This window comes from Nitrospinota bacterium, from assembly GCA_009873635.1.
Lineage (GTDB): Bacteria > Nitrospinota > Nitrospinia > Nitrospinales > VA-1 > LS-NOB.
Genome location: WAHY01000013.1, coordinates 1 through 57,671, shown reverse-complemented (window position 1 = coordinate 57,671; position 57,671 = coordinate 1). Strand labels below are relative to the sequence as shown.

The window sequence follows — 57,671 nt, the reverse complement described above, 5'->3', positions numbered from 1 at the left end:
CGGTGAAACCCCGGGCAATATATCTGAATCCTGCCGTAAATTAGGAGTATCCAGGCCAGATCATTACGATATTAAGTCTGCTGCCGGGGAAGATGGAGTGGAGGGGGAACTACCTAACGGTATTTATGCCTGTTTCCAGGTCATCGTCCCAACCATCTGGTAATAATGAATCCATTCCCTTGTCCCTCCGGGTTTGGGAAAGGTTTCTCATGAAGTGGGAATTGCATTCATTACAAAACCAACCTTCTCCTGAAAATATCCAGCATTCATCTTCCACCCATTCCTGAGCCTCTTCTTCACTGTCACACCATTTGCTGTTTTCAGAACATTCCTCAGCGACCCGTGCATCGCATACCAGGGAAAACTTATTATTTTTCTCTATGATCAATGTTAAATCCTTTTTTCGTTTAAATTCGACCGGCTACTGGAATACAATAAGATTTTCAAACATTTTTTGAAAATCATCTATAGTATTAGTCAATGAATACAATAATTCCAGAAATTTTTTTTTATTTATTTCTGCAAATCCTAGCGCTGATATTTTATTCTCCTGCCTGGGCCGTGAAAAGTAACTGTGATAACAAAAAAATCAAGCTCCATAAAAAGGCCGACCAGTTAATTCAACGTATTGAAGAGGTCGAGTTTTGTGCAAGACCCGCTGCAAAATTTCGTGACAAGGTGTTCAGCAATTTAAAATACCGGTCCAACAGACTGAAAACATGTGTGCAAATGGTTAAGCAGGAAAACCTGGGGTTCGATTGCTCGCGGGAATTTAGAAAAACCATGAAAGCGGATGGAGGGGAAAACTGTGCTAAACAGATTCAAGTTATGAAAAATTTATTTAAAAAATTTGAAATCCTTTTGCCAGGCTATGAAGACTGTTTAAAAAATAAAGATTAACTACAAAGTTCAACAGATATAACAAATTAATAGCTTTCTCTGTTTTTGAATTCCATTCAATGGGTCATCCTGATAGTTGTTGATTTCAGGTATTTGCCATAGCCCGGCCCAAATAAACGGGTGTCGATCACTGCTAAGGGTAGGATTATTAATCAAAAACTTGCGGATCACTTATTGATTATAAATCTGGATTTTTTTAATTAGATTTTTGTAATGCCGGGTATTCATTAGAAAATAATCAAACTTCGGTTAAATCATAGAAGTTTATGAATATTTAATTCTTTGGAACTAACTTTTTGACTGAGAGGTTCTCAATAAATCACCAGCTGCTTCCAAAGCCTTTTTTATATTTGGAAGCCCTCCATTCGGAACAAGGTCGACGTAGCGAATGATATTATTTTGGTCGGCAACCAAAACCGTTCTGCGTAATACCCCCAATCCATTAATCAGCAGTCCTGACTTTTTACCAAATAGAAACTCTGGATTATCTGAAAGGAAAATCAGATTGTGTATATTGGCCTTTTCGGCGAACTTGTGCTGATCCTCAGCTGTATTTGTACTGAGGGTGATGATATCTATGAATTTATCCAATCCTCCATTGGTTTCGCTAAATTCATGGGTTTGCTTGTCGCAGACAGGGGTATTCAACTTTGGCACGATACTGATTATTTTAATTTTTCCTTTTAAGTCTTTGATTTCAACATCCGGGTTTCCATAGGCTTTCAGTTTTGCTTCGGGCAATGGTTTCCCCACCTTCAAAAGATCTGAGCTTCTGTTTTTCGCATTCGCTACTCCATTTATTGCGACGAAGAAAAAACAGAAAAGGAAAAAAATCAATGTATTTTTTCTTTGTTTAATCGCTTTCATATTCCCCTCTTGTTTGAATTAGTAAAATGACTGATATTATTTAGAATAAAATCTTAATTCAGCACAAACAAGAAAAAAGGCAAACTGAATTAGAAACGAGGTGAGGAGGCAACTCACCACTACAAACTTAAAAATATCAATCATCATCGAAACCCGGCGTTGTTACCTGGCGATTCATTCATAGTCTTATCTCTGTATTTCTCTATCTTGTTCCTATTCGCTGGAAGCTTTCCTAAAGTTTCTTTGTATTGTCTTATTGTTTGGTGATCATAATGATTGATAGGAAGATCACCTGAGATCTCCATGAATAAATCAAAGACAGATTTATTCTCTGTGGAGTTTGAAAACCCATCTGAGTAACCACCAACCGCTATCTTCTCTAAAGTATCAAGATATAACGAGGGAGGGGTTTATTCATTTTTGCCACTTTGATCTCCTGTATTTGGACAACTTATTGAGCCCATTTTTGGACAAATCCTCAAATACAGGATATAAAAGCTATATAACTCTTTATTTTACAATTATTTTGGTGGAGGCGGGGGGAATCGAACCCCCGTCCGAAAGGTTTCAAGCAAAGGCGTCTACATGCTTATCCTTTGATTTGAGTCTTACTTAGGCAAACTCCAAAGGCAGGATTTGGCCTAAGCCAGTTCCTGAAAATCTCATTTGGCTCGCCCGGAACATGCGATCCAAACCAGTCCGCTGAGTGACGTCCGACCCGTATCCCGCGAACATGGACACGGCGGACGGTAACCGGTTAAATTAAGCGGCTACAGCTACATCATAATCGTTGGCGATTATGTAAAAGCCGTTTTTTAACGGGCCAACGGCGTCCCGTGCATGCAACCTTTGTATCAGCTCTCCCGTCGAAACCAGATCGCCCCCAAAAATTGAGTGAGGTATCAGCTATTATTAATGTACAGTATAACACCTTGGGATTCAATGGGCTCAGCTTCTGTTTTCAATTTTCAAGATGGTAAAGTGTCTGGAACAGTCCTTAAATTAGCTGTTTTCTTGCAAATCTTCTACTTAGGTTTTATCCTCTTTGCAGCTTATGAATGATTCTGAAAAAAAACTCACGGTACTTTCTCTGCAATACCATTGTTATCCTGATGAAGTCGGTGGTGCATGGGGATTGACCCATGAAGTTAATAAGCGCCTGGCCGATAGGGGCCAGAAAGTGCATTTAATAACATGTAAACCAGAAGAATCACTGCCAAATGAGGAAAAGATCGATGGGGTTTTTTTCCATCGCATTTCTGTAAAAGATAGCAAGAGTGTGATTTCAATCTGGAGAACGGCGCGAAAAAAAGTAAATCACATTCTTAAGTCTGGAAAAATCGATCTGATACATATTCATAACCCGTTAGTTGGTTTTGCGGTGATTTTGCTTCCTAAACTGTGGAATGTGCCCAAAGTATGTCACTTCCATAGTTCCTGGTTTGATGAAGAAAGAATCAATCAGGTAGGTACTGAAACTACAGAAATAACCTGGAAATTAAAATTCCAGCTTGAGCTTATCCGCTTAATGGAATGGACTGGTTATGCGGTTTCTCATACCATTTTCTTTTTAAGCGAATACTCTAAAAATCGTTTTATTAAATACTATCCTTTTGCAAAACCAAAGCTGTCTGTGATCCCTGGCGGAGTGGATACAGAAGAATTCAAGCCACCAAATTCCATAGAACAGATAAAACTCATCAGCGAAGAGTTAAAACTGCCGGTCGATACTACTATCTTATTAACGGTTCGTCGTTTGGAACAAAGGATGGGATTGGAAAACCTGATATGTGCGGCGGGAATTCTTCAACGCCGCAGCCCTGATCTGAAGTTTCAAATAGTGCTTGCAGGCAGGGGAAGACTGAAATCCAGCTTGGAAGAATTAATCGTAGAGCAGGGCGTTTCCCATTGCATACGACTTGTCGGGCTGGTACCGCGGGAAACGTTGCCGCTTTATTTTCGTTGCGCAGACTTGTTTGTTCTGCCAACAACTGCGATTGAAGGATTTGGACTGGTTACCGCTGAAGCAATGGCAAGTGGACTTCCAGTAATGGGGACCCCAATAGGAGCTACGGTTGAAATTTTAAAACAAGTTGACGACAGGCTTCTTTTTCAAAATACATCACCGGAATCATTAGCAGAAGGCATTGAAAGTTTTTTGAAGGATCCAGAACTATTTTATGGGATGAGCACCAAATGCCGAGATATTGCTGAAACTCGATATTCCTGGAACACGGTGGTAGAAAAAATCGAAAAGGAATATATCGAAGTAACGACCTGATACTTGCACTATAACCCTTTGTGTTTTTTTATAAAATAATTACACCATGAACCCCGGACTGATTTTTCCTAGATTGATTTTAATAGTTTTGATTGGGTTGGTGTATAGCAACACGTTTCTGAACTCATTCCATTTTGATGATATTCCTTCTATTCTCGAAAAACCCTGGATTCGAGGTTTAGATAAAATCCCCCAATTCCTGAATTGGCAAGGGCTCTTTCAACGACCTCTGATTATTTTAAGCTTCAATATTAATTATGCAATCAGCGAATTTGCAGTGTGGAGCTACCATTTATTCAATATCGTTTTCCACGCAATCACGACACTACTGGTTTTTATGCTTGCTCAAAGGGTTCTGAGTTTTCTAAATGATTTTTCAGCTAAATCAGGTTTATCCAATGCGCCTTTTTTTGCGGCCATGGTTTTTGCGTTACATCCTCTCAACACTCAGTCTGTTACATATATATCTAGCCGTTCATCAATAATGGCGACTGCGTTTTACCTGGTTGCCTTGATTGTATTTTTTGATGGATTCAAAAAATGGAAACAAACAGGGAAGAAAAGCTGGGGTTATTTCATTTTATCTGGAATATGTTTTTTTCTGGGAGGTTTGTCGAAAGAAACTATTGTGACGTTTCCGGCAATGCTGTTTGTTTTTCATTTTTATTTTATATCGCGTGAAAGTCCGAAAGACTGGGTTATTACCTATTCCAAATGGATTTTTCTTTTGTTCATTCCATTGCTTGCATATGTGGGCTACAAACAGCTTTTAGCGGGTGGGCTGTTGTCCGCATCCAATGCATATCTAAAACCAGGTACGTGGTTATTGACACAAACTTCAGTGGTTCCTTTTGAATATTTAAGAAAAATGCTGTTCCCGTTCAATATGAATATTGATATTGATTTTCCGGTACTTGAAAACTGGTTACAACCGGTGAACTGGCTGGGAATGCTTGCGTTGGGAATTTTTATTTTATTCTGGATGAGAGTTTCCACTTCTGTGTCTAAAGTTGATGAAGTCGGGAGGAGAATAACAGGTTTTGGAATAGCCTGGATACTGCTCACTTTATTGCCAACGTCCAGCTTTATTCCTTTGCTGGATGTAGCGGTAGAACATAGAACATATCTACCCATGGTCGGGTATGCCTTATTTGTAGCGGGATGCTTTAGCCGGTTAAAAGCGGGCCTTGATGATATTTACCCAAAAACCTCGATTTCCAAAATAAATCTGGTTAATGTTTGTATGGTGTTAATACTGATTTTATTTTCTATTGGGGTAATAACTCGAAATGAAGATTGGAAAGATGAGATTACTTTATGGAGCGACGCAAAAAAGAAATCTCCCAAACTGGTGCGCCCCTATAACAATGTTGGAGAGGCTTATGACAAACTTGGAAAGTATGATGAAGCTATCATTGAGTTTAAGGAGGCATTAAAAATAAACCCCAACTATTTTTTTGGACTTAATAATCTGGGTAATATTTATGGAAAGCAGAGAAAGTTGCCGGAAGCAATTGATTACTTCAAAAAAGCACTGAAACAGAAACCGGACTATAGTCCTGCACATTATAATCTTGCCCGTGCATTGCATCTTTCCGGCAAGCGTCAGGAAGCGGCTGAGTCATATCGAAAATCTATTAAATCAAATCCCTATTTTGAGCAGGCATTTTATAATCTGGCTTACCTGGCTATGGAGCTCAGTTTGTTTGATGAAGCACTCGAGAACTTTGAGAAATTCCTTGCCATGCAACCCAACCATTCGAAAGCCCACTTTGGGGCGGGCAATGCTTTCATGATGAAAGGACAATTGGATATGGCTTTGGCGGAGTATCGAAAGTCTGCCCAGTTAGACCCTACTTTTGCTATTCCTTATTTGAATATTGCCAATATTCAAATGCAGACTAAAAACATTCCTGCTGCGATTGAAAATTTTGAAAAAGCATTAAGCATCAACCCGAACATGCCAAGTGTTCATTTGAGTCTGGGGATGATTTACCATCAATTCCAGAGAAATTCCGAAAAAGCCCTGAAACACTTGAAAGAATCCCTCCGTTTGGACCCAAACCAGCAAAGAGCAGAACCCATACGTTCATTGATTCAGGAACTGGAAAACAAGCAGGCTACTTAAGGGAACAGAATGCGGTTTCGGACCATATGCGGGATTCCAAAACGCATATGCAGCAATTCAATTTTGACATCTTTTCCGCCAGCCTGAGGGCACTCATCGTATTTCATTGAAAAATAGGCGGTTTCCGCGTCCGCATACTCGTTGAAGGCTTGAGTTACTGTTGAGGTGTCGTCAACAGGTAAATAATCCTCCAGCTTGTTATCCCAGTTTCTGACTGCCAGCAGGAAATAGTCTTCCGTGGCTATTGACTTGTCATTTTCTACGGTTGTATTCATTTTTTCCTCCTTTCTCTACCAATATATAACCTCCCGAACTTCAAGTCACGAACTACATGAGAAAACACATCAGGAAATAGACTTTCAAATTTTAACCGAAAAACTTATAATAAATGTGTATTAATTGAGCCTAAAGAGGGTTTTTATTAGTTCACCTTGAATCCTAATTGTATATTATGGTCTATTTATCAATGGACTAAACTTCTAATCTAGAAAGGAATTTTATGCAAAGGTTGATCTGGACCACAATTTTTTTAATTGCCTTTTCTTTACCCGCATGGGCTCAAGAGTCCTTTGATAATATGTATTGTAGTGATTACCACAGTACACCTGTAAAAGTGGTCTCTGACTCATCGGCCAGGAAACTCTCTGAATCGAATACGACCGCAGGGGGTGGGTCTGTTATACGAATCAATTCGGGTCAGCTCAACGACCTTTCAAACAATGCGCGTTCTTTCGCGGTCAACTTTTCATGCGCCCGCCTTGTTCTGGGGCATCTCGTTAAAGGGGCCGAAAGTATTCAGGAACACTTCGACCAGGTTGAAAACGCCGATTGCTGGGCAGTAGGAAAACTTTTTTACACAAACCGCATTGATAAAGATGGTATTACGGCCTTGGAAGAAGAAATTAACCAGTTAAATCGAAAGCAATGGTCCCACTTCCCTGGTCCAGTCAGAGTTGTTTCCCTGAATGACACCTGTAAATTAAAGCCTTTAAAATAGAATTTATATATCCCTGGATTTCTAATCAAGCCGCCTCCGGGTCATGTGTTTTCCGGTTGCGGCTTTTTTATTTGTAAATTCCTTCCTCCAGACGCGGATCCTGTTCGCAATAGTTGATTTAGATGGCAACAAGTTTTCTTTGCCCTTCGCTTCCGGCGGTTACGCCGGACGGTAATGGTTTTCCAATTGCTGCACCACTCGCGCCAACAAAAGGGTAAGTAGCAGGTAGGTCAAGGCAACATAAGTGTATGTTTCAAAATAATTGAAATGTTTGGTGGCATATTCGTTGCCCACACGAAGAATGTCGGAAATGGCAAGTACCGAAACAAGGCTCGTATCTTTCAGCATCCCCAGTGTCTGATTCCCTATAGCGGGAATGATGGTGCGCAAAGCTTGTGGCAGAACGATCTGAAACATGGCTTGCTTTTCATTCATGCCAAGGCTACGCGCAGCCTCTCGTTGTTCTTTAGGAACTGCTTCAATGCCAGCGCGGAATACATCGGCCATGTAAGCTCCATAACTGAAGCCGAAACCCGCGACTGCCGCAACCAGGGCCGGCATATGGATGAACTCTCCCAACGCGTAATAAATATAAAATAAGAGTACGAGTAGAGGAACTCCGCGTAGTACCTCGGTATAGAAAGAAACCGGAACCCGGATTAATGGGTTGTCTGAAAGTTTTCCAAGCCCCACCAATAATCCGATAATGATTGCGCTGACGCTTCCAAGCAAAGTGACTAAAAGCGTGTAGAACACTCCGTAGGGTAAAAGCGAAAGTAATTCCATATAACCGCCGGATTGTTCTTTGCTTGTGAAGGCTTCCTGTGCGGGTAAATAAACCAAAAACACAAAGCTCATCAAAACTGCCAGGTTCCACGCCCAGCTTTGGGTTTTTATTTTTAATGATTGGTTCATTTTAGATTTTAGAGCTTCTATTTATCTGGAACCTGGGCGGCCTGACCCAGGTCCCATTTTTTATGCAGGCTTGCGGCCGTTCCGTCTGCGAGAACTTTCCGAAGTGCGGTATTCACCTTATTTAATAGTTCCGTTTCTTCTTTACGAAAAACGATAGCGTAATGCTCATTGGTCAGAATTTCTCCAACCATCTTGATTTTTTCAAAAATAGGTTTGTTTTGATTCTGGTAGAAAAGAGTTCCGGTGCTTTCTCCCAATACCGCGTCAACTTTTCCGTTAACAAGATCACTCACAGCATGTCCGTATTGCTGATAACCTTTCTTGCGAACGGCGGGGTCTTTCTCCAGAAAAAAATAGGAGGTGGTTCCTACCTGTGCGCCAATTAATAAATTCTTGTTTTTCGCGCCTTCAAAAGAGTTGATGCCCTCCTGATCTTTGCGGACCACCAGAGCCAGTCCGCTTTTAAGGTAAGGAATGCTGAAGGCCATTCTCTCTTTGCGCTCCTCCAGAACGGTGACGGAGCTGATGACCATATCAAACTTTTGGGTAATGAGTCCGCCAAATAATCCTGCCCATTCAACATTAACAAGCTGTATGTCAATCCCCGCCTCTTTAGCCACGGCCCGCATGAGATCGGGTTCAAACCCCGTTATATCGTTACCAACACTCATGAAGGACATGGGTACCAGGGTGGCATCGGTCGCTACCAGATAGGTTTTTCCTTTCGGGGAACTATCACAACCCATCATGAAGAGAGCAAAAATAAATATCAGAAGTTTTTTCATATTAAACATGTTTGTTAAAGTCGAGGCGACAATTGTTTTCATATCAAGGCTATTGCTCTTTGAGTCCGGCGTCTGTAATATTTCCATCATTAGACTTCATGCCCCGAAGAGGTAACGCTGGTGCCCCCCTATCTGGGGGAGGCAGATAGTAATAACTTTTAAAGCCGAGAAAACCTGTTTTTTATACAAATGAGTTATGGCTCATTGGCCTCACGCTTAGTGATGAAAGTATCGGACACAGCAAATAAAATACGAACACGGTCACCAATGGAATTACTGGAATAATGAGTTTTACGGTGCTGGGTTGAAAGAGTTAATATTTGTCCCCCTGAAAGTTTCACCTGGTAACGAGAATGACTGCCATAATAATTTATTTCATGTAAAGTACCCTGCAAAATGTTAACAGGCTCAGATTGAGTTCGACCGACATCAAAAAATATTTTTTCAGGACGAACATAGCAGGTGATGCTTTGGTTTTCCAATCCGGAAACATCAGATAGACATTGGATATTTCCGGCATCCCCTAGTGAAACGGTTATCTGGTTACCCGCCCTTTGTATTACTTTTCCATCAAGACTGTTTACCTCACCAAGAAATTCGGCGATGAAGCTAGTCTCCGGTTTTTCATATAACTCAACAGGTGTACCAACCTGTTGCAGGTAACCTTTATCCATGATTCCCATGCGGGTGGCCAGTCCCATGGCTTCTTCCTGGTCATGAGTGACGAACAGGAAGGTGATTCCCAATGCTTTTTGCATTTCAACGAGTTCTTCTCGCAAGTGCTGACGCAGGCTAAGGTCAAGTGCCGAAAGAGGTTCATCCAGCAAAAGAATTTTAGGACGATTGATGACAGCTCGAGCCAGGGCCACCCTTTGAGCTTCGCCGCCACTTATTTGGCCGGGATAAACATCGCGCAAAGCCTTAAGATGAGTGATTTCAAGAAGCTCATCAATTCTTTTGGAGATATCAGACTCCGAATGTTTGCGAATTCTTGGACCGACCGCAATATTATCGTATACGCTCATGTGCGGAAACAGGGCGTAGTTTTGAAAGATCAGCCCAACAGGCCTTTTTTCAATGGGCAAAGACCCAACATCCTGACCCTCAATTGCGATGGTACCAGTATCTGGTGTTTCGAATCCTGCGATCATTCTTAACAGGGTGGTTTTTCCACACCCGCTTCTACCAAGCAGGATGAAACGTTCGCCTGCCTTGATCTCAAGCGAGATGTTTTTCACTACGGCATTACTGCCAAATGATTTACTGATAGAGTCCAGTATTACCATCTGTTAAATAACCTTTTGCAATGAAGCTCATGAAAGAGTTGCAAGACGCTTGCATTTTATATAAATTCCAGCTTGAATAACACAAAGTAATAAGGAGAAATATGCGGGTACTGGTAATAGGAGGGGGAGGAAGAGAGCATGCATTGGTCTGGAAAATCAGCCAGAGCCCAATAGTTACAGATATCTATTGTGCACCGGGCAACGCGGGTAGCGCTGAAATAGCCAATAATGTACCAATTGCTGCAGATCAAATTGATCAGCTTCTGGAATTTGCCGAGACAAATGAAATCGGACTCACCGTGGTAGGACCCGAACAACCCCTGGTGCTGGGCATTGTAGATCGATTTCAGGAGAAAGGATTGCGTATTTTTGGACCGACTGCCCTAGCCGCAGAACTTGAGGGAAGCAAAGCATTCTCTAAAGATCTCATGAAAAAATACGGTCTGCCAACGGCTGAGTATGAAACCTTCACTTCACGTGAGATGGCCCAAAGATATATTGATGAAAAAAACCAGCCGCTTGTTGTCAAGGCCAGCGGTCTTGCTGCGGGTAAAGGTGTCATCCTCTGTCAAAACAGGGAAGAGGGATTGAGTGCTGTCGATACCATCATGAAAGAAAAATCGTTCGGCGAAGCGGGCGATCAGGTTGTGATTGAGGAGTTCCTGGAAGGTCAGGAAGTTTCAGTGTTGGCATTCTCTGATGGGAACACGGTGCTCCTTATGGATTCGGCGCAGGATCATAAGGCCGCTCTTGATGGAGATAAAGGACCAAACACCGGTGGCATGGGGGCTTATTCCCCGGCTCCCGTTTTCACCGACCTCCTGAGACAGAAGGTGCGTGACAAAATAATGCTTCCCCTGGTTCGCGCCATGAAGAGCGAGGGCCGACCCTATAAGGGAATTCTTTACGCTGGATTGATGCTCACAAAACACGGACCGAAAATTCTGGAATTTAATGCCCGCTTCGGTGACCCGGAAACACAACCGCTTCTCGTTCGCATGGCGAGCGACATTGTTCCACTCTTTGAAGCCTGTATCGACGGTACCCTTGATCAGCATGAATTGAAGTGGAAACCGGAATCATCTGTTTGTGTGGTGATGGCGGCTAAAGGTTATCCGGGGTCCTATGAAAAAGGTAAAATGATTAAAGGCCTGGAAGAAGCAGGAGCTTTAACGGATGTTGTGGTCTTCCATGCCGGAACAAAAACCGATGACAATAAAGTTTTAACCAGTGGTGGTAGAGTTTTGGGAGTCACAGCTACGGGGCCGGATGCACCTTCTGCTATAAAAAAAGCCTACGCTGCTGTTGAAAAAATTCAATGGGATGGAATTCATTATCGCAAAGACATCGGCCACAGGGTCAGCTCTTGACCCTGATGTTAATAAACAGGATACCCGGTGACCCGGTTCTCGTAAGCTCGTTGAAGTGACTTTTTAGAAAACCGGTTAACCCCCAAGCTCTGAGGTTAGTCACCGGGCATCCCAGTTTATTTTTGCGATTGCTTCTCTTTTTTTAACCGTCTATTTTTTAAATATAAACTTTTCTGACATTCATGAGAACAGTACTTTGATTGTGGATGGCGTGGGTGAAACTGTCTTCCGCAAACCACGCATACGTTGTTATAAAATTTTGTCTCATGGTTTTTTTCTTTTGGCGGTTCCCTTAACTTTTTTATAAAGGAAGCCGCTTTTTTTGTGGATTTTTGTTCGAAGAAGCTTTCAGTTTTTTTTGAAACGGCTTCGTTTCCCCGCAAAACCTTTTTCAGCTTTCCCTTTTTATCAAATATCTTGCATTCAAAAACCATAGCCCTATATCTTTCAAAAGGTGAATCAGGTCACTTCTTTAATCAATCAGGTTTTAATTGATAAATGTCCCAATTCGAATATTTGTCAAACTTTGCGTGTGCCTGAGAATTGAACTGGAATACCTTGATCCAGCAATCGGATTTATTATTATTTCCCGGGTTCGACTGAACCAGGTGAGGCCGAATTTTAAAATAGGTGTCTTTTCCGTTTTCAATGGATTGAAGAACCATTTCAAAAAAACTGCCTTTTTTTTCAAAAGCAGTTCCAGATGCTAATACATTATCTTTTTGAGTTATGCTTATTGTATTTCTCCGCACATTCAGGTTTTTATTATTAACAGGGTTTGTTTTTTCAGAGACCCAGGTGCCTTCGATTGTTTTTGGACAATTTGTCCATTCGTTATCGCTCCAATCAAGGGCAAAAACAGGATGAATGCTGGAAAAAAATAACAAGGCAATAGAAAAGAGAGTGGCTATCAATAGTTTGCCAACAGTTTTTCGAAGTTTGATAAAATCTCTTCCTTTATATAAATATTTTTGATTTTTCATTTTAAATCTCTAATCGATGTTTACTGCAGCTTTGGGTTGAAAACTTTTGATATGATTCGATAAAAATGTTGAAAATGAAACCATGCTGAAAGGCCAGGCATATTGGAAGTCGATCGCGGGGTATTTCGTTCGCAATTCATTGACTTCTTCAGGGATCTCAGTTTCTGAGTGAGATCCTCCCCGCGTAATCATGGTCGTGACTAGAATTATTTTAGTGATACCCTGCTCAACCAATTCATCGACTGCGGCTTCAATAGTCGGGTGACAAAATTCGTTGTAGGCAACTTTGAGAATATAATCACTCAATAATGGCTGCATATGTGAGGCTAGACTTTCAAGTCCTGCTTGATAGGGATCGGACTCAGGGGTTCGCTTCCACTTTCTAATGGTGGAGTCCAATTCTTTTTCCTGGGCCGTTATCGCATTTCCTGACCGAACGCGTTGTTTATGAACCCTCATAAAATTTTCAACGATCTCTTGCGGGATGTCCTTTGGCAACCCTCCATGTCCAACTAAAAGTACTGCTTGTGTTATAGCTTCCATTATTTTCCCCATGCATTAGTTTAAAATGAGGGAGTTTTCAAATTCTCCCAACCAATTATTAAATTTAATAAAATCTTTAAGCTTGATAATACCTGTTAAATTATCAGGGGCTCCCTTACCTCCACAAATAATCTTTGTATCGTTACCCAATTCTTCTTTTATTCGAATAAGATAATTTTCCGTATCTAACGGCTTCTCTATAAAAAGCCAAGAAATACTCAAGCAAATAATTTGCGGTTTATGATTCTTTGCGGTCTTAATTAAACTTTCAACTGGATTATTAAGACCCAGATATATTATTTTTGCATGAGTGAGGCTAGCGACTACCGAACTCATGAGTAAGCCCAGGTTGTGCGTTTCTCCAGGCAGTGTTGCCATCAATATGGTCCATTCATTTTTTCTCTTGTTGAGCTGCCGCCATTTGTTGGTGAGAAAACTGGTTAAGCATTCTGTTGCGAAATGTTCTTGGGATACAGACAACTCTCCTTGTTCCCAACCGATACCCACTCTTTCAATTAAGGGGCTGGCAAAGTCAACTATAAATTTCAAAGGACCAACACGATTCCAATGTTGATGAAATTCATGTATAAGGAAGTCATCATCGTATTCGTGAATTGATTTGACCCACCGCTCAAGCGTCATTTCTTTGGATGAACTATCTTTTTCCCCGGTTGATGAAACGCTGGAACCGGTTTCAATAAACTCTTTCAAACCCAACAGCCCCTGCAATTCTTCCAGGGTTCCCGATACGACTTTACTTGCCCGGTACCCCGACTCCAGGGCTTTAGCGATTGCCCGCAGCCTTGGAACATCTTCTTTGGGATACCGGCGGTGTCCAGATGGCAATCGTTGAGAGAGGGGTGTGCCGTATCGCTTTTCCCACACTCTCAACGTATGCGTGGTTATTCCTGTTAGCCGAGAAAGTTCGCCTATTGAAATAAGATTATCCATGTTGTCTGTTTGGGTCATTGCGATCCTTTGTGTTGTTGAACTAAGGATTAAATATTGTCATCATTAGTTTCTTTGTTCAACTGAACAACGTCTAAACTTGTAGCATGGTTAATGACTTTTAACCCGCCAGAAGCTCTTTCAACAAGAAAACTGTGGCCAGAAATTGAAAGCTGAAACCGGTTGCCAACTTTGACCTTGTAATCATTCAACATGTCCTGCTCAATGGGATTCAAGCCAACAAAAATGTTACCCCTGGTTTCAAACATACGTTTTACGATTTTTGAATTGGTAGCAGGTCCGAATTTCCATTCAACAGGAAGTCTTTTATGATTGTGACCGATATGAGAAAGCCCTTGAGTAGAAACTTTTGAGATGGATGAAATATTTCTTATGGGAACAACATTCTCTGTTTCCTTTTTAGCCTTGGAGGCATCAACAATTTTCAGTCCTCCAGATGTTCGCTCGAAGATCACATCAACATTTCGAACTCTGGCTTCAAATTTATTTCCAACATTGATTACGTAGTTATCAAACTTTTTCTGTTCAGTTAGACTCAATCCTACAAATCCAGATGGATTGTTTGAATTGAGATCTCTCTCAATTTTTGAATTCAACTTTTCAGATAATTCCCACTTAAAAGGAACCTTGGAATGATCGCGATTGGAATGCGCCATGACTGTGGCTGAGGTAAAAATTGTCATTGCGGTGATTGCCAGTATATTGAGAACAATTCGATGTGATTTCATTTTTTAATCTCCTAATTAAAATTATAATTAAAAGTTAACATTATGTATAAGTTTAATTTTAGACACTATTATAGATTTGTCAATAGATAATTAAACAAAAAATGCGTATTTGTTCTATTATTTTTGTAAAATATTGAAAAATAAGGATAATTTTTTAGATTTTTTTTGAAAAAAGTTTTTAGGGAGGGGAAAAAAGTAGCAGATCTGGCAGTATTCCTGCCTCAGTTAATGGGTTATTGCTCTTTGGGTTCAGCGTCACGCTGGCGCCTGGTGGCCTTGCAGGGGGAGGCAGATAGCATTGCTCTTAAAGCCGAGTAAACCTGTTGCTGACACAAATGGGTTATTGCTCGTTGGCTCCACGCCTAGTGGTCAGTCTAGTTGAGGTTCTTTGTTTTCAACCTCAACATCTTCCATTTGTTTGTTGAAGAGTTTTTGGGCGAGAAACCAGCATCCCCATGAAACGGCAACAACGGTACCAATGCCAATACTGGCCCACAGTAAAATGTTGTTGGAAGAAGACATGCCGCGCAAAAACAAAAACGCACCGAGCGGCAGGGCCATCACGAATCCGAAACAGGAAAGCAGCATGGAACTGCGGGCGTAATATTTTGGCCGGACATCAATATTGAGTTCCGGCAAATATTTTTTGTTCTCAGGCAGGGCGGCATCGAGCAGTTCAATTTCACCGGGACATTTCGGGCAATACTGTCCACCCCAGAACGCGTTTTTACACTGCAAGCAAAACTTGACCATCGGTTTCCTGTCGATTTTTGGTTGGTCTTAAGCTTACCTCATTTATAATTGATACACAACCGGGCCGTGCCCGGAGAAAAACTGTATTTAAAAGGGATGTTATGGAAACAGGAAAAAAACTGGTTGTATTGACCCACGGTGGTGCGGGCTCCGATCCGGCCTATGCCGATGGAACCGCCATTGCCGGGCAAATGTGTATGATGTCCCTGCAGACGGGTGAGCCTGTTATCGATGCGGCCTGCCAGGCGGTTGCCGCTTTGGAAGATGACGGACGCTTCAACGCAGGAGTTGGTTCGCATAAACGCATTGACGATACGGTGGAGATGGATGCTTCATGCATGGAAAGTTCCGGAACCTTTGGTGCTGTGGCCGCGTTGAGAGGATATAAAAACCCTATTAATGTCGCGCGTATTGTCAGTCAATCTGAATACCGGGTGTTGGCGGGGAGGGGAGCGGCAGAGTTTGCGCTCAATCAAGGTTGCCTGCCAATAACACCTGATGAAATTGCAAATACCGGGAAAGATTTTTCAACAACCGACACGGTTGGGTGTGTTGCGCGGTCCGGTGATGAATTCGCCGCGGCACTCAGCACAGGGGGTATCGATCAAGCCATTCCAGGCCGAGTCGGTGATGTCCCGTTAATCGGGTGCGGACTCTATGCCGGGCCGGAAGGAGCCGTTGCCGCCACGGGTGACGGTGAAGCCATCGCCATGAAGGTGACCGCTTTGCGTGCTTATCAGCTTATTGAGCAGGGTATCGATCCGAATTCCATTGTTCCCACGGTGATAGGGTGGTTTAAAGAATCCACCGCGTTTGGAATCATCGTCGTCAGCAAACTCGGGTTTGCTGGAGGGTCGAACAAAGACATGGCCTGGACCGCCAGCGAAATGGTCGCTCACGCGACTGGAAATTGAAAATTAAGCCGAGATGAATTGTTCTGACCCGTTAAAAGTTTTTGCTATTTGGCAGTGGCGACTCGCCACTTAGATGCTATCGAGTTTGACCATGCGTTTGGCGGAGAGAGTTTCGAGCCAGCTTTTGAAGGCAGAGTTTTTTTCCAGTAAACGTTGAAACGTTGATTTGAGTAGAACGAAACAAACCAGGTCCGTTTCGGCAGTCACCCTAGCGACGCGAGGCGCGTAGGTGAGAAAAGCCATTTCCCCAAAAAAAGAACCGGGACCAATAGTGGTGACCTCTTTTTTAATAACCAGCCTTTTGTTTTTAATCACCTTTGCATTACCCTTATAAATCAAAAAGCAGGCATTGGGGGCATCCCCTTCTTTAAAGATGTTGTCTTCAGGTTTGTAACTCAGCTTATACATCTCTTCGATCAAAGTTTCCCGTTCTGCGTAGTTCAGTCCGGTAAAAACCTCGACCTTTTTAAACACCTCATATATCCAGGCAAACTCTTCTTTGGTTATCTCGTCAGCCATCCGTTCACGTCTGTTAAAATATTACAGGTTTTCAGTGAAGGGCAGGTTGGAAAATAACAAACCCGTGTTGTGGAAATTTAGTATAACCCCACTTGTATGAATACATTAAGTTTTTTGCAGTTAAGAAAAGTTCACAATACCATTTTCGCAGGTATTTGGATGGGAATGAACAGTTATGGTAGAAAATACGGGTTTGGGATTTAACGATAAACATTGCTGAAGTATCCACTGCCAGGGGGGTTGATTTTTACCGGGCAGAGCGTGTAAAGTATGTCATTTCCGACCATCGCGAACTAGGCCAGCGTAGCTCAGGGGTAGAGCAACTGATTCGTAATCAGTAGGTCGGCGGTTCAATTCCGCCCGCTGGCTCCATATTTTACAATGGGTTACAGTTTAGGCTGTAGCCCATTTGTTGCTTTGGGTAGCGTATGGGGTAGCAATTTTAACGTTTTCCCTATTAGGTACCCCCCCCACCCCCAAGAAACCACCCCCCGGCAAATATATGGTTTGGTGCTACAAGTACTTTGATCAAATTTTGAAATCAGATCAAAACTTTTTACTAAAATAATTTTCACTTCACTAGAAAAACTATTGTCACTTTAAGTTCAACTAATGTCAGAGCATAGTTATCCTTGTTGAATGCTTGCGTGAGATAGATGAAAGGGAGGCTAAGCATGAGGAGTGATGACTGCTTATGGCAATGGTGATTGCGGCTTCATGCCTCATTCCTCGATATTTGACTCCATGACTGCCTGGTTCATCGTCGTGCCAGTCCGGTTTAAATTTTTTTAAATAAAAATGATTTGAGATGAAATCAATTACATTGAGGATCCGGGCATATAAATAGTTCCATCCGCGGTTTCATGAGTATGGATTTCGCCTCCCAGGCCCAGCATTTGAGAGGCTTTTTTCGCTTCTTCGGGAGTTTTGTAAATATGATCCATTATATTATGTTTGCCGCCGGAGCCTTCATCCTGTCGCTGATCTCCGCCTGAACCTTCATCCTTGTGACCTCCGGAACCTTCTCTCTTCCCAGGGTGTTGACCTTGTTTAATAAGGTCTATGGCTTCGTTTAGTTGAGAATAGAACCGGCTTTTCTGTGTGTAACCTTCAATGCGACCGACTTCTTTTTCTTCTTTTGGATCCCAGATCAGGAAGGTAGGGGTTCCTAAGATTTCTCCTACTCTTCCATCATCGATTGCTTTTGCAAACCATTCCGGGAACAGTTTCCCTTTAACGGGGACAATTTTTACAGGAAGATTTTGACCGGAATTACTTGTATTGTATTCGGGAAGAACTTCTTCCCGCCATCTTTTAGAGTTTTGAGATTTATCACCACTTAGTACAAGAAGTTCGTTGGCAAACCCCAAACAGGGTATAAGTGTGAAACAAAATATTATAGAAACCAGGTATAATTTTTTCACTGAACAAACCTTCAAGAAAATAAGATTATTAATTTTTTCGCCTGAACTATTTAACCATAAAACAGCAATTAATTCATTATTATCAAATTCGCGCTGATATGGATAAGGGAATCAGTCTGGTTGAGTGTTTGCGGCGGATACAGTACTGAGAATAATGTAGCGGTGAATTATTTTTTATTTTCAAACATACGTAACCTGAAACCTGCTTCAGCCACCCCTTTATAATCATTACGATCAGTGTAGGACTGAATAGCTTTTTTTGTATAAAGAATTGCTGTTTCATCGTCATGAGCTACATGTGAAATCCAGGCAATATTCATTTCCATCCGCGGCACATCTTTATGACGAGGGTTTAATTGTATTCCCTCTTTATAAGCGTTTATGGAATTCTTATAGTTCCTGGTATTACCATAGGCATTGCCCAAAGCTAAATATGCAGGCACAAGGTCTGGGTTTATAGTCAAGGCCTGCTTGAAAAGGTTTATAGCCTCGTCGTGCATTCCCTGGCTTCCTTTTTCAATTCCAAGGCTCAGATAGTCTTCCGCATCCATGGTTTTTTCCATTACAGAAACCCTCCAGAAAACCATTGCTAAAAAGCCTAGAAAAAGTAGGGATAATAATTGAAATTTTTTCATTGTTATCAATCTCTCTCAACTGAAAGTATTTAATTTTACAGATTCTTCAAGATTGCTGGACTCATAATCGTGACATCATATCGAAACGCTGAATGGGCTTTCTATATTTGTAAAACCTTTACGAATCGTTTGCCATGAAATTTGAAAAGTTATTTTGATTTGGCGCACCTGAAACCATTAAACTCATCTTTGCCAGTAGGCCCATACACCATTCGATAACTTGAGGAATGATAGTCAGCCAGGTTGGACCAGGAACCCCCTCTTTGCACTTTAAACCTTCCGGTTTCAGGACCTTTCGGGTTGGAATATGGGCTGTTGCTATAATAACTTTCTTCGTACCAGTCAGAAACCCATTCCCAAACATTGCCAGACATGTCATAGATTCCATATGAATTCGGCTGTTTGGTTCCTACTGGATGTGTTTTGCCTTGTGAGTTCGACTTAAACCAGGCAAACCTCCCATCTATTGTATTTCCCCAATAAAACCTGGAATTATTGTTACCTCGGACTGCTTTTTCCCATTCCGCCTCACTGGGTAATCGTTTATTTATTTTTCGGCAATACTCATTAGCTTCAAACCAGTCAACAAATTCGACGGGTAGATTGGGGCCTTTATGCTTTGAAGGATTATATTTCATAATACTTTCAAAATTTTCTTGTGTTACCTCATAAACATCAATGTAAAAAGAATCCAGAAATACCTCATGAATCGGCGATTGGTCAGGTTCCAGGTCGGCACCCATCCTGAAACTACCAGAAGGAATTAATACCATTTCTCTGTTGCTCGACAAAGATAGACCCGGGAAAAGCGTGGAAAGCATAAAGAACAGAAAAATAAATAAAAACTTTTCAAAACAGCGCATAATATAAAAAAGCTATTCCTTGAACAAGGCAGTATAAACTTGCAAAGAATATAATTTTCAAATAGCAGAACGTTTCTGTTTTGCTTTTTTGATTTCTCCTAATAATTCCTGCTTGAAGCTTTTGGGGATTATTGAATTACGTATAGTTGTTTCTATTTCTTTGGCAAAGTGCCAGGCACATCTTTCCTCTCCGAAAGAAGAAATGTATTCGAGCCCGTCTTTTTTGAAAAGTAAAATCGTGATCATGCTGGATGGATTAAAAGGGTAGTGGCACTTGTGATCAATTTCTATAATGGTCGAACTTTTTGAAGCTCCAGGATTAGATTCCCCGGCGGGAATCACAACCATCTTAGATTCATTTCCATGAATATTTGCGGTAAAGAGCGCGAAAAAGATTGCAATGAGTGCAGCTTGATTCAGCATTCTCAGTGGAAAAGATATTATTCTTTTTCTTCTTTTATCGATCGCGGAAATTTTTTTGAAGAACCTGAAACCTTGAAAAACCCACGTAATATAGCAACCCCTATAACGATATAAACTATACTATAGAGGATGTAATTTGCTTTATCCGGCATAGACATTTCTCAGACCTCATATTACCTTTTTAATTATTAAAGTTGTATTTTACTAAATAAACACACTCGCATGAAATGATTATTTCAAGCAATACTTTCCACAGCAATTTGTCTGTTTTATCAAACCATTATAATTTATATCAAGGATTAATTTTTGCCGGCTTTTACGTTGATATCCTTCTAGCAGAATATTTCTTCTTCAGACACCGAACAATCCTCGACAATTCGTCTTACCTTCCATTTAAACTTTGTAATGTCATTGGTGCTGTGTTTGTGTTCTCCTGTAACATGATCTGGCGTGTTTTTGATAGGATCAGCAACAACCATATCTGGTCTAAACCAAAGCGTTCCTATAAGCACCCAAATTCCTGTTATTAAAAATAGTAAGAGAATCCGGTCCGTTTTATTCACATTTAACTCCGATATCAAAAGATTAATATTAACGATTAGTTAAAAATAATTTGTCTGTTTTATATTGTTGTTCCGGCTACACTTTTAATCTAATAATATTCTTTGTTTATTAAAATCGATCATAGCTTGTATAGAGTGATAAAGAAATACCCTCTGAGGCGTGCGCAGGAGGAGTGGCGTAAAGATTTATAAATGAATGTGTTGGTCTAATGAAACTGAGTGAAAAAACCGATACGAACAGATCGGGTAATCTATAATTGGATTTTGTTTAATATGTTTAAATTTTCAAGCCATAGAAGTTTCATTCCCTTTATATATACATTGGCTGTTTTGTTTTCGGGTTGTTCCGTGCAAAAAGATGCTGTTGAGGCCAAAAAACCCAAAGGGTTTTCCCTGCCGGTTGAGCTTGGCAAGGTGGTGAGAATGGACGTGAAAGATCATGTGCGGACTGTTGGCACTGTTCTCGAGGTTAAACGTGTTTTCCTTTCTGCTGAAGTCGATGGAAAAATTATTGAAATTTCCGCCAAAGAAGGAATGCATGTCAAAGAGGGTGATGTTCTGGCAAAAATTGATCCTGAAAACTATCAACTGGAAGTTGAGCGTTTGCAGCACAGGCTTGATTCTGCATCAAAGGAACTCGAGATAGCAGAAATGGGTTTGCGTCCTGAAGAGCAGAAGAAACTTAAAACCCGGGAAGATGCCGCGCAAAGCAGTCTGGACCTGGCTTTGATAAAACGGAAAAGGATTGAGCGGTTGGTCAAGGATGGAGTGATGGCACAGTCTTCCCTTGATAATATCATTGACGAGGTCCGCCGTGCGGAAGAGCGATTGAAGGCCCGTCAAAGTAGCCGGAAAGCGGGCTTGCAAGCCAGGGAAGAAGATATCGCTAAACGTATTGCGGAAGTGGAAGCCATTAAGAAGCAATATGACCAGACTTTGTTGAACTTGAGTAAAACATCCATTCGAGCTTCTTTTGATGGGGTGGTCATTAATAAACTTGTTGAGCAGGGAACGTTTGTTAAACGGGGCACCCCGGTTACAGAGATGGTTTCGTCTCAGGGATTGAAAGCGGTCATGACATTACCTCAAGGGTACCGTGAAAAGTTAAACAAATTGGAAAGTATCGAAATATTTATAAAAGAAATTGGTGCCAAAATTTTTATAGATAAGAAGCATGCTAAGCGTATTCAAGTTATCCCGGATGCTAATATCTATTCAGGTAATATTAATTTCTGGATAGACTTGGATGGTAAAGATTCAAATTTGTTTCCCGGCCTTACTTTTGAAGCTCAACTTTTTATGGGTAAGCGAAGGAATGTGCTGCATGTTCCTGCTACAGCCCTGGTTATTTCTGAACAGGGGACAGCCGTATATATTGTTAAGGAAGGTAAAGCACATATAGTCCCTGTACAAGCATTCAAAGAGAGGAACGGATTTGTGGAGGTACGGGATTTCACCAGGCAATTAAGCTCAAAGGTGGATCTTATTCTGAGAGGGTCAGGAGCGGTATTCCCTCAAGCCACAGTGATGGCTGTTGATGTGAATTCAGGCCATTGATTTTTTTCTTCCCTCTCCGCTGAACGAGGTTTTTTAAATTTGAGTTTTCTCTGAAACTTTATTTTTTGATTCTTTAAGGGATTTTTTCCCTTTGTGGGTTATCTCCCACGTGGTTCCAGAGTTTTTATGTTTGGCTGTGATTAACAGGTTGTTCCTGGTATTTTTTTGGGATCAATATAAAGATCATAATCTTCAAATTTCTTTTTCATTTCCGAGTCTTCATTGACTTTCCAACCATCGGTGGATTTCTTCTTTAAGCCGTCTTTCGAACATGTCTCAGATTTTCCTATAATAAATTGAAATTGGCACACCATGAACATTCCCAAAAGGACTTGTTGTATATCGTGCTTTATTTCTTCTTCTATATTTGCGAATGTTTTCTTTTCAGCCAAAGTCAGGGATGTAGCTCTGCGTATGTATTGATTCCTGTAGAGGAAGATCATGTAGAGCCTAATGCATAACGAGTCGGGCTCAGGGTTTTATGGACTCAGGAGAAGAAGAACTCAGCAATAAAGGCTGGAAAAAACTGAGGCAAAAGGTGATAGAGAATTCCTAAAACGGCTAACTGCACGAAACCAAGAACCCATATACATTTCATGCCAGCATGAGAAACGTGTTGGTCATAATTTTCCCAGAGTTTAGTGGTCAATATAAATCCGCCAATATAAATACTGGTAAAGATCAGGGCCAGGATGATAGCACCCAGCCCTCCCCAATTAAACATGGTCCAGAGAATAAACTTCATGGCAAACAAAGAGACACAGGAAACCCCGATAAAAAGTAATAAATAGATTGCGTAATTTTTCATTCTGAATATGAAACGAATATGGACTGATGTTGGAGCACTCGATAAGCCTGTTACAATATAGCGCCATGGCGTTTGAGCAGGTTGGCAATATCAATATTTCCATTCGCGATGGCAAGATGCAACGGACCGCGACCGTCTATACCTTTGGCGTTCACGTTGGCTCCGTGTAACAGAAAAAGTTTGGCCATCTTGCGCTGGTCCCATCTTGCCGCTTCATGAAGGGGGGTATGTCCATCCTTATCCTGTTGGTGAATGGGAGCGCCTTTAATGATCAGAAACTTGGCAATACTAAGAAAACCTTTTTCCGCTACCCAGTGCAGAACTGAGCGGCCCAGCCTGTCTATTGCATCAATCTTTGCACCTTCTTTGAGCAATAGCTTGACGAGTTTCATATTCCCGCTGGCGACGGAAGCATGCAATGGAGTGTTGTCCCAGTCAGAACGATTGTTTACATTAGCGCCCCTTTCAATCAACGCACTGGCAGATTTGGTACTACCCTGGTCGACGGCGAGATGTAGGGGAGTATAACCATAATTATCTTTAGCTTCTAAATCGGCTCCCCGATCCAGTAGCACTGGTACCAGTTTTCCCAGATTTTCCAATGCGGCAACATGAAGCGGGCTGAGGCCTTCGTGATCTGTGAGATTGGCATCTGCTCCTTGTTCCAGCAGTAAATGGACCAATCCGGTGCGATTGTGGAAAACAGATTTATAAAGCGGAGTGATGCCGCGCTTGTCCTGACCATTAATATCTAAACCTATTAGTAACTTTTTTGCTTTCTCTAGATCATTTAGTTCAATAGCTTTATATAACTTTTCAAAAGTGGCGGTATGGACCGATTGGTTTTTTTCCTCGTTGAGAGAATATACCGATATCAGATTAAGCGGTTTAGTTGTCGAAGGAGGAGGCAATTGGGGCAAGCCTGATGAAATATAGTCAGACTCATCGAAGAGTGAACCAGCCACGGGTGGAACTTTATCCACTAGGGCAAAAGCGACACCGGTCCCAAAAATAGATAGAGAGAGAATTTGGGCTATCCCGATTTTTAATGCGGGGTTCATAAAATAATTGTGCCACCTAATTTGAATTTAGGCAATACATGCTCATACACATTAAAAATAATTGGGAAATTTACTTTATGTGCAATAAGCTACATTTGTATTTAAACATTTTGTAAAACAAGTTGAGAAAAGTTTAAGGATGTCATCGCGAACTCCCGAAGGGAGTGTGGCGATACCGCTTCTTTTTGGATTTACCCTTACAGGGCACGAAGTCCTATGAAAGGTTATCACGCCTTCTTCAACTTTTATCCTATATAGAGTATCTTAAAGCTCGAAAAAATCAATAATATGGAAAACGCGAAGAACACAGTGTTTACGAAACTTTTTCGGATATTTGGCTCATTCAGCTAGTTTACCGTAAATCCCAGCAGAATTATAAGAATAACGCTAATGGTAGTGAATGTAGTCAGATCTATTTTTCATGTAATCCATGAAGATGTATTAGGGGATTTAAGATAGCCCTGGTAAAAGAATCTTCAGCTCATCAGCGATTATTCCTATGGCCAGGCTACCCAGAAGAAGTCCCATAATCTGGGTGATAAACTTGATACCTCCTTTTCCCAGGAACAACAGAATTTTATTGGCAAGTTTTAAGGATATCCAGATCAGGATGCCTATAAGTATGAATTCAACTATGGAAAATATTTTGGTTGTCCATAAATTAAATTCACTGGATTGAATAATTACAGAACTTATAGCTGCGGGTCCTATAAAAAGGGGAAAGGTCATTGGCATGAAGGCAATATCCTCTTTTGCTTCTGTATCCTGGGAAATCAAAAATGAGGTTTTACTATCAGTCAGCATAGTAAAAGCTATATAAACCAGGAAAATACCTCCTATCAATTTGAAAGCCGGCATTTGAATACCAAAAAAAGCCACAATATATTTTCCAAAGAGAAAGGATAAGGTCAATAAAGCTACAGATGCACAACATGTTTTGAAAACTATTGAGTTATGTTCCTCTATGGTTTTGTCAGCAGTCAGGGAAATGTAAATCGCAAGGTTACCGATGGGGTCAATAATAGCCAGAAGAATTACAAATGTTTTAATTAGTTCAGTTAAATCGCCCATTTTGAAAAACTTTTAAAAAATCGTAGTGTTTTTTTATTTCAGATTTTTTTTATTTCTGATATAAAGTTGGTAAATTTTTTTGGTTTTTCAAGATGATAAATCTAAACTCTATTATTGCCAAAAATAAATTGAGATCTTATCTTTTTACGAGTAGTTGTAAATAATCGTCTTACTTGTTTTTTCCTCTAAGTATTTTTTATGCCTTCTTTTGTTTATTCTTGTGAGCAATGCTCAGCTGAATTGAGATTTGTTGTATCCCGAGCTTTAGACAATAATATCAGTGTTCATTGCCCGGAATGCAATGAGGTGAGAAAATTTAGTCTGGCGCGGGAAGGGAATATGGGTAAAGATTGGTGTTCTCAGTCGATGATTAAAAACAAAAGAAGGAGGGATGGCGACGGCTTGTATAAAACTACTCCTAAAAGAGATGAAGAAAAACCAGTTGATAAAATTGCTTAGTCTAATTGATTTTTTGACCCCTTATTGCTGTCTTCCCGCCAACTTTTAAAAAGCCAGATTCAGGACACAATGACTCCAGCCCAGCCTAGGTAAAGCATTGAATTTGAAAGCACCTGGTCAATCCCCCATAAATCAAATTTATTGAACAGATTCCGCCAGTCGTGAGCTTCCATATCCAACTCTCCGATCAGGGGAAGGTTTAAATAACTCCCACCTGACATATAAATACTTACATCAATAAAATTTCCAAAAAACCAAAACAGGCCAAAACTGGCACCAACCTTATCTCGTGGGTAATAAAATGATGAAAAAGTAATAACAGGGATCAGTATTTAATTCAAACTTCCTCCAAAAACTGTCAGGGTATTATTCCCGAATATTCCAATAGAGAGCATGCCCTGCTTCATGGAAGACGAGGTTCACATTATGAATCATTCCTGTAAAAAAATTCCAATCTGCGAATTGTGTTGTTTTAGAAAAAAACAATAAATACATAAAAAAAGTAGTGAAAGAAAAATAAATGCCGGTGTTGTTAAGGGTTTCCAGGGTTGATTTAAAAATGCAAATTTATGAACGGTTGCAGTAGGAAGATATTCTTCTATAGGTTCAGTGGCAATTTCATCTTTTATCTTTTGCTTACGTTCCAGGTAAGAACGGTATTTTGAAAATATAACTTCACAATTAACACAGGTTTTTGACTCGACTTGTTCAAATTGGCATTTAGGACAAATCATTAGGCTGATCTGTAAAAAGTGAGATTGTTAAGGGCCTGAATGCTAAACCAATTAAGATTAATAAGTTCTGGTGTTTTATAAAGACTTGAATTAGAATGAGAAATACTTAAGGAGATTTAGCCTTCTAGAGAATTACAGGTGTATTGCCATAACTGGTAATGTTTTAAGATTGAGTCGCCTCCCGGACCACCGGTTGTCTGATTTCTCCCTCATTTTCTCATAATAAGCTCAAATCCTGATTTATTAATTATAACTCATAGATCTCAGTTTGAGATTTAGAGCGGTATATTCAAGAGTTAGTTTGATGCCCATGTTCAATGGGCTATCCAGTTTCTGATAAGGAAAATTATGACAATCGAATCACCTGCATTGGGCTTTGAAGCTCTCAACCTTTCCGAACCTCTTCAACGTGCTGTTGATGGTGAGAAGTACACCACACCAACACCGATACAGAGAAAATCTATTCCGCATCTTTTGCAGGGGAGGGACCTTCTGGGCTGCGCACAAACCGGCACTGGGAAAACAGCAGCATTTGCTTTACCTATTTTGCAACGTTTATCGGGTGAAAAGCGAACTCCCGGCGCAAAAGGTGCGCGTTCCTTGATACTTACCCCAACCCGAGAACTGGCTGTTCAAATCAGCGACAGTTTCCGGGTTTATGGCAAGCACCTGAATATGAAACAGGCTGTGATTTATGGAGGAGTGAGCCCAAAACTACAGATCTCTGCTTTAAAGAGAGGTGTGGACATATTGATTTCTACACCGGGAAGGCTGCTGGATTTGTATCAACAGGGTTTCCTTAGATTGGATAATATAGAAGTGTTTGTGCTTGACGAGGCAGACCGTATGCTGGATATGGGATTTCTACCGGATATTAAGAAAATATATGCGATGACACCGGAAAAACGCCAGTCGATGCTATTTTCGGCTACGCTGCCCGAAGACATCCTGCGACTTACAAAACAGTTTCTTAAAGACCCGGTACGAATATCTGTGAATCCACCGGCAAGCACTGTGGACAAAATTGATCAGCGTGTTTTGTTTGTAGATCGTGAAAACAAAGGCGCTTTGCTGGAAGCTGTATTGCAGGAAACCAGCTTTAAAAGGGCACTTGTATTCTCTCGAACCAAACACGGGGCAAACAGGATTGTCAGAAATCTTGGGAAAGCTAAAATCAAGGCTGATACGATTCATGGAAACAAGTCTCAGGCTTCGCGAATGGAGGCACTGAGAAAGTTTCGTTCGGGAAAAGTTCGTGTTCTGGTAGCTACGGATGTTGCGTCACGAGGTTTGGATGTCGAAGGAATCTCCCACGTTATCAACTATGAACTTCCTAATGAAGCCGAGAGTTATGTCCATAGGGTTGGCAGGACAGCCAGAGCGGGAGCATCGGGGATCGCTCTATCTTTTTGCGATCACGGTGAGAAGGGTTATCTGCGAAAAATAGAGAAAACGATAAACAGGACAGTAACTGTTGTGGCAGACCATCCCTATCATTCCGAGTCTGTAGCCACAAAGTCAAAACGGAAGAGTGCTTCTGGGAGAAGACATTTATCCGGGCGTAATTTCAATTCAGCTGCAAAAAAGAGGAAAATCCAGAGCAGAAAAAAATACTTTTCGGTTAAACCTGGGAAAAAATCCCGCAACCGCGGCTCAAAACCAGTTGCAACTGCTTAAAAAACAGTCTTGATAACCTTTGGGTTTTGGATGTAGGTTTATAATTTTACTAACCTATAAAAACTTACCAGAGCTTCTGGCATTTTTCCTCAGGCTGATGTTCTTTCGCCACTGCTTCCCTTCAAAAAAATCACTTTTTATAAAAATTTTCCAACAAAAAGCCTGTTGTTGCAATTATTATAAAAGAATTAGCCTTATAACGTTTCCAATTGTATTGTGAAAGATCCCTTGTGAAAGAGATCTTTGCCAGTATTAATTTTTGCTTTCACTCTTGTGAGGTGGTAAATGATGCTTAAATTCATGGCTTGGTTTTCGGCCATAGTCACCATAGGTTTTATTGTGTTGATGGTGTTTGATTACGGTTAAAAAGTTCATAAAAACTAACCGGGAACATGAAACTATCTCGTTCGTTGGTCAAGGCGTTTCTGATATTTCCTTTGAATGTGATGGGGGTTATCCCGGCTTTCCTGGTATGGTGTTCGCGTCCAGGAGGAGTGCTTGCACGTTTTTCTTATTCTGTTGATAGCTTTAGGTCTTTGACCGGAACGTTGATGATCTTTTCGGGTGCAGTTGTCTGTTGGAAGACGGTTTCTCTCTTTACAGAAGTGGGGGAGGGCACACCGGCTCCGTTTGATCCGCCTAAGAAGCTGGTGATACAGGGTCCATATATCCATATGCGAAATCCAATGATGGCAGGTGTCTTGCTGGTATTACTGGGAGAAGCCCTGTTTTTTGGATCCGTTCCACTGGGAGTGTGGTTTCTGTTCTTCTGTGGGTTGTGTCTGGTTCTCATTCCAGCCTGGGAAGAACCAGACCTGGAAAAAAGGTTTGGCGAACCATACAGGGAATACAAAAGCCAGGTGCCGCGTTGGATACCAAAAACTTTATCGGATAAAAATGAACTGTGAGTGACGAGGAAGAAAAGTATGGCCTGATGGACTGGGTCGGTTCTATTATCGGGATTGTTGTTGCCGGATTTATTCTGTTTATTTTGATCTGGCCGTTGATAGACCCAACCCCGGACAAGTCTTCCTCTTTAAAAGAAAATATTCACAAAGCTACCGGGAGATAAGTTTTAGTCGAACGGTGGTTGGGTTTTACGTTTGTAGTCCTTTTCACTCATGCCCATTCGTCCTTTTATAAAAGCCAATTTTCTTTCTGCAATTGCAATAGCCTGATAGTTGTTGGTTTCCCTTCCCAACCGTTTGGAGATTTCAATTTCCTCAATGGCTTTATCCCAGTTTTTCAATTTCTCGTACACGCTTATTAAATTCAAGTGGGATTGGACATGATCTGGTTCGATGGCAAGTATCTTCTGGTAATATTTTGCTGATTCGTTGAGTTTCTGGTCATACCAATATTCCAGGGCAATTTTAAAGAGAAGTTCAGTATCGTCTGGTCTTTGAGCTTCGGCTTTTAAAAATTCTGCCACCGCCAGATCGTTCCGTGTCATTTTTGAATAAACATCTCCCAGTCCTAATCGGGCCTTCAGGTTATCAGGTTCGATCTGGAGAGCTTTTTTAAATGCGGCAATTGCCTCATCTCTATTATCGGCTTCATCATGAACCCGCCCCATCCTGTAATAAGCCTCTACAGAATCCGGGCTCAGCTTCAGGGCCTGGTTTAAAATTTCAACGGCTTCATTAAAAGCCCCTATTCTTTGTTTTTCAGTGGCATTGATGATTAGTTCCTGAGGGCTTTCGGGTTGAGAAGAGGGGCCTTCACTTTCCCCGCAACCGATGAATAAAACTAAAAGACTAAAGGCGAGGAAATTTCGGTATAAAAGTCTAGAAGAAAAAAAAGGCACAATTCTGCTCTCGTTGAAATGTTTCAAGTTAGTTCCATTTCTACCTGATCCGGAATGATTTGGCAAGCGCTCATGAATTTCATCAATTAAGGGCCTACGCTTTTATTACAGGTAAGAGTTTATTATAATCATGATGGTCTGAAGCATTGAAAAGTTCTCAGTGCCGCTCAGATTAATAATTAATGGGAATCACTATTAATTCTGTGATTCTACTTTATGGCAACTCGCGTCCTTTTATTTCATAAGGGTCGCTCATGGCCAAAGGCAATATTTAGAGGTACTCCAAAAGGATACTTTGTATCCATAATTGAATAGGAAAAGACCATGTCGGATGAAATTAAATATATAGAGGACGGAGATGGGGGGTTCGCGGTTCCCTGCCAGTTGAAAATTGCTGAAGGTTGTGAAGAGGCCGGGGAATTTTGTGAAAGTAAAGAAGATGCGCGCCTCTGGGTTGAAGAAGAATGTTGGATTTTTTCGGGTGAATGGTATTTATGCGCAGCATGCAACGAGCAGATCATGCGTAACATCTCCAACCTTCAAACAAAGAAAATGAATTAACTGCCTGGCGCAAGCGTCAAAGGTTGAAAACATTTTCTTCCCACCTCGATACGGGTACGGCCCGTTTCACGGAGATCTATGAAATTAATTGAAGTGATTACAGATAAGCAGAATATGGGTCCGGTCACCAGTATTGCTGATCAGCATGAGTTGGAGATTAACTGGATAGGAGCCCCGGATCAGCAAGACAGGCAATTGATCCGCCTTCTTGTTAACGATGCGAAACGACAATCCGTGCTGGATGCCCTGCAGGGTTTGTTGGGAGAATCTTCAAGAATTCTTGTTCTGCAACTCGAAGCTGCATTACCAAGAAAGGAGAAAGAACCCTCTGACGAAGAAACCAGAAAAACAGTTACAACCACCCGCGAAGAGCTCTATAACGATGTTGTCAGGAACGCGAATCTGGATTCAACCTATCTGCTGTTGGTATTTCTCTCAACTGTGGTTGTCGCCATCGGTTTGCTGGAAGACAATGTTGCGGTGGTCATCGGGGCTATGGTGATTGCTCCTCTTCTTGGGCCGAACATGGCTCTTGCGTTGGGAGCTGCACTGGGTGATATGGCCCTGATGTGGCAAGCGACTAAAACCACAATAGCGGGAGTTACCCTGGCGCTTTCGCTTTCAATAATTATAGGGATTATTTATCCAATCAACCTGGAAAGCCATGAATTGATTGCTCGCACTGATGTAGGGTTAGACTCTGTGGTGCTTGCTTTAGCTTCAGGGGCTGCGGCAGTCTTGTCTTTAACAACTGGGCTTGCGAGTGTACTTGTGGGGGTGATGGTGGCAGTGGCTCTGTTACCTCCTACTGCTACATTGGGACTGATGATGGGTGCTGGTCAACCCAGGCTTGCATTGGGGGCGGCTTTGCTTTTGGCAGTCAATATCGTAAGTGTGAACCTTGCCGCCAAGGTTGTGTTCTGGGTTCGTGGTGTGAAACCCCGCAGTTGGCTTGAAAAACAAAAGGCCAACCAGTCAATGGTGACCTATCTGGTTCTTTGGGCGGTCTCACTGCTGGTTCTTCTAGTGGTGATCTTAATTCGGAAAGGGCTGTTGGTAATTTTGTGAGCAAAAGAAATGCTTCTTAATATCAGAAAACATTGAATATGAATAGAATATTTTAATTTTCGCTGCCTCTAATAATAGAGAATAAAAGTTTTCCCTCTGATTTTGGTAGGTACCAGGTAAGTCCAATTAATTAAGTTAGACCCCTTGGGTCCAATCTAGTTGCCAATATTAGGACTTAGTGGTTTATTAGGGCTGGCTGTCCTGATGTTCCCCGCATCGCATCGCCTTAATATTCCATACACTGTATTGCTTGCGTTAACAGGTTGCCTGCTTGGAGTTTCCACTCAATGGGGAATTGATATACAGCACCTGGGAATTCTCCATGACTTTCTTGTTAGCCTGAATTCCTTTCACATTTCCTCCGATGCAGTCCTTTTCATCTTTCTTCCCGTATTGGTTTTTGAGGCGGCATTGGGTATTGATGCGCATCGGCTGGTCGATGATATCGCCCCCATTCTTCTGCTTGCTGTTGTCGGCTTGCTGATTTCAGCCATAATGGTGGGTTATACGCTTCATTGGGTTTCCGGGACTTCACTTATTCTTTGCCTTCTTTTGGGAGCTATAGTTTCAGCAACAGACCCGGTTGCGGTGATGGCAATTTTCAAAGAGCTTCAGGCTCCAAAAAGATTGTCGATACTCGTGGAGGGTGAAAGCCTGTTTAACGATGCTACGGCGATTGTCCTGTTCGGTATATTAACCGCCATTCTTACAGGAGACTCCAGGGGAAGTGTTTTTTCCGGCATTCAATCTTTTGTGAAAGTTTTCCTGCTGGGAATACTTGCAGGACTTTTCATCGGTCGAGTGTTTTGTTCTGTTTTATCTAAAATGGGACAATATCCTCTTGTTCAAATAACTCTAACCTTGTCGCTGGCTTATATCTCTTTCATTCTGGCTGAACATTATTTTCATGTTTCCGGCGTGATGTCGGTTGTGGGGGCGGCTTTAGTAGTGGGGTCATACGGTCACTCCACCATTTCACCGGAAACCTGGGAAAAACTGCATGAGACATGGGATCATTTTGCCTTTTGGGCCAATTCAATTATTTTTATTCTGGTGGGGATGGTGGTTCCGAAGATTATGGGAAGCATCAGCCTGAACGAATGGCTTTTGCTTGGGGTGCTGGTGCTTGCAGCTTTTGGTGCAAGAGCCTTGATCCTGTTTGTTGTTCTTCCTTTATTTGAAAGATGGCATTCAAGCGCAAATATCAGCAAAGCTTATAAAGGAATAATGCTTTGGGGAGGTTTAAGGGGTGCTGTTTCATTAGCTTTGGCATTATCTGTCATGGAGAATGCGTCTTTCGGCCCTGACGCACAAAGGTTCATAGGGATACTTGTGACAGGTTTTGTATTGTTTACCTTGTTAGTCAATGCAACAACTATCGGGGCATTATTGAACCTGTTTGGTTTGAATCTGCTAAGCCCCATTGACCAGATAATTAGAAACCGAGCATTAAAGCATTCGTTGACTAAAATTCAAAATACATTAAAGAACAAGACCAGTAGCTACAATATAAACTCTGACCTTTCAGATGATATTTTGAGGCAATACCAGGGTGATAAAAAAGAAGTTGATGAGCTGTTAAGTCAGTCGAAAGAGCTTTCTGAAAATGATTGGATCAGGGTCGGTCTTTTAGATTTATGCGCTCTTGAGAGAGCGGGGTACCTCAAGCAATTTGAAGAGGGCTTTATATCTACTTATATAATCCGACGACTGTTAGTCCAGGTAGAAGATATGTTGGATGGATTGCAAACGGGAGACGCGCGAGAAGGATACCAGGTAATTTCTAATAAACTTCTGGAATTCAATTGGAGATTCAGATTCGCTCTTGCCTGTCATCGTAAGCTGGGCATAAGCAGGAAACTTTCAGAGCACATTGCGGACCGGTTTGAAATTCTTCTTTCAAGCCAGACAGTAATGAGGGAAGATTTGTTAACAGCTCTACCGAAAATGAAACCGTTTATTGGAGAAAAATCTACAGAAACTTTAAAGTCTTTACTGGACTACCGCCTTAAAACAACAGAACAGGCGCTGAATATGTTGCAATTGCAGTATCCTGATTATTTTTCCATGTTGCAAAAACGCTATTTAAGCCATACGGCGATAAGGATCCAAGAGGCGGATTATGAGCAACTGCGTGGGGAAACAGTCATAAGTGGCGAGGTATTTAAAAGTCTGGAGTCTGACTTGCAAGCCCGGGTTAGGAAAATGGCACCCCGCCCGGAACTGGACCTTCACCTGGAACCCGAAAAACTGGTGCGAGGGGTTTCCATGTTTTCTGGTTTTCCCCCTGATCGTTTGGCTCATATTTCCCGTCTGCTTAAACCCATGTTGGCGATGCCGGGAGAAACAATAGTAAAAAAAGGTGATATTGGCCATCATATGTATTTTATTTCTTCGGGATGTATTGAGGTAGAGACTTCCCCGAAACCTGTACAACTGGGCAGCGGAGAGTTTTTTGGTGAATTAGCATTGATCACAAACAATCCAAGAACCTTTACTGTCAAGGCCTTGGGGTTCTGTGATCTTCTTGTCCTCAGCGATTCTGATTTTAAATTGTTTCTTGAGGATAATCCTGAAGTTCGACAAACTGTAATTGAAACTGCGGACAAAAGAATTGATATGGATGGTGTGGGCTGAAACCCAATATTTATGATTAAGGGATGGTCTTTAACGATTGCCTTCCTGCTATAAAAATATATTATAGTGTTTTAGGGAATAATATAGACCGCATAAACTCTATAAAGTTAGGCATGAAGAAAATTTCTCACTGATTTTTAGGGTATTGCATGGCTCATAAAATTAGATTTGGAGATTTTGTCAGAGAGGTCAGCCTTAAGCAAAACTCTCTTTCTTATAATTTGTTGACGCCACCCGTTGCTTATGATGAAGAGGGAAAAGAAATTCCCTACCATCCCAGGAAGATACAACTTCGAAGTATTGATATGTATCGTCTTCTTGGTCCCTATGTAGGGTTACGACTGATGAGCCAGATTAAAGCTGTTGTTCCTCTGGCTGCTTATCTCTTCCTGTTTCAGGTTCTTATTCTTCGGCAAAATGTACTGGAGCATGGTGTTATCACAGCCGGATTGATTGCGGTTATTCTCGGCTTGATGATTTTCATGGAAGGTTTGAAACTTGGGCTCATGCCTTTTGGGGAAGTGATCGGGCACACCCTGCCAAAAAAATCCAGCCTTGGAGTTGTTTTGTTCATAGCGTTTTTGCTGGGTATCGGCGTTACCTTTGCCGAGCCGGCGATTGGTGCCCTTCAGGCGGTTGGGTCCATTGTTGATGTCCGCAAAGCCCCTTACCTTTATACACTGCTCAATAACTGGACAGGTCAGCTTGTCCTGGTAGTAGGGATTGGTGTCGGATTGGCTGCTGTTCTTGGCACCATGCGTTTCCTTTATGGCTGGAGCCTCAAACCCATGATCTACACCGCCCTGCTTCCTACGTTGGGGCTGACCGTGTTTTGTATGATGGACCCTGAGTTGAGTAAAATTCTGGGATTGGCCTGGGATTGCGGAGCGGTTACAACAGGCCCTGTAACCGTGCCACTGGTTTTATCCCTGGGAATTGGTATTGCCTCGGCAGCAGGTAAGGGAAATTCTTCGCTGTCAGGTTTTGGTATTGTGACCCTGGCATCCGTTTTTCCAATTATTGGGGTGATGGGACTGGCAATATATGTTTCCATGGTGGTAAGTCCGGAATCAATTATTGAAGCAAGCCAGCTTGTGGTGACCCAGGCCGGGTCGAGCTGGATGCAGGAAACACCCTATGCTGAGATCATCGCAGGTGCCCGTTCTATTGTGCCTCTGGTGCTCTTTTTATTTCTGGTGCTCAAGTTATTATTGCGGGAAAAAATTCATGAACCGGGTATTCTTGCTTACGGACTTTTTCTTTCCCTGATAGGCATGATTATTTTCAACATAGGTTTGAGTTATGGTTTGGCCAAATTGGGTAGCCAGTCCGGAAGTTTTGTGCCAGCAGCTTTTATCACTTTGGAGAATGTAAAAGGTTCTCCGTTATATGCTTATTCAATAGGTGTTTTTATTGCAGTGTTCTTTGCATGGATTCTGGGCTTTGGGGCAACTTTGGCTGAACCGGCATTGAACGCATTGGGACAAACTGTTGAAGATCTCACAAATGGGGCGTTTCGAAAAAAGATGCTCATGATGGCTGTTTCAACAGGAGTTGGGTTTGGTATCAGCCTGGGTGTTTTAAAAATAATTTTTGATATTCCAATTTCTTATCTTTTAATACCGGGCTATATCCTCGGAATTATACTGACTGTATTTTCTTCAGAAGAGTTTGTGAATGTTGCCTGGGACAGTGCGGGTGTGACAACCGGCCCTGTAACGGTTCCTCTAGTATTGGCGATGGGTCTGGGGTTTGGTAATGCTGTTGAGGCCATCGAAGGTTTTGGTATTTTGTCTATGGCCTCCATCTGTCCAATCTTGTCGGTTTTGATTATGGGGCTGTGGATTCAATATAAGACCCGGCAAGCTAATTTAAAACGGATCGACCTTCTTAAAGGACAGGAGGCTGTTGGATGAGCTTGAGAGAGATAACTGTTTTAACTGATATTTCCCTAATCACTTGTATTGTGCAACGCGGGGTTGCGGATACCATTATCGAGGCGGCCCGTGAAGCGGGTGCTCAGGGAGCAACCGTTCACTTCGCTCGTGGCATGGGTGTGAGAGAGCGACTCGGCATTCTTGGGGTCGCGGTGGAAGTGGAAAAAGAGGTGATCGATATTGTGGTCTCCAAGGAACAGGTAGAACGTGTTTTTGAACGCATGTATCTGGCGGGTAATCTTGATACCCCGGGAATGGGAATCATGTATATTACACCGCTTGATAAAGCCGCTACTTATATTCCACCAGACGTGCTGGAAAAGTTTGCGGTGGATAAAGATGAAAAAGCAGATAATGCTTCATAAAAACTCTTGATGAAAAACCAACTCACAAAAGATATAAAGCTCATCACCTGTTTTTTGCCGAAAGGGGCAGGCATCAGGCTGGTGGAAATTTTGCACAAAGAAAAAAATATTGATTCCACCAATGTGCATACCGGAAGAGGGTTGCGTACTGTTGAGAGTGTTAAAGATTATGGAGCCTGGTCGGAACAGGATGTATTGACAGTTATCGTTGACTCTGAAAGAGCTGATGAAATTTTTTCATTCATTTTTTTTCATGGGGAACTCAATAAACCGGCAGGTGGATTTATCTATCAGACCTCATTGACAAAAGCTTCGGAATATAAACTACCCCGTGTTGGGGATTGAAACAGCCCCCCTGATATAAAACCGGGTATTCCATCACCTCCCTGATGATTTTTTTATGAGAGCCGTTTTATCGTTTTTGGGATAAAACATTTATTCGTAAATTCTTTTTCAAGCCGACTGGATTTTTTTAAGAATTTGACCTGATCTATTGTTTATAATGAATTTTACTTGAAGAGCTGATCTAATTATTTCTAGGAGTGATTAGTTATGCCAGTAAATTTTCAAGATCCGATAAGCGCTTTTCTCTCTGATAAAACGCTTACCATTCCTTTGGGCCAAGTCCTTCTTTTTACATTGTTAATGACTCTTTGTATGCTTTTTGGAAGGCATAAGCTGGGCTTGATGGTGTCCTACGCGTTTGTATTTTTCTGGGGATTTATTTTCAACAGAAGTTATTTTATCGATTTGCTGGGCAACACCAGCATGGGCCTATATATTTATTCCCTGTTTGGTTTTGGCATGGCAGTGCTTGCTATTGTGGGAATGTTTCAAGGTGATCGAAGGGGTTGATCCCAGAATTTCTGCAAGCTGAAGTGGGTGATATATTCTATTCTGAGATTTTAAATTTCCTTGCAATCAGCCTTTTCATATCTCGCGCTTTTCCTATCCAGAAAAAAGTATCTAATTCAATATAGTATTTCAAGGCAAGCTCAACGTGCTCCATGGCCTTTTGACCATTGTTCAAATTGGCGTAAACGACTGCCATATTGTAATGAACACCCGGTACGTTTTCATCGACCTCCATGGCTTTGTCCAGGTATTTTTTTGCCTCTTTGTATTGTTTGTCTTTGATATAAGCGGCAGACAATTTTTTAAGCGTTTCCACATCATCGGGTTTAAGACGTTGAGCTTCTAAAAGAACCTTAATACTATCCTTCACTTGCCCTTGCTTCAGGTAAATTTCGCCAATTACACGGTAGGGAACTTGCAAACTCGGGTTTTTCTTTAAGGCCTGCCGGGATAGTTTCAAGGCCTGGGAGAATTCTTTTCTGCCATAATGGACTTCGCCTAAAATTGCCTGCGCTTCAGGTCGTTCCGGGTCGATTGCCAGTATTTCATTGGCTTTTTCCCTTGCTTTTAAAAGTTGATCCGTTGCAACCAGGACTTGAGCGTAAAAATAAAGGGCCTGAACATCCTTGGGATATTGGGCAAGAAAGTATTCTACCGAGCTTTTAGCTTTGTCATAGTTTTCTTCATCAAAGGCTTTTTGTGCCTCTTCCATTTTTGCGCGGTCAGGCCTTTCTTCTTTTTCACTGTCTCCATTTCCGCAAGAGACTAGAAAAAAAATCGAAAGAAATAATAAAAAAATTAAGTTGAAAGCCGGAGACTTTTTTGTTGAGTCTGGTTCAAAGGAATCAAGGTTCAAGCTCATGGCAATAAAATTTGGAAAACGTATGAATGAAAAACGCGCAGGCAGATTTATTTTAAGGATTTTTATCGTGATTTTAGACTGGGTACGTAGGCCTGTCAATCATTCTCCTGATAAATGTAAAATTACTGTTCTTTTATGTGGATGGGTGCGATGTTCGAACAAGTATACCCCCTGCCAGATACCTAGGCTCGGTTCATTTCGCTCTACCGGTATGGATAATTGGGTTTGAGTGAGTGCGGACCGTATATGCGCAGGCATGTCATCAGGACCTTCTGACTGGTGCTTAAAGAGGGAATCTCCATCGGGTACCAACCGGTTGAAAAACTGGTTTAAATCATATAGAACATCCGGGTCGGCGTTTTCCTGAATAAGTAATGATGCAGATGTGTGGGGAATAAAGAGGGTTAAGAGCCCGGACTGAATATCTTGTTGGTGGACCCAATTGCGTACTTCACTGCTGATGGAATAAATGCCACGACCTTTTGTTGAAACTGTAAACCTGAACTGCTTTTGTTTCATGCCTTTTCCTCAATATCTATGATATATAGCATGTTATTGTTTTCATTATCTCGACTTTTTGGTTATTTCAAGCTATCTTTGTAGGATATTAATTTCAAATATTGCACTTCCATAATGGAGGAACCTGCTTACAGGTTCAAAACTAATTTTCCAGGGGAGTCAAATATGTCCATAACAGCTGATAAGGAAGTGAGCTTCAGGGAAAGTGTAAATCTTTCATGTGATCTGGCCATGGCCACGCTGGATATTCCGGATGGTATGGCTAAATATATTCGGAATGTCAACAATGTTTACCAGGTTCGATTTCCCGTCAAGATAAAGGGTGATATAGAAACCTTCATTGGTTGGCGCGCGGTCCACAGTGATCACAAACTACCTGCCAAAGGTGGCATCCGGTTCGCTCCCAATGTCAATCAGGATGAAGTAGAAGCTCTCGCAGCGCTCATGTCCTATAAATGTTCCCTGGTTGATGTCCCGTTTGGTGGATCCAAAGGTGGACTGTTGATTGATCCGAAGCAATATGAGCGGGATGAAATGGAACGGATAACCCGGCGTTTTGCTTTTGAGTTGATCCAGAAAGATTATATAAATACCGCAACCAATGTCCCGGCCCCGGATATGGGTACAGGTCAGCGTGAGATGGCATGGATAGTCAGTACTTATGCTGCGCATTGTTCCAGTGATATTGATCACATGGGTTGTGTGACGGGTAAACCGGTTTCAATGGGGGGAATACGCGGAAGGGTAGAAGCTACAGGACGGGGTGTGGTGTTTGGTCTGCGCGAATTTTTTCGTCACCCTGAAGACGTCAAGCTGGCGAAAATGGAAGGGAACTCCCTGGAAGGAAAAAAGGTAATCATACAGGGACTGGGAAATGTTGGTTATCATACTGCCAGCATTCTTCAAAAAGAAGATGGAGCTAAAATTATTGCCGTTCTGGAATGGGATGGAGGATTGTATGATCCTAACGGTTTGGATGTCGAAGATGTTTTTCAATATAAGGTGGATAACAAAGGTGGAGTGAAGGGTTACTCCAAAGCTGAATATTTTGAGGACAGCAAAGTATTGCTGGAAAAAGAATGCGACATACTGATACCTGCCGCGATGGAAGCGGTTATTAATCGGAGCAATGCCGCAAAAATTCAGGCAAAACTGATTGCGGAAGCCGCGAATGGACCCGTCACCTTTGCCGCTGAAACCATATTGAAGGAAAAAGGGGTGATTATTATTCCCGATGTCTACCTCAATGCCGGTGGCGTTACAGTATCTTATTTTGAATGGATCAAAAACCTGTCGCATATACGCTTTGGTCGAATGAACCGAAGATATGAAGAAGGGCAAAGCCAGCTTTTAATTCAAGCTATAGAAAATACTGGCAATAAGGTCCCGCAGGATCTTGTTGACAAGCTCAGCCAGGGGGCGGATGAGGTGGCATTGGTACGATCAGGACTCGATGATACGATGCGCCGGGCATTTCAAGGTATTCGGGAACGTTACTGGTCGAATGATAAAGTGCCAAACTACCGAATTGCCGCAATGTCGATTGCGATTGAAAAAATTCACATCAGTTATAGCACAATGGGGATCTATCCTTAATGGATAACCCCGCCGGGTTTTTAAAATTAATCGCCTCTTTCAAATCACGATTGCCGTCTTAACGATTTGTTGCCTGGATTCCTGCTACGTGTTATATCTCCTCAACATCATTTGTTTTAACTGCCTCCAGATAGGCCATAAATCTGAGATCCTTGAATGACAGATAAAACTGAATATGACAAAAGTGGGGTTTCCAGCCAGGGGGCGGAGACAGCTCTTTCCGGTTTACTCAAGCATGTTCTGCCAACCCGGAAATTCAGTGACCGCTACCCCCTTGCCGCAGACATCGGCTATTTCGCCAACGTTATAGACCTGGGTAATGGTGAGGGAATTGCTTTTGGTACCGATGGTGTTGGAACCAAGATCATAGTGGCCGAGTTGCTGGGCCGATATGAAACCATAGGGATTGACTGCATTGCGATGAATGTCAACGATGTGATTTGTGTGGGCGCCCGCCCAGTCAGTATGGTGGATTACATAGCCTGCTCCCACACAGACCCTGAAGTTTTTGAGCAGCTGGGGCAAGGTCTTGCCGAAGGTGCAAGACAATCGGGAATCAGTATTTCCGGTGGCGAAATTTCCCAGATCAGGGAAATTATTACGGGTATTGATCTCATCGGGGCCTGCATCGGTCATGTTTCTCTGGACAAGGTCAATACAGGCCGGGACATCAAACCGGGTAACCTGATTGTCGGACTGGCATCCTCGGGTGTGCATTCGAACGGATTGACCCTGGCACGAAAGGTTCTATTGGGGGATAGCCTCGAAGAACAAAAATCGCGAGTCAATGATTATGAAGAGTTTCTTGACCAGACTTTGGGTGAAGCATTGCTTGAACCTACACGGATTTACGTACAACCTGTTATGGAAATGCTCGATGCCGGCATAGACCTCAAGGCAATGGTTCATATTACCAGTGGTGGGTTTTGCAATCTCAATCGCGTCGCGGCTGACAACATACGTTTTGTTATAGACACTTTGCAACCGGTTCCGGAAATTTTTAATCTCATTCAGGATCGGGGCGGGGTGAGTGAAGCGGAAATGTTTGAAGTCTTCAATATGGGCACTGGATTCTGTCTCATTGTTGAAGGCACGAAAGAAGTTGAAGAAATTGAAGAGATTTGCAGGGATCACGATCTTCCATGCCAGGTCATTGGCCGGATCGAAACCTGCGATGGCAAGGAAGTCTCCCTCCCAACAAAACAACTCACCGGAAGAGGCAGTAAGTTTACCAGCTAGAGGTGGGGCCTGCACCGCATTACCTTAAATCATAGTCTTTATGACAGAGGGTCCGAAGATGGGAAATTTTTTCTCAAGAAAAAATGGCTTATCCCCCGCCTGCCTGTTTTGCACTTCATCGGAAAGAAATACATTCAAGATATCCTGAGGTCGTTTGAATTCGGGAAGGCTGCTTTTTTGAAAGCTCTTATTTTCCATTCTATTCGTGTTGAAGGAAGACCTGATGATTTGGAGTTCAATCAATAGTTTTTCAAAATCTCCACCGGCCACGGCATCCGCTTGTTTTTTCTGTTCCGGGGTCAAATGATTAAGGCATGAACATGTGTGGTTTAATGCTTCCATACATTTATTGACGGCAAAAACTTTAATCCCTTAACCTTTAAAAACGGTTAAACCCCTTATTATTTTCAGGCTCGGCACTGGTAAAAACTTAGCCTTTATTAAAATTTCTGCAAATAAAACATGTGGTTATGAAGATCCCCGTATGAATTTTTATAAATAACTTTTTTCCTTTTTTAGGGAAGGAAATTAAGGACTGCTCTCACTTGCCAGCTTGAAAAGAACCGGGAATTATCCGAGAATGCGGGATTGATATTTAATGAATCAAGATATTCACCACTCCTTACCCGATCAGGTTTTAAAGAATGAGTTTGTTGACTGCCAGACCTTCTTCTTCCGATTTCGTTCTGGAAGACCCTTATTTTCTAAATATTGATGAGCACCCGGATTGGCAAGGGCAATTTGGCAACGACCACCCTGTCAAACTGGAAATAGGTTTTGGAATGGGCGACTTCCTGATTGAAATGGCTCAAAGGGAGCCTCAAAACAATTTTGTCGGGGTCGACTTCTCACCAGACTGCATTAGAAATTTGCTGTCCCGGGTTAACGAACTTCACTTAAAAAATATTCGTGTCATATATGGAGATGTCCGGGAAAAAATCCCTTCCCTTTTCCATGACGGAGAATTGAGCACGGTTTATATTAACTTTCCTGATCCCTGGCCGAGAAAAAGGCATTTCAAGCGCCGGCTGGTTAAACCCGCACTGGTCAAGTTGGTGGCGCAAAAACTTGCGCCGGAGGGTTGCGTCCATCTGGCAACGGACAGCGAACCTTATGCACGGGAAATTAGCGGATATTTTAACGAAGAATCCTTGCTGAAAAATAGAACCCGGGAGTTAGGATTTCTACAGACTCGTAATCATCTGCCGAAAACTAAATACGAAAAAAGCTTCATTTATGCCGGCGACAAAATCCATTATCTGGAATATTGCAAATCATCCATTCAAAAAGACGTGTCTGCTGCTAAACAGGAACCGGAATTCTTAAATAATGATGAACGGCTGAAAAAAGCTTTTGAAGATGCAGTGGCCAATGCACAGGATGCCTGTGACCTGAAACAGGTTGGAGATCACCTTGCCTATGCGGGAGATAAGCAATGGGCTGAAACCGTTTACAAAAAAGCAGAAGAGACGGCCGAAGACTGTTTGGATCTAAACTGGTTGGCATACAGCGTTTCTGAGGCACTCAGCGATAAGGAATGGGCAAAGAAATTATACGATAAAGCTGAAACCAGAGCTGAAAGCAGTTTGGATCTAAACTGGCTGGCATACAGTGTTAAGGAAATTCTGGGTGATACGGAGTGGGCTAAAAAACTCTATCAGAAGGCTGAGAAAAATCCCAAAAATGTGCGAGAGCTCTGTGACCTCGCAGACAGCATTGCTGAAACATTTGGCGATAAAGACTGGCAGGCCAAAGTTTACAAAAAGGCTGAAGTCATGGCGAAAGAGCATTCTGACTATTATGAACTTGCCGACAATATCTGTATGAAATTTGGGGATGACAAGTGGGCAAGGGAGATTTATGGGAAAGCCGAGGAAACAGCACAGGATAGCAGTGATTTAAATAGCCTTGTAGAAAGCCTGATAGAAAAGCTGGGCGACAAAAAATGGGCCGAACAGGTTGTTAGAAAAGCCGAGGCATTGGCGCAGGACAGCATTGATTTCTGTTGTCTGGCAGACAGCCTGTGCGAAAAATTCGGCGATAAACAATGGGCGCGGAGGTTATATAAAAAAGCAGAGGAAAATGCGGAAGAAAGTTTTGAGTTTCACTGGCTGGCCGAAAGCCTGAGCGAAAGGCTGGGTGATAAAGAATGGGCTGCAGGGATATACAATAAGGAAAAAAATTTATAATTTTTCAGGAAACAGGTCAAACTTCCAGCAATTGATCACGTGTTATAAGGAATTTTTTATCCCTTCTTTAACAGCTTCATAAACGGTCTGTCCAATAAGCTCCCCAAGCCGGGTATGCATGCCACAAAAGTTTTGTTTCACTTCACCTGATGATGCCAGCACAATGCAGTCGGTCCCCGTGCCGGTAGCAGGGGTGCCGGACTTTCGGCTTTTGACTCCCATATCAAATAACGCGCGGGTCTTGGCCATAGTGGCAACCTGTATGGCTTCCAATTGCCCTGAGACATGAGGTAGGGCGTTGGTAGCAAGAATGATATTAATGGTTCCGTAAGGGTTCTTCTCATCGGTTTTTTTTACATCCGCTGCTTCTCCTGCTGTACGGCTGTTGTCCAGGCCAACCGTGCATACCGTTTCTACCCAATGGCGGCTGGACAGCATATAGCGAGTGCTGTACTTTTCCACTTCGGCAGAAGTCAGCAGGCCCACTGCGTTTTCCGGCAAGCCAATGTCTTTCTGAAGGTTTTTAAAAATATCTGATAACTTTTCTTTGATGCCTTCGTCCAACTGGTGGTTGAAGATACACCGGGTCTGGGTTGGGCCGGGATTAAAAGGTGCCCAGCTCAATACTTGACAGGTTTCGGGCAAATTGACTACAAGGGTTTTATTGTGAACCTTGATATTGATTCTGGACATCAAGGAAAGAATTTGGCGATGAAAACAAAGCCGACCGCTACCGGGCTGATATAGCGGATCAGGAACTCCCAGCACTGTGCCCAGGGAAAACCAAATTTGTTTTCATTTTTTTCAATTTCTTCATGCGCGTTTTTCGTACCCCAAACCCAACCGACGAAAATTGCTGTTAACATACCACCCAATGGAAGGAAATAATTGGAAGCGATGTTATCGACATGGTCAAAAAAGTTCATTCCAAGAAACTTGATATCTGCCATGACCCCGAACGATAATCCGCTGGGAACACCAAAAGCAAAGATCATTAATCCGACAATAAGCACGGCTTTTTTTCGTGGCCATCCACGTTGGTCGATGAAGTAAGCCACCACAACCTCCAGCAGAGAAATTCCAGAAGTGATAGCGGCAATAGCCAGAAGCAAGAAAAATATAACGGCGACACCGTGACCCATTGGCATGCTGGCGAACACGGTGGGGAGTACGCTGAAAACCAGACCCGGCCCTTCTGTAGGTTCGAGCCCCATCGCGAATACTGCCGGAAAAATAACCATGCCAACTAAAAGGGCGATGAGGGTGTCGAACATCACCACGTAAACAGTAGAAGAGGTCAGGTTTTCTTTTTCAGAAAGGTAACTGCCGTAGGTGATCATGCATCCCATACCCAGGCTGAGTGAGAAGAAGGCCTGCCCCAGCGCAATCAATACTACGTTAGCACTGATTTTGCTGAAGTCGGGAGTCAGGTAAAAAGCAACCCCTTCCATCGCTCCATCTAATGTTAGAGAACGTAACATTAAAAGGAAAAGGATGATAACCAGTGTCGGCATGAGAATATCGCAGGCCTTCTCAATACCGCCATGTATACCCCTTAATACGATAGCGATACAGGTACCCATGAACAATGCATGATAAAAAAGGACTTCGGAAGTATTTCCTATGAAGTTTCCGAAAAACTCTCCTGCTTCTTTTGGGGACGAGAACCCCATCACTGAACCACTGATTGCTTTTACTATGTAAGCAAAGGTCCAGCCGCCCACCACACCGTAAAAGGAAAGAATCAAAAAACCTGCGAGAACGCCCATATACCCGATACCGGTCCAGGGCGAGTTGGGCTTTAGTTGTTCAAAGGCACCGACAGGATTTCGGTTGGTCCTTCGCCCAAGAGTAAACTCGGTCAACATGATGGGGGTGCCGATTATGAAGATGCAAACAAGGTAAATGAGTACAAACGCTCCGCCACCATTTTGTCCTACGATATAGGGAAACTTCCAGATATTGCCGAGTCCCACAGCGGAACCGGAAGCGGCAAGAATAAATCCCAATCGACTGGCCCAGAACCCACGTTTATTATTGGTTTCGGTCTTCATCAAAATAAGAGTATATTTTTAGAAGTTAATCACATTGCTGAAAATACTTTCCAAACCAGGGTCGTTAAGTTGGATAAAAAAATAAAAAAAATTATCGAAACTATTCCCAGGTTACCCGGGATTTATATCATGAAGGATTCCCGGTCGGAAATTCTTTATATTGGCAAGGCCAAGATTCTGAAAAACAGGGTCCGTTCTTATTTCCAGAGTTCTCGCAATTTGCATCCTAGGACCAGGATGTTTCTGAATAAAGTTCGCGATATAAAATTCTTGACCACCAAAACTGAAGCTGAAGCACTAATTCTGGAAAGCAATTTCGTAAAGAAGCATCAGCCTCGTTACAATGTTCTTCTTAAAGATGATAAACATTATCCATATTTACGTCTGACCACGCAGGAAAAATTTCCACGGCTTGAGGTAGTGCGAAAGGTGCGCAAAGACAAAGCCACTTATTTTGGCCCCTACACCATGGTCAAGGAAGTCAGGGAAACGATAAGGTTGATATACAAAATTTTTCCGCTTCGCCAAAGCAAAGACAAACTGGATGGACAACCCGTTCGACGACCTTGCCTGAATTACCAGATGGGACGGTGCCTGGCCCCGTGTGCTGGAAAGGTGTTGCCCGAAGAATACAAAACCGTGGTCGAGGATGTGGAACTATTCCTGAAGGGTAAAAACGCAGTTCTGCTGAAAAACCTGAAAGCAGGAATGGAATCTGCCGCCTCTGAGATGCGCTACGAAGAAGCCGCGGTTTTCAGGGATAAAATCCAGGCGGTTCAAACGGTATTAGACAAACAGAAAATCATTTCAACTTCCCTGCAGGACCAGGATATCATCGCATATTGTTCTGAAAAAGATCAGGCCATGGCCCAAGTCCTGATAATCCGTGAGGGAAAAATGCTGAGCGAAAAAATATTCAAAATGAAATCGCTCAACGAAATGGTAGAGGACGAAACCCTGTCCTCCTTTCTCAAACAGTATTATGCGGAAGAGGTGGCGTTGCCGGCGGAAATACTGTTGCCGCACCCTGTTGAAGATTCGGAGTTGATTGCGAACTGGTTATCAGAAAAAAAAGGGTCTCGCGTGAAACTGGAAATACCTGTTATCGGCAAAAAACGTGACCTGGTAAAAATGGCGGAAGAAAACGCCCGTTTTGCCATGAGGATGGAACGTGACAAGGGTGATGTGGGCACGCGTTCTTTGGAAGAATTGCAAACAGCCCTTGGTTTGAGTCATTTCCCTGAAGTGATCGAGGGCTTTGATTTGTCCAATATTTCTGGAAGCCATGCCGTGGGTTCAGTGGTGGTATTTGAAAACGCTTTGGCGGAAAAATCAAAATATCGACGCTACAAGATTGCCACAGTAAAAGGCATTGATGACTATGCCATGCTTAGAGAAGTAATGACTCGCCGTTATCGGCGTATCCTTGATGAGGGCACCCCATTACCTAACCTGGTTCTTATTGATGGAGGTAAAGGACATTTGAGTTCAGCTCGTGAGGTCCTCGAGGCGTTGGATATCATTGACCGGGTTGATTTAGCCTGTATTGCCAAAGGCAAATATCGTAACAACCTTGATACGGATGAGGTCTACCTGGTACATAAAAAAGAACCGGTGTTGTTTAAAGAAAACTCTCCCTCCAGATTTCTCATGCAACGAATTCGCGATGAAGCTCACCGGTTCGCAATTTCTTATCACCGCCGTTTGAGAGGTAAGGAGACTTTGAGTTCTCCTTTAGAGGAAATTCCGGGGATAGGCAAAAAAAGACGTTTACAGCTCTTAAAACATTTTGGCAGTCTGGAAAACATACGTAAAGCCTCTGTAGAGGAATTGACGTCCCTGCCGGGTATTACACTCTCTCTGGCAGAAAAACTGCGCCAGCATGATATTGGACCCGTTTAAAAAATAGCTTTTTTGCAAAAAAACTGACTCGGCTTGAAAAACCTTTGATATTCGCCCTTTTAGTGAGCAGCCGAGTCCTTCCAACAGCAGTAGGAGGCTAAACTAAATTTTGGGTTTTGCCGTTAAGACCTCTGTATAATATTCTGTTAAGGATGCGTTTTTAGAAAAACGGCATAACTCTGGAGGATAAAAGAATGGGTTGTATCAAAAAAATAACGAGTTATCTTTTAAGCGCAATGTTGCTGATGCTCGTGGTCTCCGAAGAAACTTTGGCTCAGGTTTCAGATGAAGTATTGAAAGAAGCTAAAATTCTGGCAAAACTGGAAGACGACTATTTTAAAAAGCGTTTGAGTAATGATTTAAAAGGAGCTTACCAGTTTCAGCACCCTGCCTATAAAGAAAAAATTTCACTCGAAGAGTTTCTGTATTTTGAGGGCCGACTGGTATCAGGGTATAGGGACGGAATGCAGGCCCATATTTCGGGAGTTATGGTTCCTCCTCTTGATTATATAATGAAAAATCCAGTTAAACGGGATGTCTTGGGCTTCCCCCGTCCCAGTAGATACAAATGGTTTGATAACCCATTTATTTATGTAAAGAGATATACGCTTGAGCGGATATCTATCAGCGAAGATGGCAATTACGCGATGACAGAGATCATGTTAAAAGGCAGAGAACGTTTGAACCCTGCTTTGGTCAGGGGTGATATCTCGTTCGACATGATGCGCCCTCATATAGATTATTGGGAAAAGGTGGATGGTCAATGGGTGATAACCGTATTGATTGACAACTCTGCAATAAGTGGTTCGAGAAAAACATTATATTTTATTCCTAATAATAACGATGCATGGAAAAAGATGGAGTATGTCCACATTGATTCTTCCAGCTTACTGGCAGAACCTGATCCACAGCGCCATGCCTTTAATGGAAAAAACTAGCTTCTATGAGTGTCGATCTGCCATATCATAAGTCCTGGCTGGAGGAAGAGGAGCATCAAGAAGTTGAAGATACCCTGAAATCCGGCTGGTTGACCACGGGTCCTAAAACTCAAAAATTTGAAGAAGCATTTAAAAATTATATAGGCTGCAAGCATGCATTGGCGCTGAACTCCTGCACTGCTGGACTGAACCTGGCACTTGCGCTGCAAAACTTTGATGAAGGGGACGAGGTGATCACCACTCCGATGACCTTTCCCGCCACTGCTAATGCTGTTCTTCTACAAGGATTAAAGCCTGTTTTTGTTGATATCGAACCGGGCACCCTCACCATAGATCCTAAAAAAATAGAAGCTAAGATCACGCCGCGCACTCGAGCCATCATTCCCGTACATTTTGCCGGTCACCCATGTGATATGACACCGATTCAGGAAATCGCGGACCATAACAAACTGGTTATCATTGAAGATGCGGCACACGCGCTGGAAGCAAAATACAAAGGACAAAAAATTGGCAATATGGGAAATGCAACAGCCTTCAGCTTTTATGCCAATAAAAATATCACTACTGGGGAAGGCGGTATGCTGGTAACCAATGATGATAATCTGGCTGAAGCCATTCGTGTAATGAGGTTACAGGGAATCAGCCGCGATGCCTGGAAACGTTTTGGCAAAAGCGGATTTTCCCACTGGGAGCAAACCCTGGCAGGTCATAAATGTAATATGACCGACCTGAATGCCTCGCTTGGACTGCACCAGATCAAAAAAATAGACCGGTTCATGGCTTTACGAAAAAAATATGTTTCGATGTATGATAAGGCTTTTGCCGAGATGCCGGAGCTGGAAACTCTGGCTGTGCGAGACTATGCTGATCCTGCCCATCATATATATGTTATCGCTCTCCAATTGGACCGCTTGACGACAGACCGGGATGGGTTGCTGGATGAAATTCAGTCTTCCGGCATAGGAGTGGCTGTGCATTATGTTGCGTTGCACCTGCAACCTTATTATGTGAAAAATTTTAAAACCAAGCCCCAGGATTTTCCGATAGCTTCAAACTACTCTGAGAGAGTGATAAGTATTCCACTGTATCCGAAAATGTCCACCGGTGATGTTGAGCGGGTGATTGGAACAGTGAAAGACCTCGTCAAAAAATTCAAGCGTTAAACCACTGACTGGCAAGGGAGCAATACAGTTTTGCTATCCGTGACTGTGGTATCCTTCCCTCCATGAATAAACTGTTTTCCCGGTTAAAAGAAACCTTTGGCAAAATCATTTCCGATCTTGCCAGCAAGGGAGAGAAAAGCCCCGCTGCAGAAGAGACTCCTGCACGTTCCCCATCTGAACTCAAGATACAGGCGGAACTTCTCAAGGAGAAGGTCAAAAAAAATCCTAAAGATCTTAAATCCCTTTACGGTTTGGGAGAGGTGTTTATTGAAATGCATCGTTATGGTGATGCTATCTCCCCTTTGCGTGAATTGGTCAAACATTCTCCTGAACACAAGAGTGGACTTTTGATGTTAGGTAGGGCGCAAATGGAGATGGGGCGTGATGAGTCCGCCCTGGAAAACCTTGAAGAAGCCCTTCGTCTGGACCCGGAAAGCATGACTGTCAAAAAAGCTCTCTGTCAGGCTCACAGCAATTTGTCTACAGCGTTTGGAAGGATCAAAAACCAAAAGCAGGCCGAGCTCCATTTTAAAGAGGCTGTCAAAATTATTCCAAACTTTGGCCCTGCCCATCTTTCAATGGCAATCTGTTATACGGAGTGGGGGCGTTATCAGGAAGCCCTGGCGAAAATCAAGGAAGCCTTGAATATGGATAAGAACCTTACGGTAGAAGCTCACTACAGGTATGGCGAAGTGTATACCAAGCTGAAAGATGTTAAAAAAGCCATTAAACATTATAAAGAGTCGATTGCGGTAGACCCCGTTGCGGCCATGCCCAATTTGAGACTGGGAACACTTTATTTCAAATTAAAAAAATATAAGGATGCTGTCGAACCATTGCGCAAGTCAATCAGACACAGTCACATATGCCTCCGAAGGTTACTTCAGGCTCGGAGTTTCGCTGATGAAACTCAAGGACTACCACTCAGCTGAAGAACCTTTACGCAAAGCGGTTGAGTTGAGTCCAGATAGCGAGTTGGCAAACGATACTTTGGCCGACAATCTTTTTCAATTAGCAGGTATTATCACCGGTAATGAGAAACCGGGAGAGATCATCGATAAATTACGGGAGGTGGTTTATTTTAATCCGGAACATATTCAGGGCTATGAACAACTGAGTAGGGCTTATGATGAAACCTTGAATGGCCAGAAGGCTATCACTAATGCCATCATTGCGCAAAGACTCCAGGCTGATAAAAAAATGCTGAAAGAAGCGGCCAGGTCTCGAGAATCCCTCAACGCACTCTACAAAAAATACAAGATGACACCCGACGAGTTTAAAAAAGTCACCACTCCCAGTAAAAACTACTAACCAGCATGACGCTGGACTCAGATAGCAATAGCCTGTTCTGGTTTTCAAATAGTTTTCTCGGCTTAAACAGGTCTTGGCCAATTGCCTCCCTCGCTAGAGGGCAACCAGCAATATATTTTATTGGAGGAATGGGTTGGCTGTGTAGATTTTAGAGTTGCACTTATCCAATACTTTTAAAGATATTTACCAGTTTTTCCACAGAGCCGGTTTGCAGGGCTTTGAATATTTTTTCCACTTGTTGTGATAAATCTTTTTCGCTTTGGAATTTCAGTTCCAGTTTCAATTCGTTGCTTTCGAACGTTTCCAGAAACTTTAAACGGGTTTTATCGTCCAGTTCCATTTCATCAATAGCGCGGGCGACCTGCTTTCGCAAATCTGACAGGACTGGAAAACGCAGGTCGTGGAGAATTTTATGGATCGGATCATAGCGTTGTTGAACAGGCAAGTCGGATGAGGTCAGAATTTTCTGGATATCATCACGGGAAATAATATCTGCTTGCGTTGTGTTATCTTTTGCAGCAACTTCATCGATCAATTCCAGCACGTCCCGCCACTTATTAACACCAGGCCTCAAGGTCGAAAACATATTTTCGGCAGCCGTGAGGCTGTCCCATTTGTAAAATGTATTGAAGATTTTTACAGGAACTCTTGCCCGGTGAAGCAATGTTTGCATCTTTTGGCTCAATAAACTAATGTTAGACAAGTCCTGAAATATTTTTTTACTGCGTTCAAGTTCCAGTAAAGGCATATATTCTTTTATAATGGTTTTGTCGGAAACTCCTGCTTGAGAAAATTTGTTGAGGATGCCGCCTTTTTCTATATCGCTGTATTGCCGGTGTCCGAAATTTTCATTCAGGTTTATGACCAGTCGGGAGGCATCATCAAGTTCTTCTGCAGTGATGAATGCGGGAACATGAGTGAGCCCGCATCGTGAAGCGGCCTGGAAACGTTTGTGTCCGCTCACTATGGCATATCCATTTTCTGAAGGGCAAACTGTAACAGGGTGACGGATGCCGATCACTTTGATCGAGTCCATTAATTTTTCCGGGCAACCGTCCAAAGAAAAATCGGTTAACCGGTTTTCTCCATCAATATCTGTTAAAGGGATTTCGGAAACAGTTTTCATGCAATTCTTCCAGTCAAAGTCATTGTTTGCAGTCATTCTTTTTGTTTTGGTTTTTCCTGGTTGTGTGGAAAAAATCCCTGAAGGTATGATTTTAATTCCTTCAGGAGAGTTTACCATTGGATCCAGTGAGATTGATGAGGAAAACCACGCTCTTTCTTTGGGACTCAATAAACCCTGGTTTGCTGATGAAACTCCTGAGCGTCGTATAGACATCCCCGATTTTTATATTGACCGGTATGAGGTGACCAACCAGCAATATTTTATTTTTTGCCAGGCAACCGACCATAAACCGCCGCGTTACTGGAAGGGACAGAAGTATCCTGAAGGAATGGATCGCATGCCGGTGACACAGGTGAGCTATTTTGATGCAAGTGCCTACGCTAAATGGGCAGGCAAGCGATTGCCTAATGAATTGGAGTGGGAAAAAGCCGCGAGAGGCAGAGCCGGGTTCGTCTATCCCTGGGGCGATGACTTTATACCGGGTATTGCCAATCTCAGCTTGTCACCTAGAACGAAAACTGGGCAGGGATTGAAACCCGTGGGCAGTTTCCCGAAATCAGCAAGCCCTTATGGGGTTCAGGACATGATCGGCAATGTCTGGGAATGGGTTTGGGAATATTACCAGCCATATCCTGATAGCGAGTTTAAATCCCCCGCTTATGAAAAGAAACATATCGTGGTGAGAGGGATGTCTTATATGGGTGTGGGACATTTCAGCAAAAAGGATTTTTTAAAAGTTGTTTCACTAAAGGCGCGCGCATCTTACCGTGAGCACCTCAGTCCTTTAGCCCGTCAAGCAGATGTGGGTTTTCGTTGCGCCAAAGACCGCCCTCCATTTATGGAAAGAGTTTTTGGAGTTAAATCTGATTCGGCGAAAGAATCGAAAGATATTTGATCATGGTTAAAGATCGCCTGTCTAATTTTTTGTGATGCGGTAAACCACACCAAGATAATCGTCAGAAAGATAAAGATCGCCTTCAGGCGACTGTTCGATATCTACCGGTCGCCCATCCGGAGCACCACTTTCTGTTAACCAGCCTGTTATAAAATCTTCATGACCGAGAATATTGCCACTGGCATCAAGTTTAAGTCGTACTACTTTATACCCTGCCGGGACAGAGCGGTTCCAGGAACCGTGAAAAGCTATGAACACACTGTGATCATATTTTGCGGGAAGGTTCCCTTTCTGGTAAAACGCCAGTCCAAGCGGGGCCATGTGTGCGGTGAACATGTGAGCTGGAGGTTCGGTTTTAGAGCAGTCAAATTTTCTGCTAAAATCTTCATCGAAAATTTGTGATTCATAACAGTAAGGCCAGCCATAATGTTTTCCCTGCCGGATAATATTCAGTTCTTCTTTAGGATGGTGGTCTCCCAGCATGTCTCGACCATTATTGACTCCCCATAAATCCCCTGAGTAGGGTGAAAACTCAATGCCTACGGAATTGCGTAACCCTTCTGCGAAAACTTCTCCGCCGGAACCATCAAGATTAAACCGTGAGATTGCGGCACGTAATGGATTATCTTCAATGCAGACATTGCAGGATGAACCCACGGACAAATATAATTTATTGTTTTTTATTTTTATTGTGCGGGTGTAGTGTCCCCCACCAGGAATGTTATTGATGATGGTTTCCGGTTTCCCAAACTCGAAAGGCTTGCCGAGACGCTTCAGGCGGATTACCTGGGTTTCCTCCGCGATGTAGAGGTAATATCCGTCATCCAGTTGAATGAAAACCAGTCCATGAGGAGCATTTCTGTTTTCAAGGACGAGAACCGTTTTATCAGCCTTGCCGTTTTTATCGATATCGGGCAGGGCCACTACTTTTCCTGCTTTCGCCTGACTGAGAAAAAGGACTCCCTGATCGTCAAAAGCCATGTGCCTGGCACGCGGTACATCTGAAGCGAATACGTTGATGCTGACATCAGGAGGCAGATTGAGATCTAAAAGATCCAGTTTATGAGAATGCGGCACCAGGGAAAAAGCAAAAACTGTTTGGGAAAACAGAATAAAACTAAGAAATAATCCTATTTTTCGCATAATAATATTTGATTGGCATTGTCTGAGTGAGTTATCTTCACTGGCCTGTCGGTAATTTTCAAACCAGTATATAATAATTATCCCATTGAATTCTTTTTGAGTCCTCGTTAATTTACTCAAGATAAACGAATCTGAACAATGAGGTACAAACAGTTTTGAAATTTGAAGAAGTCTTAGGAAATCAAGTCCTTGTGCTGGATGGAGCCATGGGAACGATGGTCCAGAACCTGGAACTGGATGACGCTGCTTTTGGTGGGCCTGCATTTAAAATGCTGACCGACCTGTTAATATTTTCCCGGCCTGATGACTTGGAAGGCATCCATCTCAAATATTTACAGGCCGGGGCCAACCTGATTGAGACCAATACATTTGGGGCCTCACCTTTACGATTAAAAGAATTCGATTTTACTCAAATCGATCTGGACGATATCAAGGCGGTTCCGCAAAACCTCGACTTGAAAAAATCCGACTATTCAGCCATCACTCATTCTTTGAATGTAGAGGGTTGCCGCATAGCCAGAAAAGCTATCGATAGTTATAAAAATGATCCAGGCTATGATGGTCGCCCATTGTTCATTGCAGGTTCCATTGGTCCTTCCAATTATGTCTTATCCAAAACCGAGGCGGCGCTCAACAGGGCTACCTGGGATCAAATTGTAGACAACAACTTTAGACAGGTGCGTGGCTTGATCGAAGGTGGTGCCGATGTTCTTTTATTTGAAACCCAACAGGACATTCTCGAGTTAAAAGCATCGTTGTTGGGCGCGAGAAAAGCTTTTGAAGAAGCGGGCAAACGTCTTCCCATTATGGCCCAGGTGACGGTGGATGGGTTCTCAAAAATGCAAATCTTCAATACAGATATTCATGCCGCCCTTGTTGCGATTGAAGGTATGGGTATTTCTACTTTTGGCATCAACTGCAACACGGGACCTGAGTTGATGGAAAAAACAGTAGAAAAACTTAGCAAGATCTGCCGTTTGCCAATCTCCATTGTCCCTAATGCCGGTCAACCTGTCTCTGAAAATGGAAAGACCTGTTACAAACTGGAACCGGAATCCATGGCGGACTATGTAGAACGTTTTGTTAAAGAACGAGGTGTGTCGATTGTCGGGGGTTGTTGTGGAACAACTCCGGAACATATTCGTGCTTTATCTGACCGGGTGAAAGGGGTTGTTCCTAACAGAAAGCAAGTAGAAAAACAGGTTTTTGTTTCCGGTCCGCAGGAGGCAGTCACTCTTAGTGGCTCAGATGCCTTGATCCGTATTGGAGAAAGGCTGAACGTGAGGGGCAGCAAGAAGGTGCGTGAAGCGGTTGAGCGTGATGACGGGGTGCAGATGGAGGTTTTAGAGGAAGTCGTTGAAGAGCAGGTAAAGGACCTGGGGATTGAAATTATTGATGTGTGTATGGACAGTAATATTGTCGAAACCGAAACGGTTTTACCGGAAGCGATCTATGAACTGACCAGTGATTTCAAAGGGGTGATGTGCATCGATTCTTTTTCTGTTGAAGCATTGCAGACGGCGATAGAATCCTATCCCGGCAGGCCGATCATCAACTCCATCAGTCTTGAGGAATATCAGGACGGTGTCAGCAAACTGGATGCCGTCTTGTCGCAAACGAAACAACATCATCCTGTTTATGTTGCTCTAGTGAACGGACTCGAAGGCCCGGGCCAGACAGCGGATGAAAAATATGATCTTGCCGCGGAAATTGTCCGCCAGGCTAAAGAAAACCATGGCGTGACACCCGACCAGATTTTAATTGATGTCAATGCGTATCCCATAGGATCAGAATCGGTAGAAGGGTTGAATTTCTGCGCTGAGACTTTGAATTGTCTGCCTCGCATCAAAGCAATTCACCCTGAATTGAAAACGAGTATTGGAGTTGGCAATCTGACCAACGGACTTGCTTCGAAGCCTTATATGAGAAAAGTTTTGACCAGTGTATTTTTGGATGAAGCCAGGAATGCAGGTCTGGACTGCGCCATTTTAAATCCTCACCATTATGTACCTCTTGAGAGCCTGGAAAAAAGTGATGTGGAATTAGCTCGTAAAGTTATTCTTGATCGGGACATGGCGGCTTTTGAAGAGTTGGAATCGATTGCGCAGACGAAAAAAACAGGTGTCCAGGTAAAGAAAATTGATTATGACGACCTTTCACTTGAGGAGAGTATTTGCCAGAGAATCAAAGACGGGTTCAAGCAAAAGGAAGAAGGCGTCATAAAAAAAGAGGGTGGTGAGTTTCCTTATAAGGACAGAATAGTCGTCGATGTTGCCAAAGCTGTTGAAAAATACGAACCGTTACATTTTATAAGCGGACACCTGATGACGGCCATGCGTGAATTAGGCGATGCATTTGGCCGGGGAGAAGTGAGTCTGCCGCATTTACTGAAAAGTGCTGATGTAATGCGCCATGTCATGCAGTTTTTAGAAGGTTTTATGCGTTTTAAAAGTGGTGTCGAGCCGGGTGAGGCCATTGACTATAAAGGTGTGGTGGTCATCGGCACCGTTTATCAGGATGTGCATAGCATTGGTAAAGACCTCGCAAAAACATTACTTGAAAACTATGGCTACCGGGTGATTGACCTTGGTGTTCAGGTTCCGCTTGAACAGTTTATAGAAACTGCCAGGCAGGAAAATGCTGATGCAATAGGCATGAGCGCATTGCTGGTGCAAACCTCAAACCACATGATCACCGTTTCAAAAATGTTGATGGAACAAAATTACTCCATTCCCTTGTTATTGGGCGGGGCTCCAGTGAATTCTCGCCATGCGGGATATGTAGCCATGCATGGGCATGATGACATCAATGCAATTCTGGATAATATTTTTTATTGTGGTAGCGGAATGGATGGTGTCAACACTATGGGACTTCTCATGGACAAAGAACAACGCCCCGGACTGTTGAAGGAAAATAAGGAAAAACTACTGCGTGAATATCAAAAGGCGAAGGGAATTCAGGAGGAGAAGGACGAACTTTTAAAGACCCTGCCAAGAAGAAAAGTCAGCTTCAGGCATCATGAAAGTCCTTCAGACGGATACGGAATCCATAAAGTTGAATTCAAACTGCATAAACTTGCAGGAAGTATGGATAGAAAAAGCCTGTATTCGCTGAATTGGAAGTTCGGTAAAAAATCCAGTTGGATTCATAAAGGTGTGACGCTGAAACAACTTCAGGATTTGGAAAAAACCTGGATTGAAAAAGCCGAAGAAAATAGCTGGATTGTACCCAAGGCCAGATTTGGACTTTTTCCCGCTCAATCTGATGGTGATGAGGTCATTATTTATGATC

Annotated in this window: 56 protein-coding genes, 1 tRNA gene and 1 other RNA gene; 28 read left to right on the top strand and 30 right to left on the bottom strand. The window is 42.5% G+C overall.

Annotated elements, in window-relative coordinates; translation table 11 throughout:
• Positions 1 to 109 precede the first annotated feature (109 nt).
• On the bottom strand, positions 110 to 388 hold the full coding sequence (locus F3741_09000) for a hypothetical protein (GenBank protein MZG30927.1): 279 nt from the start codon (positions 386 to 388) through the stop codon (positions 110 to 112).
• Between the two features lie 173 nt (positions 389 to 561).
• On the opposite strand from F3741_09000, the gene F3741_08995 reads away from it, so the two are divergent.
• On the top strand, positions 562 to 900 hold the full coding sequence (locus F3741_08995) for a hypothetical protein (GenBank protein ID MZG30926.1): 339 nt from the start codon (positions 562 to 564) through the stop codon (positions 898 to 900).
• Positions 901 to 1,188: 288 nt separating this feature from the next.
• On the opposite strand, the gene F3741_08990 is transcribed toward F3741_08995, so the two are convergent.
• Entirely contained in the window at positions 1,189 to 1,767 is a 579-nt protein-coding gene (locus F3741_08990; GenBank protein ID MZG30925.1) for a redoxin family protein, read from the bottom strand.
• 527 nt (positions 1,768 to 2,294) lie between these two features.
• Positions 2,295 to 2,652: a transfer-messenger RNA gene (gene ssrA / locus F3741_08985) on the bottom strand.
• 169 nt (positions 2,653 to 2,821) lie between these two features.
• Between ssrA and F3741_08980 the strand changes: the two genes are divergently transcribed.
• Together F3741_08980 and F3741_08975 are read left to right on the top strand one after the other, a co-directional pair.
• On the top strand, positions 2,822 to 4,048 hold the full coding sequence (locus F3741_08980; GenBank protein MZG30924.1) for a glycosyltransferase family 4 protein: 1,227 nt from the start codon (positions 2,822 to 2,824) through the stop codon (positions 4,046 to 4,048).
• Between the two features lie 46 nt (positions 4,049 to 4,094).
• Positions 4,095 to 6,176, top strand: a complete 2,082-nt coding sequence (locus tag F3741_08975; GenBank protein MZG30923.1) for a tetratricopeptide repeat protein — start codon at positions 4,095 to 4,097, stop codon at positions 6,174 to 6,176.
• Here the strand turns inward: F3741_08975 and F3741_08970 are convergent.
• The gene (locus tag F3741_08970; protein ID MZG30922.1) at positions 6,173 to 6,451 is read right to left on the bottom strand and encodes a hypothetical protein; all 279 of its coding nucleotides are present in this window, start codon (positions 6,449 to 6,451) and stop codon (positions 6,173 to 6,175) included. The genes F3741_08975 and F3741_08970 overlap by 4 nt on opposite strands.
• 224 nt (positions 6,452 to 6,675) lie before the next feature.
• Between F3741_08970 and F3741_08965 the strand changes: the two genes are divergently transcribed.
• Positions 6,676 to 7,173, top strand: coding sequence for a hypothetical protein (locus tag F3741_08965; GenBank protein ID MZG30921.1), 498 nt, complete (start codon positions 6,676 to 6,678; stop codon positions 7,171 to 7,173).
• Positions 7,174 to 7,332: 159 nt separating this feature from the next.
• On the opposite strand, the gene F3741_08960 is transcribed toward F3741_08965, so the two are convergent.
• From F3741_08960 to F3741_08950, 3 genes are all read right to left on the bottom strand, one after another.
• Positions 7,333 to 8,088, bottom strand: coding sequence for an amino acid ABC transporter permease (locus tag F3741_08960; GenBank protein MZG30920.1), 756 nt, complete (start codon positions 8,086 to 8,088; stop codon positions 7,333 to 7,335).
• A gap of 17 nt (positions 8,089 to 8,105) precedes the next feature.
• Complete coding sequence (locus tag F3741_08955) at positions 8,106 to 8,963, bottom strand: transporter substrate-binding domain-containing protein (protein MZG30919.1); 858 nt, start codon at positions 8,961 to 8,963, stop codon at positions 8,106 to 8,108.
• A gap of 104 nt (positions 8,964 to 9,067) precedes the next feature.
• Positions 9,068 to 10,159 (bottom strand): ABC transporter ATP-binding protein, encoded by a 1,092-nt coding sequence (locus F3741_08950; protein MZG30918.1) that lies wholly within the window; start codon positions 10,157 to 10,159, stop codon positions 9,068 to 9,070.
• Positions 10,160 to 10,260: 101 nt separating this feature from the next.
• On the opposite strand from F3741_08950, the gene purD reads away from it, so the two are divergent.
• The gene (gene purD / locus F3741_08945; protein MZG30917.1) at positions 10,261 to 11,529 is read left to right on the top strand and encodes a phosphoribosylamine--glycine ligase; all 1,269 of its coding nucleotides are present in this window, start codon (positions 10,261 to 10,263) and stop codon (positions 11,527 to 11,529) included.
• Between the two features lie 476 nt (positions 11,530 to 12,005).
• Here the strand turns inward: purD and F3741_08940 are convergent, their stop codons facing one another.
• The 5 genes from F3741_08940 to F3741_08920 form a co-directional block, all read right to left on the bottom strand.
• A complete protein-coding gene (locus F3741_08940; GenBank protein ID MZG30916.1) occupies positions 12,006 to 12,512 on the bottom strand; it encodes a hypothetical protein in 507 nt (168 codons plus the stop codon).
• A 9-nt stretch (positions 12,513 to 12,521) separates the two neighbouring features.
• On the bottom strand, positions 12,522 to 13,067 hold the full coding sequence (locus tag F3741_08935; GenBank protein MZG30915.1) for a hypothetical protein: 546 nt from the start codon (positions 13,065 to 13,067) through the stop codon (positions 12,522 to 12,524).
• Positions 13,068 to 13,070: 3 nt separating this feature from the next.
• Entirely contained in the window at positions 13,071 to 14,024 is a 954-nt protein-coding gene (locus tag F3741_08930; protein ID MZG30914.1) for a MerR family transcriptional regulator, read from the bottom strand.
• A gap of 29 nt (positions 14,025 to 14,053) precedes the next feature.
• Positions 14,054 to 14,752, bottom strand: coding sequence for a hypothetical protein (locus F3741_08925; GenBank protein ID MZG30913.1), 699 nt, complete (start codon positions 14,750 to 14,752; stop codon positions 14,054 to 14,056).
• Between the two features lie 369 nt (positions 14,753 to 15,121).
• Positions 15,122 to 15,505: a hypothetical protein gene (locus F3741_08920; protein ID MZG30912.1), complete on the bottom strand. Its 384-nt coding sequence runs from the start codon at positions 15,503 to 15,505 to the stop codon at positions 15,122 to 15,124.
• Positions 15,506 to 15,606: 101 nt separating this feature from the next.
• Here F3741_08920 and F3741_08915 point away from each other — a divergent pair, with 101 nt between their 5' ends.
• The gene (locus F3741_08915) at positions 15,607 to 16,419 is read left to right on the top strand and encodes a hypothetical protein (protein ID MZG30911.1); all 813 of its coding nucleotides are present in this window, start codon (positions 15,607 to 15,609) and stop codon (positions 16,417 to 16,419) included.
• A gap of 69 nt (positions 16,420 to 16,488) precedes the next feature.
• On the opposite strand, the gene F3741_08910 is transcribed toward F3741_08915, so the two are convergent.
• Positions 16,489 to 16,938 (bottom strand): cyclic nucleotide-binding domain-containing protein, encoded by a 450-nt coding sequence (locus tag F3741_08910; GenBank protein MZG30910.1) that lies wholly within the window; start codon positions 16,936 to 16,938, stop codon positions 16,489 to 16,491.
• 297 nt (positions 16,939 to 17,235) lie between these two features.
• Here F3741_08910 and F3741_08905 point away from each other — a divergent pair.
• Positions 17,236 to 17,310 (top strand) — tRNA-Thr (locus F3741_08905).
• Between the two features lie 446 nt (positions 17,311 to 17,756).
• Here the strand turns inward: F3741_08905 and F3741_08900 are convergent.
• The 5 genes from F3741_08900 to F3741_08880 all read right to left on the bottom strand — a co-directional run bounded on the left by F3741_08900 (position 17,757) and on the right by F3741_08880 (position 20,846).
• Positions 17,757 to 18,347 carry a hypothetical protein gene (locus F3741_08900; protein MZG30909.1) on the bottom strand — a complete coding sequence of 197 codons (591 nt, stop codon included), beginning with the start codon at positions 18,345 to 18,347 and terminating at the stop codon, positions 17,757 to 17,759.
• A 182-nt stretch (positions 18,348 to 18,529) separates the two neighbouring features.
• Entirely contained in the window at positions 18,530 to 18,997 is a 468-nt protein-coding gene (locus F3741_08895) for a tetratricopeptide repeat protein (protein ID MZG30908.1), read from the bottom strand.
• A 149-nt stretch (positions 18,998 to 19,146) separates the two neighbouring features.
• Positions 19,147 to 19,860: a formylglycine-generating enzyme family protein gene (locus F3741_08890; GenBank protein ID MZG30907.1), complete on the bottom strand. Its 714-nt coding sequence runs from the start codon at positions 19,858 to 19,860 to the stop codon at positions 19,147 to 19,149.
• Between the two features lie 57 nt (positions 19,861 to 19,917).
• Positions 19,918 to 20,283, bottom strand: a complete 366-nt coding sequence (locus F3741_08885; protein ID MZG30906.1) for a hypothetical protein — start codon at positions 20,281 to 20,283, stop codon at positions 19,918 to 19,920.
• A gap of 332 nt (positions 20,284 to 20,615) precedes the next feature.
• Positions 20,616 to 20,846, bottom strand: coding sequence for a hypothetical protein (locus F3741_08880; GenBank protein MZG30905.1), 231 nt, complete (start codon positions 20,844 to 20,846; stop codon positions 20,616 to 20,618).
• Between the two features lie 273 nt (positions 20,847 to 21,119).
• Between F3741_08880 and F3741_08875 the strand changes: the two genes are divergently transcribed.
• Positions 21,120 to 22,403 carry a biotin/lipoyl-binding protein gene (locus F3741_08875; protein MZG30904.1) on the top strand — a complete coding sequence of 428 codons (1,284 nt, stop codon included), beginning with the start codon at positions 21,120 to 21,122 and terminating at the stop codon, positions 22,401 to 22,403.
• 140 nt (positions 22,404 to 22,543) lie between these two features.
• On the opposite strand, the gene F3741_08870 is transcribed toward F3741_08875, so the two are convergent.
• The 4 genes from F3741_08870 to F3741_08855 all read right to left on the bottom strand — a co-directional run bounded on the left by F3741_08870 (position 22,544) and on the right by F3741_08855 (position 25,343).
• Positions 22,544 to 22,846, bottom strand: coding sequence for a hypothetical protein (locus tag F3741_08870; GenBank protein ID MZG30903.1), 303 nt, complete (start codon positions 22,844 to 22,846; stop codon positions 22,544 to 22,546).
• A 44-nt stretch (positions 22,847 to 22,890) separates the two neighbouring features.
• Positions 22,891 to 23,211, bottom strand: coding sequence for a hypothetical protein (locus F3741_08865; protein ID MZG30902.1), 321 nt, complete (start codon positions 23,209 to 23,211; stop codon positions 22,891 to 22,893).
• A gap of 50 nt (positions 23,212 to 23,261) precedes the next feature.
• Positions 23,262 to 24,272, bottom strand: coding sequence for a hypothetical protein (locus F3741_08860; protein ID MZG30901.1), 1,011 nt, complete (start codon positions 24,270 to 24,272; stop codon positions 23,262 to 23,264).
• Between the two features lie 450 nt (positions 24,273 to 24,722).
• Complete coding sequence (locus F3741_08855; GenBank protein ID MZG30900.1) at positions 24,723 to 25,343, bottom strand: NAAT family transporter; 621 nt, start codon at positions 25,341 to 25,343, stop codon at positions 24,723 to 24,725.
• 198 nt (positions 25,344 to 25,541) lie between these two features.
• On the opposite strand from F3741_08855, the gene F3741_08850 reads away from it, so the two are divergent.
• The 3 genes from F3741_08850 to F3741_08840 all read left to right on the top strand — a co-directional run bounded on the left by F3741_08850 (position 25,542) and on the right by F3741_08840 (position 29,121).
• Positions 25,542 to 25,802: a hypothetical protein gene (locus F3741_08850; protein ID MZG30899.1), complete on the top strand. Its 261-nt coding sequence runs from the start codon at positions 25,542 to 25,544 to the stop codon at positions 25,800 to 25,802.
• A 1,082-nt stretch (positions 25,803 to 26,884) separates the two neighbouring features.
• Positions 26,885 to 28,213 (top strand): DEAD/DEAH box helicase, encoded by a 1,329-nt coding sequence (locus F3741_08845; GenBank protein MZG30898.1) that lies wholly within the window; start codon positions 26,885 to 26,887, stop codon positions 28,211 to 28,213.
• A 392-nt stretch (positions 28,214 to 28,605) separates the two neighbouring features.
• A complete protein-coding gene (locus tag F3741_08840) occupies positions 28,606 to 29,121 on the top strand; it encodes an isoprenylcysteine carboxylmethyltransferase family protein (GenBank protein ID MZG30897.1) in 516 nt (171 codons plus the stop codon).
• A 167-nt stretch (positions 29,122 to 29,288) separates the two neighbouring features.
• Here F3741_08840 and F3741_08835 read toward each other — a convergent pair whose 3' ends face one another.
• The gene (locus F3741_08835) at positions 29,289 to 30,107 is read right to left on the bottom strand and encodes a tetratricopeptide repeat protein (GenBank protein ID MZG30896.1); all 819 of its coding nucleotides are present in this window, start codon (positions 30,105 to 30,107) and stop codon (positions 29,289 to 29,291) included.
• A gap of 237 nt (positions 30,108 to 30,344) precedes the next feature.
• Between F3741_08835 and F3741_08830 the strand changes: the two genes are divergently transcribed.
• The 7 genes from F3741_08830 to F3741_08800 all read left to right on the top strand — a co-directional run bounded on the left by F3741_08830 (position 30,345) and on the right by F3741_08800 (position 37,443).
• Entirely contained in the window at positions 30,345 to 30,581 is a 237-nt protein-coding gene (locus tag F3741_08830; GenBank protein ID MZG30895.1) for a hypothetical protein, read from the top strand.
• A 78-nt stretch (positions 30,582 to 30,659) separates the two neighbouring features.
• Positions 30,660 to 31,649 carry a TIGR00341 family protein gene (locus tag F3741_08825; GenBank protein MZG30894.1) on the top strand — a complete coding sequence of 330 codons (990 nt, stop codon included), beginning with the start codon at positions 30,660 to 30,662 and terminating at the stop codon, positions 31,647 to 31,649.
• Positions 31,650 to 31,808: 159 nt separating this feature from the next.
• Positions 31,809 to 34,286 (top strand): cyclic nucleotide-binding domain-containing protein, encoded by a 2,478-nt coding sequence (locus F3741_08820; GenBank protein ID MZG30893.1) that lies wholly within the window; start codon positions 31,809 to 31,811, stop codon positions 34,284 to 34,286.
• A 149-nt stretch (positions 34,287 to 34,435) separates the two neighbouring features.
• Complete coding sequence (locus F3741_08815; protein ID MZG30892.1) at positions 34,436 to 36,202, top strand: DUF1538 domain-containing protein; 1,767 nt, start codon at positions 34,436 to 34,438, stop codon at positions 36,200 to 36,202.
• Complete coding sequence (locus F3741_08810) at positions 36,199 to 36,588, top strand: P-II family nitrogen regulator (protein ID MZG30891.1); 390 nt, start codon at positions 36,199 to 36,201, stop codon at positions 36,586 to 36,588. Before F3741_08815 ends, F3741_08810 begins: the two co-directional genes overlap by 4 nt.
• A 9-nt stretch (positions 36,589 to 36,597) precedes the next feature.
• Positions 36,598 to 36,933, top strand: coding sequence for a hypothetical protein (locus tag F3741_08805; GenBank protein ID MZG30890.1), 336 nt, complete (start codon positions 36,598 to 36,600; stop codon positions 36,931 to 36,933).
• Positions 36,934 to 37,140: 207 nt separating this feature from the next.
• Positions 37,141 to 37,443 (top strand): hypothetical protein, encoded by a 303-nt coding sequence (locus F3741_08800; protein MZG30889.1) that lies wholly within the window; start codon positions 37,141 to 37,143, stop codon positions 37,441 to 37,443.
• Between the two features lie 37 nt (positions 37,444 to 37,480).
• On the opposite strand, the gene F3741_08795 is transcribed toward F3741_08800, so the two are convergent.
• Complete coding sequence (locus F3741_08795; protein MZG30888.1) at positions 37,481 to 38,404, bottom strand: tetratricopeptide repeat protein; 924 nt, start codon at positions 38,402 to 38,404, stop codon at positions 37,481 to 37,483.
• Positions 38,405 to 38,824: a YjbQ family protein gene (locus F3741_08790; GenBank protein MZG30887.1), complete on the bottom strand. Its 420-nt coding sequence runs from the start codon at positions 38,822 to 38,824 to the stop codon at positions 38,405 to 38,407. It lies immediately after the preceding gene.
• A 165-nt stretch (positions 38,825 to 38,989) separates the two neighbouring features.
• Here F3741_08790 and F3741_08785 point away from each other — a divergent pair, with 165 nt between their 5' ends.
• The gene (locus tag F3741_08785; protein MZG30886.1) at positions 38,990 to 40,420 is read left to right on the top strand and encodes a Glu/Leu/Phe/Val dehydrogenase; all 1,431 of its coding nucleotides are present in this window, start codon (positions 38,990 to 38,992) and stop codon (positions 40,418 to 40,420) included.
• A 156-nt stretch (positions 40,421 to 40,576) separates the two neighbouring features.
• Entirely contained in the window at positions 40,577 to 41,659 is a 1,083-nt protein-coding gene (gene purM, locus F3741_08780; protein MZG30885.1) for a phosphoribosylformylglycinamidine cyclo-ligase, read from the top strand.
• A 24-nt stretch (positions 41,660 to 41,683) separates the two neighbouring features.
• Here purM and F3741_08775 read toward each other — a convergent pair whose 3' ends face one another.
• The gene (locus tag F3741_08775; protein ID MZG30884.1) at positions 41,684 to 42,001 is read right to left on the bottom strand and encodes a hypothetical protein; all 318 of its coding nucleotides are present in this window, start codon (positions 41,999 to 42,001) and stop codon (positions 41,684 to 41,686) included.
• Positions 42,002 to 42,303: 302 nt separating this feature from the next.
• Here F3741_08775 and trmB point away from each other — a divergent pair, with 302 nt between their 5' ends.
• Complete coding sequence (gene trmB / locus F3741_08770; GenBank protein MZG30883.1) at positions 42,304 to 43,848, top strand: tRNA (guanosine(46)-N7)-methyltransferase TrmB; 1,545 nt, start codon at positions 42,304 to 42,306, stop codon at positions 43,846 to 43,848.
• Between the two features lie 42 nt (positions 43,849 to 43,890).
• On the opposite strand, the gene F3741_08765 is transcribed toward trmB, so the two are convergent.
• Positions 43,891 to 44,541, bottom strand: a complete 651-nt coding sequence (locus F3741_08765) for an adenosylcobinamide amidohydrolase (GenBank protein ID MZG30882.1) — start codon at positions 44,539 to 44,541, stop codon at positions 43,891 to 43,893.
• Positions 44,541 to 45,902 carry a sodium-dependent transporter gene (locus F3741_08760; protein ID MZG30881.1) on the bottom strand — a complete coding sequence of 454 codons (1,362 nt, stop codon included), beginning with the start codon at positions 45,900 to 45,902 and terminating at the stop codon, positions 44,541 to 44,543. The genes F3741_08765 and F3741_08760 overlap by 1 nt, the downstream gene beginning before the upstream one ends.
• A 33-nt stretch (positions 45,903 to 45,935) precedes the next feature.
• Between F3741_08760 and uvrC the strand changes: the two genes are divergently transcribed.
• The 5 genes from uvrC (at position 45,936) to F3741_08735 (ending at position 51,216) form a co-directional block, all read left to right on the top strand.
• On the top strand, positions 45,936 to 47,804 hold the full coding sequence (uvrC, locus tag F3741_08755) for an excinuclease ABC subunit UvrC (GenBank protein MZG30880.1): 1,869 nt from the start codon (positions 45,936 to 45,938) through the stop codon (positions 47,802 to 47,804).
• Between the two features lie 194 nt (positions 47,805 to 47,998).
• Positions 47,999 to 48,742, top strand: a complete 744-nt coding sequence (locus F3741_08750; protein ID MZG30879.1) for a hypothetical protein — start codon at positions 47,999 to 48,001, stop codon at positions 48,740 to 48,742.
• A 5-nt stretch (positions 48,743 to 48,747) separates the two neighbouring features.
• The gene (locus F3741_08745; GenBank protein MZG30878.1) at positions 48,748 to 49,905 is read left to right on the top strand and encodes a DegT/DnrJ/EryC1/StrS family aminotransferase; all 1,158 of its coding nucleotides are present in this window, start codon (positions 48,748 to 48,750) and stop codon (positions 49,903 to 49,905) included.
• 62 nt (positions 49,906 to 49,967) lie between these two features.
• Positions 49,968 to 50,837: a tetratricopeptide repeat protein gene (locus tag F3741_08740; protein MZG30877.1), complete on the top strand. Its 870-nt coding sequence runs from the start codon at positions 49,968 to 49,970 to the stop codon at positions 50,835 to 50,837.
• The gene (locus tag F3741_08735) at positions 50,728 to 51,216 is read left to right on the top strand and encodes a hypothetical protein (GenBank protein MZG30876.1); all 489 of its coding nucleotides are present in this window, start codon (positions 50,728 to 50,730) and stop codon (positions 51,214 to 51,216) included. The genes F3741_08740 and F3741_08735 overlap by 110 nt, the downstream gene beginning before the upstream one ends.
• 160 nt (positions 51,217 to 51,376) lie before the next feature.
• On the opposite strand, the gene F3741_08730 is transcribed toward F3741_08735, so the two are convergent.
• Positions 51,377 to 52,459, bottom strand: coding sequence for a hypothetical protein (locus tag F3741_08730; GenBank protein ID MZG30875.1), 1,083 nt, complete (start codon positions 52,457 to 52,459; stop codon positions 51,377 to 51,379).
• Here F3741_08730 and F3741_08725 point away from each other — a divergent pair.
• A complete protein-coding gene (locus tag F3741_08725) occupies positions 52,227 to 53,237 on the top strand; it encodes a formylglycine-generating enzyme family protein (GenBank protein ID MZG30874.1) in 1,011 nt (336 codons plus the stop codon). The genes F3741_08730 and F3741_08725 overlap by 233 nt on opposite strands.
• Before the next feature lie 21 nt (positions 53,238 to 53,258).
• Here F3741_08725 and F3741_08720 read toward each other — a convergent pair whose 3' ends face one another.
• On the bottom strand, positions 53,259 to 54,380 hold the full coding sequence (locus tag F3741_08720) for an oxidoreductase (GenBank protein MZG30873.1): 1,122 nt from the start codon (positions 54,378 to 54,380) through the stop codon (positions 53,259 to 53,261).
• A 155-nt stretch (positions 54,381 to 54,535) separates the two neighbouring features.
• Here F3741_08720 and F3741_08715 point away from each other — a divergent pair.
• Positions 54,536 to 57,671: 5-methyltetrahydrofolate--homocysteine methyltransferase (locus F3741_08715; GenBank protein ID MZG30872.1), on the top strand; the 3,136-nt coding region annotated here is incomplete at its 3' end.

Excerpts from the sequence above, each read along its gene's own strand:
- F3741_08990 (MZG30925.1), bottom strand. The coding sequence starts at position 1,767 with ATGAAAGCGATTAAACAAAGAAAAAATACATTGATTTTTTTCCTTTTC.
- F3741_08980 (MZG30924.1), top strand. The coding sequence starts at position 2,822 with ATGAATGATTCTGAAAAAAAACTCACGGTACTTTCTCTGCAATACCAT.
- F3741_08975 (MZG30923.1), top strand. The coding sequence starts at position 4,095 with ATGAACCCCGGACTGATTTTTCCTAGATTGATTTTAATAGTTTTGATT.
- F3741_08970 (MZG30922.1), bottom strand. The coding sequence starts at position 6,451 with ATGAATACAACCGTAGAAAATGACAAGTCAATAGCCACGGAAGACTAT.
- F3741_08965 (MZG30921.1), top strand. The coding sequence starts at position 6,676 with ATGCAAAGGTTGATCTGGACCACAATTTTTTTAATTGCCTTTTCTTTA.
- F3741_08960 (MZG30920.1), bottom strand. The coding sequence starts at position 8,088 with ATGAACCAATCATTAAAAATAAAAACCCAAAGCTGGGCGTGGAACCTG.
- F3741_08955 (MZG30919.1), bottom strand. The coding sequence starts at position 8,963 with ATGATGGAAATATTACAGACGCCGGACTCAAAGAGCAATAGCCTTGAT.
- F3741_08950 (MZG30918.1), bottom strand. The coding sequence starts at position 10,159 with ATGGTAATACTGGACTCTATCAGTAAATCATTTGGCAGTAATGCCGTA.
- purD (MZG30917.1), top strand. The coding sequence starts at position 10,261 with ATGCGGGTACTGGTAATAGGAGGGGGAGGAAGAGAGCATGCATTGGTC.
- F3741_08940 (MZG30916.1), bottom strand. The coding sequence starts at position 12,512 with ATGAAAAATCAAAAATATTTATATAAAGGAAGAGATTTTATCAAACTT.
- F3741_08935 (MZG30915.1), bottom strand. The coding sequence starts at position 13,067 with ATGGGGAAAATAATGGAAGCTATAACACAAGCAGTACTTTTAGTTGGA.
- F3741_08930 (MZG30914.1), bottom strand. The coding sequence starts at position 14,024 with ATGACCCAAACAGACAACATGGATAATCTTATTTCAATAGGCGAACTT.
- F3741_08925 (MZG30913.1), bottom strand. The coding sequence starts at position 14,752 with ATGAAATCACATCGAATTGTTCTCAATATACTGGCAATCACCGCAATG.
- F3741_08920 (MZG30912.1), bottom strand. The coding sequence starts at position 15,505 with ATGGTCAAGTTTTGCTTGCAGTGTAAAAACGCGTTCTGGGGTGGACAG.
- F3741_08915 (MZG30911.1), top strand. The coding sequence starts at position 15,607 with ATGGAAACAGGAAAAAAACTGGTTGTATTGACCCACGGTGGTGCGGGC.
- F3741_08910 (MZG30910.1), bottom strand. The coding sequence starts at position 16,938 with ATGGCTGACGAGATAACCAAAGAAGAGTTTGCCTGGATATATGAGGTG.
- F3741_08895 (MZG30908.1), bottom strand. The coding sequence starts at position 18,997 with ATGAAAAAATTTCAATTATTATCCCTACTTTTTCTAGGCTTTTTAGCA.
- F3741_08890 (MZG30907.1), bottom strand. The coding sequence starts at position 19,860 with ATGCGCTGTTTTGAAAAGTTTTTATTTATTTTTCTGTTCTTTATGCTT.
- F3741_08885 (MZG30906.1), bottom strand. The coding sequence starts at position 20,283 with ATGCTGAATCAAGCTGCACTCATTGCAATCTTTTTCGCGCTCTTTACC.
- F3741_08875 (MZG30904.1), top strand. The coding sequence starts at position 21,120 with ATGTTTAAATTTTCAAGCCATAGAAGTTTCATTCCCTTTATATATACA.
- F3741_08870 (MZG30903.1), bottom strand. The coding sequence starts at position 22,846 with ATGATCTTCCTCTACAGGAATCAATACATACGCAGAGCTACATCCCTG.
- F3741_08865 (MZG30902.1), bottom strand. The coding sequence starts at position 23,211 with ATGAAAAATTACGCAATCTATTTATTACTTTTTATCGGGGTTTCCTGT.
- F3741_08860 (MZG30901.1), bottom strand. The coding sequence starts at position 24,272 with ATGAACCCCGCATTAAAAATCGGGATAGCCCAAATTCTCTCTCTATCT.
- F3741_08855 (MZG30900.1), bottom strand. The coding sequence starts at position 25,343 with ATGGGCGATTTAACTGAACTAATTAAAACATTTGTAATTCTTCTGGCT.
- F3741_08850 (MZG30899.1), top strand. The coding sequence starts at position 25,542 with ATGCCTTCTTTTGTTTATTCTTGTGAGCAATGCTCAGCTGAATTGAGA.
- F3741_08845 (MZG30898.1), top strand. The coding sequence starts at position 26,885 with ATGACAATCGAATCACCTGCATTGGGCTTTGAAGCTCTCAACCTTTCC.
- F3741_08840 (MZG30897.1), top strand. The coding sequence starts at position 28,606 with ATGAAACTATCTCGTTCGTTGGTCAAGGCGTTTCTGATATTTCCTTTG.
- F3741_08830 (MZG30895.1), top strand. The coding sequence starts at position 30,345 with ATGTCGGATGAAATTAAATATATAGAGGACGGAGATGGGGGGTTCGCG.
- F3741_08825 (MZG30894.1), top strand. The coding sequence starts at position 30,660 with ATGAAATTAATTGAAGTGATTACAGATAAGCAGAATATGGGTCCGGTC.
- F3741_08815 (MZG30892.1), top strand. The coding sequence starts at position 34,436 with ATGGCTCATAAAATTAGATTTGGAGATTTTGTCAGAGAGGTCAGCCTT.
- F3741_08810 (MZG30891.1), top strand. The coding sequence starts at position 36,199 with ATGAGCTTGAGAGAGATAACTGTTTTAACTGATATTTCCCTAATCACT.
- F3741_08805 (MZG30890.1), top strand. The coding sequence starts at position 36,598 with ATGAAAAACCAACTCACAAAAGATATAAAGCTCATCACCTGTTTTTTG.
- F3741_08800 (MZG30889.1), top strand. The coding sequence starts at position 37,141 with ATGCCAGTAAATTTTCAAGATCCGATAAGCGCTTTTCTCTCTGATAAA.
- F3741_08790 (MZG30887.1), bottom strand. The coding sequence starts at position 38,824 with ATGAAACAAAAGCAGTTCAGGTTTACAGTTTCAACAAAAGGTCGTGGC.
- F3741_08785 (MZG30886.1), top strand. The coding sequence starts at position 38,990 with ATGTCCATAACAGCTGATAAGGAAGTGAGCTTCAGGGAAAGTGTAAAT.
- purM (MZG30885.1), top strand. The coding sequence starts at position 40,577 with ATGACAGATAAAACTGAATATGACAAAAGTGGGGTTTCCAGCCAGGGG.
- F3741_08775 (MZG30884.1), bottom strand. The coding sequence starts at position 42,001 with ATGGAAGCATTAAACCACACATGTTCATGCCTTAATCATTTGACCCCG.
- trmB (MZG30883.1), top strand. The coding sequence starts at position 42,304 with ATGAGTTTGTTGACTGCCAGACCTTCTTCTTCCGATTTCGTTCTGGAA.
- F3741_08765 (MZG30882.1), bottom strand. The coding sequence starts at position 44,541 with ATGTCCAGAATCAATATCAAGGTTCACAATAAAACCCTTGTAGTCAAT.
- F3741_08760 (MZG30881.1), bottom strand. The coding sequence starts at position 45,902 with ATGAAGACCGAAACCAATAATAAACGTGGGTTCTGGGCCAGTCGATTG.
- F3741_08750 (MZG30879.1), top strand. The coding sequence starts at position 47,999 with ATGGGTTGTATCAAAAAAATAACGAGTTATCTTTTAAGCGCAATGTTG.
- F3741_08745 (MZG30878.1), top strand. The coding sequence starts at position 48,748 with ATGAGTGTCGATCTGCCATATCATAAGTCCTGGCTGGAGGAAGAGGAG.
- F3741_08740 (MZG30877.1), top strand. The coding sequence starts at position 49,968 with ATGAATAAACTGTTTTCCCGGTTAAAAGAAACCTTTGGCAAAATCATT.
- F3741_08735 (MZG30876.1), top strand. The coding sequence starts at position 50,728 with ATGCTGTCGAACCATTGCGCAAGTCAATCAGACACAGTCACATATGCC.
- F3741_08725 (MZG30874.1), top strand. The coding sequence starts at position 52,227 with ATGCCGATCACTTTGATCGAGTCCATTAATTTTTCCGGGCAACCGTCC.
- F3741_08730 (MZG30875.1), bottom strand. The coding sequence starts at position 52,459 with ATGGTAAACTCTCCTGAAGGAATTAAAATCATACCTTCAGGGATTTTT.
- F3741_08720 (MZG30873.1), bottom strand. The coding sequence starts at position 54,380 with ATGCGAAAAATAGGATTATTTCTTAGTTTTATTCTGTTTTCCCAAACA.